Origin of the sequence: Actinomadura sp. NPDC000600 (assembly GCF_040492135.1) — a bacterium.
Taxonomy (GTDB): Bacteria; Actinomycetota; Actinomycetes; order Streptosporangiales; family Streptosporangiaceae; genus Spirillospora.
This window is the reverse complement of record NZ_JBEUPD010000008.1, coordinates 222,944-272,654: the sequence shown is the minus strand read 5'-3', so window position 1 is coordinate 272,654 and position 49,711 is coordinate 222,944. Positions and strand designations below refer to the sequence as shown.

General features: G+C 73.6%; 45 protein-coding genes (1 of these 45 only partly in view). 24 read left to right on the top strand and 21 right to left on the bottom strand.

The window, feature by feature from the left end:
* Positions 1 to 174: 174 nt before the first annotated feature.
* Positions 175 to 1,320: an RNA polymerase sigma factor gene (locus tag ABWI07_RS15195; protein ID WP_353818909.1), complete on the bottom strand. Its 1,146-nt coding sequence runs from the start codon at positions 1,318 to 1,320 to the stop codon at positions 175 to 177.
* 5 nt (positions 1,321 to 1,325) lie between these two features.
* Positions 1,326 to 1,733 carry a YciI family protein gene (locus ABWI07_RS15190; RefSeq protein WP_149256932.1) on the bottom strand — a complete coding sequence of 136 codons (408 nt, stop codon included), beginning with the start codon at positions 1,731 to 1,733 and terminating at the stop codon, positions 1,326 to 1,328.
* A 178-nt stretch (positions 1,734 to 1,911) separates the two neighbouring features.
* Between ABWI07_RS15190 and ABWI07_RS15185 the strand changes: the two genes are divergently transcribed.
* From ABWI07_RS15185 to ABWI07_RS15170, 4 genes are all read left to right on the top strand, one after another.
* Entirely contained in the window at positions 1,912 to 2,664 is a 753-nt protein-coding gene (locus ABWI07_RS15185; protein ID WP_353818903.1) for a helix-turn-helix domain-containing protein, read from the top strand.
* A gap of 49 nt (positions 2,665 to 2,713) precedes the next feature.
* Positions 2,714 to 3,094 carry a VOC family protein gene (locus ABWI07_RS15180; protein ID WP_149256934.1) on the top strand — a complete coding sequence of 127 codons (381 nt, stop codon included), beginning with the start codon at positions 2,714 to 2,716 and terminating at the stop codon, positions 3,092 to 3,094.
* A 96-nt stretch (positions 3,095 to 3,190) separates the two neighbouring features.
* Positions 3,191 to 3,733, top strand: a complete 543-nt coding sequence (locus ABWI07_RS15175; RefSeq protein WP_149256935.1) for an NUDIX hydrolase — start codon at positions 3,191 to 3,193, stop codon at positions 3,731 to 3,733.
* 108 nt (positions 3,734 to 3,841) lie between these two features.
* Positions 3,842 to 4,393: a dihydrofolate reductase family protein gene (locus tag ABWI07_RS15170; RefSeq protein WP_149256936.1), complete on the top strand. Its 552-nt coding sequence runs from the start codon at positions 3,842 to 3,844 to the stop codon at positions 4,391 to 4,393.
* A gap of 107 nt (positions 4,394 to 4,500) precedes the next feature.
* Here the strand turns inward: ABWI07_RS15170 and ABWI07_RS15165 are convergent, their stop codons facing one another.
* The 10 genes from ABWI07_RS15165 to ABWI07_RS15120 form a co-directional block, all read right to left on the bottom strand.
* Positions 4,501 to 5,352, bottom strand: coding sequence for an alpha/beta fold hydrolase (locus ABWI07_RS15165; RefSeq protein ID WP_353818902.1), 852 nt, complete (start codon positions 5,350 to 5,352; stop codon positions 4,501 to 4,503).
* 305 nt (positions 5,353 to 5,657) lie between these two features.
* Positions 5,658 to 7,019 carry a dihydrolipoyl dehydrogenase family protein gene (locus ABWI07_RS15160; protein WP_353818901.1) on the bottom strand — a complete coding sequence of 454 codons (1,362 nt, stop codon included), beginning with the start codon at positions 7,017 to 7,019 and terminating at the stop codon, positions 5,658 to 5,660.
* Positions 7,016 to 7,999: a carbamate kinase gene (locus tag ABWI07_RS15155; RefSeq protein WP_353818900.1), complete on the bottom strand. Its 984-nt coding sequence runs from the start codon at positions 7,997 to 7,999 to the stop codon at positions 7,016 to 7,018. Before ABWI07_RS15155 ends, ABWI07_RS15160 begins: the two co-directional genes overlap by 4 nt.
* A complete protein-coding gene (gene argF / locus ABWI07_RS15150; RefSeq protein WP_353818899.1) occupies positions 7,996 to 8,931 on the bottom strand; it encodes an ornithine carbamoyltransferase in 936 nt (311 codons plus the stop codon). Before argF ends, ABWI07_RS15155 begins: the two co-directional genes overlap by 4 nt.
* Positions 8,928 to 10,157 (bottom strand): arginine deiminase, encoded by a 1,230-nt coding sequence (locus ABWI07_RS15145; protein WP_353818898.1) that lies wholly within the window; start codon positions 10,155 to 10,157, stop codon positions 8,928 to 8,930. Before ABWI07_RS15145 ends, argF begins: the two co-directional genes overlap by 4 nt.
* Before the next feature lie 14 nt (positions 10,158 to 10,171).
* On the bottom strand, positions 10,172 to 11,596 hold the full coding sequence (locus tag ABWI07_RS15140; protein ID WP_353818897.1) for an amino acid permease: 1,425 nt from the start codon (positions 11,594 to 11,596) through the stop codon (positions 10,172 to 10,174).
* Positions 11,597 to 11,958: 362 nt separating this feature from the next.
* Entirely contained in the window at positions 11,959 to 12,201 is a 243-nt protein-coding gene (locus ABWI07_RS15135) for a hypothetical protein (RefSeq protein WP_353818896.1), read from the bottom strand.
* Positions 12,202 to 12,271: 70 nt separating this feature from the next.
* A complete protein-coding gene (locus ABWI07_RS15130) occupies positions 12,272 to 13,144 on the bottom strand; it encodes a serine/threonine-protein kinase (RefSeq protein WP_353818895.1) in 873 nt (290 codons plus the stop codon).
* A 70-nt stretch (positions 13,145 to 13,214) separates the two neighbouring features.
* Entirely contained in the window at positions 13,215 to 14,420 is a 1,206-nt protein-coding gene (locus ABWI07_RS15125) for a PucR family transcriptional regulator (protein WP_353818894.1), read from the bottom strand.
* 67 nt (positions 14,421 to 14,487) lie between these two features.
* A complete protein-coding gene (locus ABWI07_RS15120; protein WP_353818893.1) occupies positions 14,488 to 15,120 on the bottom strand; it encodes a TetR/AcrR family transcriptional regulator in 633 nt (210 codons plus the stop codon).
* Positions 15,121 to 15,420: 300 nt separating this feature from the next.
* Between ABWI07_RS15120 and ABWI07_RS15115 the strand changes: the two genes are divergently transcribed.
* Entirely contained in the window at positions 15,421 to 16,989 is a 1,569-nt protein-coding gene (locus ABWI07_RS15115) for a carboxylesterase/lipase family protein (protein ID WP_353818892.1), read from the top strand.
* Positions 16,990 to 17,039: 50 nt separating this feature from the next.
* Here ABWI07_RS15115 and ABWI07_RS15110 read toward each other — a convergent pair whose 3' ends face one another.
* The gene (locus ABWI07_RS15110) at positions 17,040 to 17,423 is read right to left on the bottom strand and encodes a winged helix-turn-helix transcriptional regulator (RefSeq protein WP_149256945.1); all 384 of its coding nucleotides are present in this window, start codon (positions 17,421 to 17,423) and stop codon (positions 17,040 to 17,042) included.
* Positions 17,424 to 17,535: 112 nt separating this feature from the next.
* On the opposite strand from ABWI07_RS15110, the gene ABWI07_RS15105 reads away from it, so the two are divergent.
* Positions 17,536 to 18,960 carry an MFS transporter gene (locus ABWI07_RS15105; RefSeq protein ID WP_353818891.1) on the top strand — a complete coding sequence of 475 codons (1,425 nt, stop codon included), beginning with the start codon at positions 17,536 to 17,538 and terminating at the stop codon, positions 18,958 to 18,960.
* Between the two features lie 127 nt (positions 18,961 to 19,087).
* Here the strand turns inward: ABWI07_RS15105 and ABWI07_RS15100 are convergent, their stop codons facing one another.
* Positions 19,088 to 19,399: a hypothetical protein gene (locus ABWI07_RS15100; protein ID WP_149256947.1), complete on the bottom strand. Its 312-nt coding sequence runs from the start codon at positions 19,397 to 19,399 to the stop codon at positions 19,088 to 19,090.
* A 306-nt stretch (positions 19,400 to 19,705) separates the two neighbouring features.
* Between ABWI07_RS15100 and ABWI07_RS15095 the strand changes: the two genes are divergently transcribed.
* The 6 genes from ABWI07_RS15095 to ABWI07_RS15070 all read left to right on the top strand — a co-directional run bounded on the left by ABWI07_RS15095 (position 19,706) and on the right by ABWI07_RS15070 (position 26,936).
* On the top strand, positions 19,706 to 20,539 hold the full coding sequence (locus tag ABWI07_RS15095) for an alpha/beta fold hydrolase (RefSeq protein WP_149256948.1): 834 nt from the start codon (positions 19,706 to 19,708) through the stop codon (positions 20,537 to 20,539).
* Between the two features lie 36 nt (positions 20,540 to 20,575).
* Positions 20,576 to 21,583 (top strand): zinc-dependent alcohol dehydrogenase family protein, encoded by a 1,008-nt coding sequence (locus ABWI07_RS15090; protein ID WP_353818890.1) that lies wholly within the window; start codon positions 20,576 to 20,578, stop codon positions 21,581 to 21,583.
* Between the two features lie 157 nt (positions 21,584 to 21,740).
* Positions 21,741 to 24,551: an ATP-binding protein gene (locus ABWI07_RS15085; protein WP_353818889.1), complete on the top strand. Its 2,811-nt coding sequence runs from the start codon at positions 21,741 to 21,743 to the stop codon at positions 24,549 to 24,551.
* Positions 24,552 to 24,663: 112 nt separating this feature from the next.
* Positions 24,664 to 25,401 (top strand): SDR family oxidoreductase, encoded by a 738-nt coding sequence (locus ABWI07_RS15080; RefSeq protein WP_149256950.1) that lies wholly within the window; start codon positions 24,664 to 24,666, stop codon positions 25,399 to 25,401.
* A 113-nt stretch (positions 25,402 to 25,514) separates the two neighbouring features.
* On the top strand, positions 25,515 to 26,063 hold the full coding sequence (locus ABWI07_RS15075; protein WP_149256951.1) for a TlpA family protein disulfide reductase: 549 nt from the start codon (positions 25,515 to 25,517) through the stop codon (positions 26,061 to 26,063).
* Positions 26,064 to 26,066: 3 nt separating this feature from the next.
* Positions 26,067 to 26,936 carry a cytochrome c biogenesis CcdA family protein gene (locus ABWI07_RS15070; protein ID WP_353818888.1) on the top strand — a complete coding sequence of 290 codons (870 nt, stop codon included), beginning with the start codon at positions 26,067 to 26,069 and terminating at the stop codon, positions 26,934 to 26,936.
* Position 26,937: 1 nt separating this feature from the next.
* On the opposite strand, the gene ABWI07_RS15065 is transcribed toward ABWI07_RS15070, so the two are convergent.
* Positions 26,938 to 30,378 (bottom strand): ATP-binding protein, encoded by a 3,441-nt coding sequence (locus tag ABWI07_RS15065; RefSeq protein WP_353818887.1) that lies wholly within the window; start codon positions 30,376 to 30,378, stop codon positions 26,938 to 26,940.
* A 208-nt stretch (positions 30,379 to 30,586) separates the two neighbouring features.
* On the opposite strand from ABWI07_RS15065, the gene ABWI07_RS15060 reads away from it, so the two are divergent.
* Together ABWI07_RS15060 and ABWI07_RS15055 are read left to right on the top strand one after the other, a co-directional pair.
* Positions 30,587 to 31,975, top strand: a complete 1,389-nt coding sequence (locus ABWI07_RS15060; protein ID WP_353818908.1) for an FAD-binding oxidoreductase — start codon at positions 30,587 to 30,589, stop codon at positions 31,973 to 31,975.
* Between the two features lie 235 nt (positions 31,976 to 32,210).
* Positions 32,211 to 32,528: a hypothetical protein gene (locus tag ABWI07_RS15055; RefSeq protein ID WP_353818886.1), complete on the top strand. Its 318-nt coding sequence runs from the start codon at positions 32,211 to 32,213 to the stop codon at positions 32,526 to 32,528.
* A 10-nt stretch (positions 32,529 to 32,538) separates the two neighbouring features.
* Here ABWI07_RS15055 and ABWI07_RS15050 read toward each other — a convergent pair whose 3' ends face one another.
* On the bottom strand, positions 32,539 to 32,943 hold the full coding sequence (locus ABWI07_RS15050) for a hypothetical protein (RefSeq protein WP_149256955.1): 405 nt from the start codon (positions 32,941 to 32,943) through the stop codon (positions 32,539 to 32,541).
* Between the two features lie 200 nt (positions 32,944 to 33,143).
* Here ABWI07_RS15050 and ABWI07_RS15045 point away from each other — a divergent pair, with 200 nt between their 5' ends.
* From ABWI07_RS15045 to ABWI07_RS15030, 4 genes are read left to right on the top strand one after another with little or no spacing between them, the layout of a single operon-like run.
* Positions 33,144 to 33,845: a response regulator transcription factor gene (locus ABWI07_RS15045; RefSeq protein ID WP_149256956.1), complete on the top strand. Its 702-nt coding sequence runs from the start codon at positions 33,144 to 33,146 to the stop codon at positions 33,843 to 33,845.
* Positions 33,842 to 35,239 (top strand): sensor histidine kinase, encoded by a 1,398-nt coding sequence (locus ABWI07_RS15040; RefSeq protein WP_149256957.1) that lies wholly within the window; start codon positions 33,842 to 33,844, stop codon positions 35,237 to 35,239. Before ABWI07_RS15045 ends, ABWI07_RS15040 begins: the two co-directional genes overlap by 4 nt.
* Before the next feature lie 36 nt (positions 35,240 to 35,275).
* Positions 35,276 to 36,028, top strand: coding sequence for an LmeA family phospholipid-binding protein (locus ABWI07_RS15035; RefSeq protein WP_353818885.1), 753 nt, complete (start codon positions 35,276 to 35,278; stop codon positions 36,026 to 36,028).
* A complete protein-coding gene (locus ABWI07_RS15030) occupies positions 36,022 to 38,229 on the top strand; it encodes an MMPL family transporter (RefSeq protein WP_353818884.1) in 2,208 nt (735 codons plus the stop codon). The genes ABWI07_RS15035 and ABWI07_RS15030 overlap by 7 nt, the downstream gene beginning before the upstream one ends.
* A 13-nt stretch (positions 38,230 to 38,242) precedes the next feature.
* Here the strand turns inward: ABWI07_RS15030 and ABWI07_RS15025 are convergent, their stop codons facing one another.
* Together ABWI07_RS15025 and ABWI07_RS15020 are read right to left on the bottom strand one after the other, a co-directional pair.
* Positions 38,243 to 39,886, bottom strand: a complete 1,644-nt coding sequence (locus ABWI07_RS15025) for an AMP-binding protein (RefSeq protein WP_149256960.1) — start codon at positions 39,884 to 39,886, stop codon at positions 38,243 to 38,245.
* A gap of 81 nt (positions 39,887 to 39,967) precedes the next feature.
* The gene (locus ABWI07_RS15020; RefSeq protein ID WP_353818883.1) at positions 39,968 to 40,399 is read right to left on the bottom strand and encodes a type II toxin-antitoxin system Rv0910 family toxin; all 432 of its coding nucleotides are present in this window, start codon (positions 40,397 to 40,399) and stop codon (positions 39,968 to 39,970) included.
* 81 nt (positions 40,400 to 40,480) lie between these two features.
* Here ABWI07_RS15020 and ABWI07_RS15015 point away from each other — a divergent pair, with 81 nt between their 5' ends.
* Positions 40,481 to 41,146 carry a TetR/AcrR family transcriptional regulator gene (locus ABWI07_RS15015; RefSeq protein WP_149256962.1) on the top strand — a complete coding sequence of 222 codons (666 nt, stop codon included), beginning with the start codon at positions 40,481 to 40,483 and terminating at the stop codon, positions 41,144 to 41,146.
* Here ABWI07_RS15015 and ABWI07_RS15010 read toward each other — a convergent pair.
* Both ABWI07_RS15010 and ABWI07_RS15005 read right to left on the bottom strand, forming a co-directional pair.
* On the bottom strand, positions 41,122 to 41,967 hold the full coding sequence (locus ABWI07_RS15010) for an SDR family NAD(P)-dependent oxidoreductase (RefSeq protein ID WP_149256963.1): 846 nt from the start codon (positions 41,965 to 41,967) through the stop codon (positions 41,122 to 41,124). The genes ABWI07_RS15015 and ABWI07_RS15010 overlap by 25 nt on opposite strands.
* 20 nt (positions 41,968 to 41,987) lie before the next feature.
* Entirely contained in the window at positions 41,988 to 43,175 is a 1,188-nt protein-coding gene (locus ABWI07_RS15005; protein WP_353818882.1) for a lipid-transfer protein, read from the bottom strand.
* A gap of 130 nt (positions 43,176 to 43,305) precedes the next feature.
* Here ABWI07_RS15005 and ABWI07_RS15000 point away from each other — a divergent pair, with 130 nt between their 5' ends.
* From ABWI07_RS15000 to ABWI07_RS14985, 4 genes are read left to right on the top strand one after another with little or no spacing between them, the layout of a single operon-like run.
* Positions 43,306 to 44,484: an acyl-CoA dehydrogenase family protein gene (locus tag ABWI07_RS15000; protein ID WP_353818881.1), complete on the top strand. Its 1,179-nt coding sequence runs from the start codon at positions 43,306 to 43,308 to the stop codon at positions 44,482 to 44,484.
* Between the two features lie 40 nt (positions 44,485 to 44,524).
* A complete protein-coding gene (locus ABWI07_RS14995; protein ID WP_353818880.1) occupies positions 44,525 to 45,685 on the top strand; it encodes an acyl-CoA dehydrogenase family protein in 1,161 nt (386 codons plus the stop codon).
* Positions 45,686 to 45,696: 11 nt separating this feature from the next.
* Positions 45,697 to 46,542: a MaoC/PaaZ C-terminal domain-containing protein gene (locus ABWI07_RS14990; RefSeq protein WP_353818879.1), complete on the top strand. Its 846-nt coding sequence runs from the start codon at positions 45,697 to 45,699 to the stop codon at positions 46,540 to 46,542.
* Between the two features lie 20 nt (positions 46,543 to 46,562).
* Positions 46,563 to 47,426, top strand: a complete 864-nt coding sequence (locus tag ABWI07_RS14985; RefSeq protein ID WP_149256968.1) for an SDR family oxidoreductase — start codon at positions 46,563 to 46,565, stop codon at positions 47,424 to 47,426.
* A gap of 91 nt (positions 47,427 to 47,517) precedes the next feature.
* Here the strand turns inward: ABWI07_RS14985 and ABWI07_RS14980 are convergent, their stop codons facing one another.
* On the bottom strand, positions 47,518 to 49,422 hold the full coding sequence (locus ABWI07_RS14980) for a TolB-like translocation protein (RefSeq protein WP_149256969.1): 1,905 nt from the start codon (positions 49,420 to 49,422) through the stop codon (positions 47,518 to 47,520).
* 158 nt (positions 49,423 to 49,580) lie between these two features.
* Between ABWI07_RS14980 and ABWI07_RS14975 the strand changes: the two genes are divergently transcribed.
* A protein-coding gene (locus tag ABWI07_RS14975) for a carboxypeptidase-like regulatory domain-containing protein (RefSeq protein ID WP_353818878.1) crosses the window boundary here: on the top strand, positions 49,581 to 49,711 show its start. 1,789 nt of this gene lie beyond the right edge of the window; 131 of the gene's 1,920 nt are visible here — the first part of the coding sequence; the start codon lies at positions 49,581 to 49,583; its stop codon lies beyond the right edge, outside the window.

The window sequence follows — 49,711 nt, the reverse complement described above, 5'->3', positions numbered from 1 at the left end:
GCGTCCGGCAGCGGGCTGTCGCCGGCGCCGTAGTACAGGTCGTTCAGCCGCTTGACCTGGGCGGTCAGCTCGGCGATGCGCTCTCCAACGTCCACGCCTCGATTAAACGCGATGGCACCGACAGTCCGCTCCGCCCGAGCCCCGGCCCGGGGCGGGAGGCCTGCCGTGCGTGCTTCAACCGCGCAGTCGTGCGTTGAGCCGTGCGGCCTGCCGGGTGAGGTGTTCGTGTTCGGGAAGGTTGGGCGCTGATCGCGCGGCCTCGGCGTAGAGCCGTGCCGCGGTGGCCAGATCGCCGTCCCGCTCGTGCAGGTAGGCCGCGGCGGCGGTGTGGCGGGGCAGGGCGGGGTCGAGCTCCGCCAGCGCGGCCAGCCCGGCCCGCGGGCCGTCGGCCTCCCCGACCGCGACGGCCCGGTTGAGGCGGACCACCGGGTTGCCGGTGAGGCGCACCAGTTCGTCGTACCACTCGACGATCTGCACCCAGTCGGTCTCCTCGGCCGTCAGAGCGTCGGCGTGGAGCGCGGCGATCGCGGCCTGGGCCTGGAACTCGCCCAGGCGGTCGCGGCTGAGGGCCGCCTGGAGTATGCGGACGCCCTCGCTGATCATGCGGGTGTCCCACCGGCCGCGGTCCTGCTCGGCGAGGGGCACGAGCCTGCCGTCGGGGCCGGTGCGGGCCGGGCGCCGCGCGTGGTGGAGCAGCATGAGCGCGAGCAGGCCCGCGGCCTCCTCGTGGCCGGTCATGGCCGCCAGCTGCCGGGCGAGCCGGATCGCCTCGGCCGCGAGGTCGACGTCACCGGAGTAGCCCTCGTTGAAGATCAGGTAGAGCACGCGCAGCACGGTGGCGACGTCGCCCGGCCGGTTGAACCGGGCGTTCGAGACGGTCCGCTTGGCCCGGCTGATGCGCTGGGCCATGGTCGCCTCCGGGACGAGGTAGGCCTGCGCGATCTGACGCGTGGTCAGGCCTCCGACGGCGCGCAGCGTGAGCGCGACGGCCGAGGCCGGTGTCAGGGACGGGTGCGCGCACAGGAAGTACAGCCGCAGTGTGTCGTCCACCGCCTCGCCCGGGCCGGGCGCGGGCTCCGCGTCGACGCTCAGCTCCCGGTGCCGCCGGGCGGCGTCGGCGCGGGCGGCGTCGAGGAACTTGCGCCAGGCCACGGTGACCAGCCAGCCCTTGGGGTCCTGCGGCGGGTCCCGCGGCCATACGCGCACGGCCTCGACCAGGGCGTCCTGAACGGCGTCCTCGGCCGCCGCGAAGTCGGCTCCGCGGCGGACGAGGACGCCGATCACGGTGGGGGTGAGGGTCCGCAGCCGGGCCTCGTCCACCTGTGTCACTCCGTGATGGTCGGGGGTGCGGCGAAGAACGGGCGCACCTCGAGCCACTCGTGGATCGGCCTCCCGCCCGCACCCGGGGCCGCGGACAGCTCGCCGGCCAGTTCGATCGCCCGCTCCCGGGTCTCGACGTCGATCACGTACCAGCCGGCGATCAGGTCCTTGGTCTCCGCGAACGGGCCGTCGGTGACCGGCGGCCGGCCCTCGCCGTCGTACCGGACGAACATGCCGTCCGGGGAGAGCGCCTGCATGTCGACGAACTCGCCGGTGGCCTCCAGCCGGGCGCCGAAGTCCTCCATGTACTGCACGTGGGCCGAGATCTCCTCCGGCGTCCACTGCTCCATCGGCACGTCGTTGACCGGTGCCGGCGCGCCCCGGTAGTGCTTGAGCAGCAGGTACTTGGCCATCAGGTCCTCCTTGGTGCGGTACGGCCGCGGTGGCCGTGTTCGCTGCGGGGACGGAGCCGGGCACGGATTCTCGACATCCCCGCGAGATTATTCTTCCCCCACTCTCCGCCGCTCGGGTGCCATCTCGCCAGTGCCGTCCGCCCGGGGGCTCCGCGCCGGCCGCGTTTAGGCTGGAGGCGTGCAGGTTCATCGCGGGCCTTCCCATCCGGCCCTCGTACCGTTCGTTGCGGGCCTCGGCTATTGCGAGTCGGACGGCCCGGCCGTCCGCGAGCGGTCCATCCCCACCGGCTGCGCCCAGCTGTTCGTCAACCTGCACGCCGACGCGTTCGCCGGCGGCGCCGGTGGGGCCGCCTTCCTGGGCGCGACGTCCCGGCCCTCGCTGATCGACACGGCGGACCAGCGGGCCCTCGCCTGGGTGGTGTTCAAGCCCGGTGGCGCGTTCCCCTTCTTCCCGGCGGAGCCCGGGCTTGTCGTCTTGAGCGACATCTGGGGCCGCTCCGGGGCGCTCGTGCGGGAACGCCTCCTGGAGGCGGGCGGCCCCGCCGAGATCCTGGACTCGCTGGAGTCGATCCTCCTCGAGGCAGGCGGCCTGGACCGCGATCCCGCCCTGGAGGCCGCGGTCGCGGCGCTCGACCGGGGCGTCCCCGTCGGGGAGGTGACGGACCGGCTCGGCTGCACGCGCAAGCGGCTCATCGGCCTCTTCCACGACCGCGTCGGCCTGACGCCCAAGCGCTTCGCCCGCGTCCGGCGGTTCCAGCGCACGCTCCGGCGGATCCCCTACGACCGGCCGGTCGACTGGGCCGAACTGGCGTCCGCCTGCGGGTACGCCGACCAGTCGCATCTGATCCGCGACTTCCACGACTTCGCCGGGCTGCGGCCGACCGAGTACCGGCCCCGCTCCCCCGGCCAGCCGAACCACGTACCGCTCTGAGGGAAATTCGTCCAATACGGGGCTCGCGGGCGGCCCCCACGATGGAGCCATGAACCTCTTTCCGAAACTCGTCGTCGACGACGCGGTCCGTGCCGTCGAGTTCTTCACCACCGCGCTCGGCGTCAAGGAGACCGAGCGCTCCGAGACGCCCGACGGCAAGATCGTCAACGTGCGGCTGGCCCTCGGGGACGTCCAGTTCACGCTGAAGGACGAGGACTCCGTCGACGCCGGACCGACCGCGCTCGGCCTCGACCGCTCACCCGTGATCATCAACCTCGAGGTGCCCGATCCCGACGAGGTCGCCGCCCGCATGGAGGCGGGCGGCGCCACCGTGATCTACCCCGTCGAGGACCACCCGTACGGCCGCATGGGCCGCCTGCGCGACCCGTTCGGCCATGTCTGGATCGTCCGCCGGACCCCCTCCGGATGAACCCGCCGCGGTGAGGGCGGTCCCGTCTTCGAGGCCGCCCTCGCTTCGTCGGGTCGTCGATGGCCGCGAGACCCGGCATACGCCAAGATTGGCGGCATGGGATCGGTGGCTGCGAACGGCACGGACGAGTACCAACCCGACCAGTACCGGCGCCGCTCCGCCAGGGTGCTGCTTGTGGACGACGCCGAGCGCATCCTGCTGTTCCGTTTCCCTCGCGTCCACCGCAAGCCCGAGGCGGGCCACTGCTGGATCACTCCTGGCGGTGGCGTCGACGACGGTGAGACGCTCGCCGAGGCCGCCGCCCGCGAACTCTCCGAGGAGACCGGCCTGGTGGCCGCGCCCGGCGACCTGGGCCCCGCGGTCGCCTTCTCGTCCGGATACGCCGACTTCCCCGGATGGGTGAGCGGGGTCTTCCGTGACGACTACTTCCTGTACCGGACGGCCGCCACCGACATCGACACCGCGGGGTTCACCGACGTGGAACGCCGCCACATCAGCGAGCACCGCTGGTGGCCGGTCGGCGAACTGGAGATGGCACCGGAACCCGTCTACCCGCTGCGGCTCGCGGCGCTCCTCACCGACCTGCTCGCCGGACGAGGCGGCGGGACTCCCGTCCGTCTTCCCTGGCATCACCCCTGACGCAGAATTCTTCTGCGCCGTGTCGATCCGCCGGGACGCCGTTCGACCTGTGGATGACGGTCCTCGTCCATGGCCCCGGCCGTGGACGCGAGCAGAAGGAGCATCCCGATGGGATCCATCAAGTCCAGCCTCTTCATCTCCCTCGACGGTGTCATCGAATCGCCGGAGACCTGGCACCTGCCTTACTTCGACGACCAGATGGGCGCCGTCGTCGGCGAGTTGATGAGCGGAGCCGAGGCGACCCTCCTCGGCCGGCACACCTACGAGGGGTTCGCCTCCTACTGGCCCACCGCCGACCCGGCGGACCCGATGACCAAGGCCATGAACAGCGCGCGCAAGTACGTCGTGTCCACGACGCTGACCGAGGCGGCCTGGGAGAACTCCACGCTGATCAACGGTGACGTCGCCGCTGAGCTGACCACGCTCAAGGCCGACACCCACCTCGGCACGACGGGCAGCGCCGCGCTGGTGCGCTGGATGCTCGGGCAGGGCCTGGTCGACGAACTGCACCTGCTCGTGCACCCGATCGTCGTCGGACACGGCGCCAAGCTCTTCACCGACGGCGAGACCGTCCCGCTGAAGCTGGTCTCCTCGACCACCTTCGAGAACACCGGCGTGGTGCACCTCGTCTACACCAACGCCGACGCCCCCGAGGCCTGAGCCCCGCGAGACGGCTCGACGTCGCAGACCGGCAACGGCCGTCCGGTCCCGGGTCCGACGGGACCCGGAACCGGACGGCCGTTGCTCATGGTCGGCCGAGGCGGCTTCTACTGGACCGCCCTCGCGGCCCGCTCGATCCCCTGCGTGACGGTCCTGGGGGCCGAGAGCAGACCGAGATGCCCGGCGTCGTACTCGGTCACGGTGGAGCCGGCCCGCTGGGCCATGGCCCGTTCGGCACCGGGCGGGATGATCAGGTCCTGGGTGCCGATGAGGTACCAGGACGGGATCTGCTTCCAGGCGGGGGGCCCGGACGGCTCGTTCAGCGCGCCGAGCGTGGCCGGCCGCTGGGTGGCCGCCACGAGCGCCTTGTCCTGCGCGCTCAGGCCGGTCGCGAACGAGGTGAAGACGGTCGACTTCTTGAGGTAGAGGTCGGTCGTCGCGGTGGGCGGAAGAGTGGCGGGCACGAAGTCGAACACCGTGGTGGGGTCGACCGAGAGTGCGGAGTCCGGCCCCGCGAGCGCCGTCCCGCTCTCGCCCTCGTCCGGCGCGAAGGCGTTGACGTAGACCAGCGCCTTGACGTTCGGGTTCCCCGTGGCCGCGTTGGTGATCACCGCACCTCCGTAGGAGTGCCCGACCAGGACGATCGGGCCCCGCAGCGACTCCAGGAAGGTCCTCAGGTACGCGGCGTCGCCGGACAGCGATCGCAGCGGGTTGGCCGGCGCGACGACCGTGTACCCGTCGCCCTGGAGCCTGGGGATGACCTTGCTCCAGTTCGAGGCGTCGGCCCAGGCTCCGTGCACGAGCACGATCGTCGGCTTCGCCGAGCGGCGTTCCTGGGAGAAGGCGCTCGACGCCGGGCTGAGGCTCGCCAGGACGAGCGCGACCGCGGCAAGAACGATCACCGTGGTGTAGGGGCGCCTTCTGATACTGAAAGCCGAGTGGGTGGGCGGACTGGTCATGGTTCTCTCCATTCTGCTTCGGACGGCCTCCAGGACCGAAATGGCGCGGGCGAAGAAGAACATTTCTCTCCGCGCCATGACGGAATCCCGCGCCGGAGGCGAGCACCTGGTGGGCGATCCATACATATGACCGGACACCCCTCTGTTCTGTGACACTTCTCGCGTGAATCCATTTGACGGCAAGAAACGCGCAAAAAGGAGCCCGCACACGGCCGCGGTGAGGGCCGAGGGGCTCCTTGAGGGATCGATCGTGGTCCCGTGGCGGCGGCCCGGTGCGGTCACGGGTCGCCGCCACGGCGCGGGGATCAGTGGAGGGCGTCCAGCGCCTCCTCCACGGCCCGGTGGAAGGTCGGATAGGTGTAGATCATGTGCTTGAGGCGGTCGGTGGGGACCTCGTTGTGGACGGCGACGTTCAGCCCGTACAGCACCTCGCCGCCCGTGGGGCCGGCGGAGGTGGCGCCGACCAGGACACCGCGGTCGGCGTCCTCGACGAGCTTGACGAACCCCTCGTTGCCGGGTCCGTGGATCATGCCGCGCGCGGACGAGGCGATCGGCACCGAGCCGGTGCGCACCCGCAGGCCCCGGTCGCGCGCCTGCCGCTCCGTCAGTCCCACGGCCCCGATCTCGGGGTCGGTGAAGGTGACGCGGGGCAGCGCCCGGTAGTCCGCGTCGGGTCCGGGGGTTCCCAGGATGTCGCGGACGGCGATCTGCGCCTGGTACATCGAGACGTGGGTGAAGGCGCCGTGTCCGGTGATGTCGCCGACCGCCCACAGCCCCTCCCCGGCCCGCAGCTGCCCGTCGGTGCGCACCGCCCGCGCGGCGGGATCGATCCCCACGGTGTCGACCGCCAGCGCGGCCAGGTCCGTGACCCGGCCCGTCGCGACCAGGAGGCGTTCGGCTCGGATCGGCTCCAGACCGCCTTCGAGGAGGGCCTCGAAGGTCGTGCCGTCGTACTCGATCTGAACGGCCCGGGTGCGGGTGCGAACGATGACACCGTCGGCCCGCAGCGCCTTCGCCGCCAGGTCTCCCGATTCCGGCTCCTCCTGCGCGAGCAGCCGCTCCTGCCCTTCCAGGACGGTGACCGTGCAGCCGAAGCGCGCGAACACCTGGGCGAGCTCGACGCCGATCGCGCCGCCGCCGAGCACGAGCATCGAGGCGGGCACCTCCTCGGCCGCGATGGCGTCCCGGTTCGTCCAGTACGGCGTCGTCTCCAAGCCCGGGATCGGGGGGATGCGGGGATGGGAGCCGGTGGCGAGGACGACGCCGCGCGCGGCCTCGAACGTGCGGTCCCCCGTGGTCACCCGGCGCGCGCCCGCGAGCCGGCCCCTTTCCCGGACCAGTCGCACGCCCTTGTCCGCCAGGCGGTCGGCGGCCGGCTGGTCGTTCCAGCCACCGGTGGCCTCCGACCGGACGCGGTCGGCGACCTTGCCCCAGTCGGGGACCACCTTGGCCTCGCCGGCGAGGCGGCCGACGCGGCCGGCCTCCGCGAGGACGTTCCCGGCGCGGATCATCGTCTTGCTGGGGACGCATCCCCAGTAGGGGCATTCGCCTCCGACGAGTTCCGCCTCCATCCCCAGCACGTCCAGGCCGGCTTCGGCCAGCGCGCCCGCGGCGTACTCGCCGCCCGGGCCCAGCCCCACCACCACCACATCGGCCTTCTCGCTCATGCTGTTCTCCCCTCCCTTGTCCGGCTTTGCCGCCGGTCGTCAACGCCCGGTCCCGGGGACGCCGTGGTCCTCGGACTCGTGTGACGGTTCTCGATTCGTGTGCCTGCGGCTCCGGACAGGAGCGCGGGCGCGTCGGCGAGCGCGCCGACCACGGCGACGGCGCCGGGGCGGTGCTCGGCGAAGCGGCTGGCCGCCTCCGCCTTCGGGCCCATCGAGCCGGCCGGCAGCGGCAGGCTCCGCAGCAGGCCGGGCGTGATGTGGCCGATGGGCCGGGCGTGCGGGGTGCCGTGGTCACGCATGATCGCGGGAACGTCGGTGAGGAGCAGCAGCGCGTCGGCCCCCAGCCTCGTCGCGAGCAGCGCCGCGGCCAGGTCCTTGTCCACCACGGCCTCGATGCCGCGGTGGTCTCCCCCGGTGGGGACGCCGCCTCCGCCGACGGCGACGACCAGGCAGCCCGCGTCGGTGAGCCGGGCGATGGTCGGCAGTTCGACGATGTCGCGCGGCTCGGGGGAGGGGACGACGCGGCGCCAGGCGGCGCCGTCCTTGCGCATGGCCCACCCGTGCTCGGCGCGCATCCGCTCGGCCTCCGAGTCGCCGTAGGAGCGGCCGATGAACTTGGTCGGGGCGCCGAACGCGGGGTCGCGGGGGTCGACCGCGGTCTCGGTGAGGAGGGCGGCGATCTCACGGCCGGGCAGGGCGCGGCGCAACTCGCGGACCAGCCAGTAGCCGATCATGCCCTGCGTCTCGGCGCCGAGCACGTCGAGCGGGTAGGGGGCCGACAGCGCGGGGTCGGCGGCGCTCTCCACGGCCAGCAGCCCGACCTGCGGGCCGTTGCCGTGGGTGATGATCAGCTCGTTGCCGGCCGCCAGCGCGGCCAGCCCCTCGACGGCCTCGCGGACGTGCGCGACCTGCACGGCCGCTTCCGGCGGATCGCCGCGGCGCAGCAGCGCGTTGCCGCCGAGCGCGGCGACGATCCTCACCGCCGTCCCTCCAGCCGCTCGGTGAGCAGCGCGCTCAGCACCGCCTGCGTGGCGGGGAGCCGGTTGGCGGCCTGCCGGAAGACCAGCGACCGTTCGCCGTCGATGACCTCGGCCGAGACCTCCTGGCCGCGATGGGCGGGCAGGCAGTGCATGAAGACGGCGTCGTCGCGGGCGTGGCCCATGAGCCGCTCGTCCACCCGGTACGGCGCGAGCGCCCTGACGCGGCCTTCCCGCTGGTCGTCGGGATCCCCCATGGACACCCAGACGTCGGTGTAGACGACGCTCGCGTTCTTGACCGCTTCGATGGGCTCGTTGGTGAGCGTGACGGCTCCGCCGCTTCGGTCGGCCTGGGCGGCGGCGAACGCGACGGCCTCGTCCGGCGGCGCGTAGCCCGGGGGCGTCGCGAGGGTGACGTCCATGCCGGCGATGGCCGCGGCCTCCATGAGGCTGCGGGCGACGTTGCCGCCGTCGCCGACGTAGGCGATGCGGTGGCCGCGCAGGTGTCCGAAGTGCTCCTGGACGGTGAGCAGGTCTGCGACGGCCTGAAGGGGGTGGTGGCCGTCGGTCAGGGCGTTGACCACGGGGACGGGCGCCGCCGCGGCCAGGTCGGCGACGTCGGTGTCGGAGAAGGTGCGGATCACGATGGCGGCGGCGTAGGAGCCCATGACGCGGGCGGTGTCGGGGATGGTCTCGCCGCGCCGGAGCTGGAGTTCGTCGGGGCCGACGCTGACGGGGGTGCCGCCGAGGCGGGTCACCGCGGCGGCGGTCGAGAGCCGGGTCCGGGTGGAGGGCTTGGCGAAGTACATCGGCACGATGCGGTGGGCGAGCAGGTCGGGCGCCGACTCGGGCGCCGTCTGGAAACCGGCCGCCAGCCGCAGCAGGAGGGTCAGGTCGTCGCCGGTCAGGTCGGCGGCGCGCAGCAGGTCTTTCACGGTGTCACCTCGCCGGTGGGGATCGCTTCGTCGCGCTGGAGGGGGCAGCTCATGCAGCGGGGGCCGCCGCGGCCGCGGCCGAGTTCGCCGCCGGGGATGGTGACGACCTCGATGCCGTGGTGGCGGAGCATGGTGTTGGTGGTGACGTTGCGCTCGTAGGCGACGACGACGCCGGGCTCGACGGCCAGGACGTTGTCGCCGTCGTCCCACTGCTCGCGTTCGGCGGCGCGGACGTCCTGCTCGGCGGTCAGGACGCGGACGCGCGGCAGGTCGAGGGCTCGGGCGATCGCGGGGAACAGCGCCTCGTTCTCCTGGACCAGGACCTCGTCGCCGTGGTGGCCGGGGGTGAGGGTGTAGGACCGCAGCGGCGGCAGCCCGCGGTACACGGTGAAGGCGTCCCGGTCGACCATGGTCATCACGGTGTCCAGGTGCATGAACGCCCGCCGTTTGGGGAGTTGCGCGGCGATGACGCTGCGGGCCGCGCCCGCGGTGAACAGCCGCTGGGCGAGCAGCTCGATGGCCTGCGGCGTCGTCCGCTCGCTCATCCCGACCAGGACCAGGTCCCGGCTGAGGACGTGGATGTCGCCGCCCTCGATCGAGGGCAGCGCGAAGTCCGCGCCGGGGTACCAGACCGGGGGCTCCCGGTCGGTGAACAAGGGATGGTGCCGGTAGACGGTGCTGAGGTGGAGGGTTTCGCGGCGCCGCGCCGGTTTGGCCATGGGGTGCAGGGTGACGCCGCCGTGGATCCAGGCGGAGGGGTCGCGGGTGAACAGGTGGTTGGGCAGCGGCGGCAGCACGAAGTCGCCGTCGTCCAGGGACGCCAGCAGCAGGCTGTGCGCGGCCAGGCCCATCTCGGCCTTGGTGAGTCCGCCGATGAGGTGGCGGGCGAGGGCGGCGGGGGCGAGGTCCTCCAGCGCGGCGCGGACGGGCCCGGCGAGGGTCGGGCCGAGGGCGGTCTCGGACGCGGTGTGGTCGAGGACCTGGGCCCGGGCCTGGTCCAGCTTGAGGGTCTCGGCGAGCAGGTCGGCGAGGTAGTGGACCTGGACGCCGCGCTCGCGCAGCGTGTCGGCGAACACGTCGTGCTCCTGCCGGGCGCGCTTGGCCCACAGGACCTCGTCGAAGAGCAGGTCGTCCTTGTTGGCCGGGGTGAGGCGCAGCAGTTCCAGGTCGGGGCGGTGCAGCAGGACCTGCCGCAGCCGCCCCACCTCAGAGGTGACGGTGAACACAGGAGTCGGTCCCTTCATGCGACCTGGACGGGCGGTTCGGGCTTGTCGGGGAGGCCGGGCGGCGGGCCGTACTCCTCCGCCTCCTCCACCGCCTCTTCGACCTCGGCCTCCACGACCTGGTCGTGGGAGCGGTGGTCGCGGTACTTCAGCCAGGCGTAGACGGGCATCCCGGCGAGGATCAGCAGCGTGCCCTTGTAGACGACCTCGTAGCCGGACCCGGCGACCGCCCAGACCGAGTAGCCGAACGCCAGCAGCGCGATGACCGCGTCCCGCGCCAACCGCCCGCCGGAGAACGCCACGCGGTCGGTGGCCAGCAGCACCAGCTCGGCGACCGCCGCGTAGGCGTACGGGATCACGGTGGTCAGGGTGGCCAGGAGGATGATGAAGGTGAACTGGTCGACCAGGCTCGCGTTGTAGTTCATCAGCATCAGCCCGGTCACCAGGACGCTGGAGACCACCAGGCCGACGATCGGGACGCCGCCGCGCCCGGTGCGCGCGAACACCCGGGGGAACAGCCCGTCACGCGCCGCCGCGAACGGGATCTGGCCCTGCAGCAGGATCCATCCGTTCAGGGCGCCGAACGCGCTGATCGCGGCGCCCCCGGCCACCAGGTCGGCGGCCCATCCCCCGAACGCGGCGTCGGCGGCGTCGGCGAAAGGCGCGGTGGAGTTCGCCAGCGCGGCGGCGGGGACGAGGCCGAGGACGGCGACGGTGCCGAGGATGTAGACCAGGGCGGTGAGGGCGGTCCCGGCGACGGTCGCGCGCGGGATGGTCTTCTGCGGGTCCTGCACGTCCTCGGCCGGCACCGTCGCCGACTCCAGGCCGATGAACGACCACAGGGTGAGCGCCGCCGCGGCCGTCACCGCACCGAACGCGCCCTGCCCGCTGGCGTTGAACTCCCCGAAGTTCCCCGACTTGATGAAGAACAACCCGCCGACGACGATCAGCAGCAGCGGGACGAGTTTGATGACGGTGGTGACGAGCTGCACGGCCCCGCCATGGCGGACCCCGTAGGCGTTGACGGCCGTCAGCCCCCAGACCGCCGCGAGGCCGGTCGCCGCCGCCAGGACCTTGTCATCGGCCAGCGAAGGCCAGAAGTGGGCCATGTAGCCGACGAACGCCACCGCGATCGCCGCGTTCCCCGCCCACACCGCGATCCAGTAGCCCCACGCGGTCTGGAACCCGACGAAGTCGCCGAACGCGCGGCGCGCGTAAGCGTAAGGACCACCCGTGCGCGGGTAGGCCCGGGCCAGGCGCGCGAACACCAGCGCCAGCAGGATCGCCCCCGCCGCCGTGAACCCCCACGCGACCAGGCTGATCGGCCCGAACTCGGCCAGCGAGCTGGGCAGCAGGAACACACCGGACCCGATCATGTTGCCCACCACCAGGGCCGTGGCCATCCACGGTCCCAGCCTCCGGCGGGCCGGCTGAACACTCATGACTGCCTCCTCCGGCGCGGCAGGGCGCCGCGGCTCCGATCGCTCAACGGCCCGCGCGCACGCATTTCGATGAATGCGGCGGCGGCACGCTTGGGGAAGCCCGTCTGGTCTTGTCCTTCACGATGCATGCTCATTCGCGCCTTCAAAGTGATGGGGTCGATAGCACCCCTTCACCATCTCCTGGCAGCCGAACTGGGGCATGACACGAATGCATGAGATCGGCGGACGACAGTTAGCGACCTCGTCCGCCTACTTGAAGGAATTGTTCTGCCGGCGGTTTTTCGCGGGCATGCGAAAGGGCCGAGCCGCCCGGGCGGCCGGGCTCACCCTCGGACGGCGGCGGCGCCCGCCGTCCTCGCCGCCTACTTGGGGATCCTGGGAGCCAGTCGTCCGGCGAAACTCGTGACCTGCTCGCAGATGTCCGAGCCGGAGGCGTCCGGCTTGTAGGCGTTCACTCCGACGTTGCCGAAGGAGGCGGGCCACTGGATCAGGCAGTTCGTGGAGCTGCGCGCCATCTGGGCGGACGACGGCAGGCCCGGCCCCGACGCGGGAGAGCGGGTCGCTCCGCTCTGCATCGTGATCTCAAGGGAGGCGTACGTGAGCATGAGGTGCCCGGAGCCCCAGCCGGGCGGAGACCACCGGCACATCCGCAGCCAGGGCTTGCCCGTCCCCGGTTCACCGGTCCCCTGCGGCTCGCCCGCCCACAGTTTGAACGTGCGCTTGGTCTCGCCGTCTGGCGTCGCGCAGGGGTCGGGGATGCCGTTGGCGTCGGTCGGGACCGGTTCGGGCGAGGTCGTCACAGCGGCCGACGCCGGGCGGTCGTCGGCGGGCGAACCGACTCCGGACACCGCCACCAGGACCGCGGCCGCCGTCCCCGCCACGGCCGCGGCACCGCACGCGGCGACGAGTACGGCCTGGCGGCGGTTGAGAGCGCGGGACGCGGCCGCGCCGAGTTGCGCCGTCGGCGCGTTCCGGGGCGAGGTACTCGGACGACCCGATGATGAGGCCGGTCGCGGTGAGCGCGGTGTCGGCCTGGTGGACCGCGATGCCGAAGTCGGTGAGCAGGACGCCGCCGTTGTCGGCCAGCATCACGTTGGCCGGCTTGACGTCCCGGTGCAGGATCCCGGCGGCGTGGGCCGCGCCGAGCGCGTTGAGCAGGGACGTCGCCACCCTGGCGGCCTCCTCGACCTGCAGCGGCCCCTCCTCGCGGAGGCGCTGCTCCAGGGACCGGCCGGTCACCAGCCGCATCACGATCCAGGGCACGCCGCCGTCCACGACGACGTCGTGCACGGTCACGATGTTGGGGTGGTCGCGCAGCCGGGCAGCGTTGCGCGCCTCCCGCTCCGCACGCGCCAGGCGCTCTCCCTGCTCCGCGTCCGTCCCCGGAGGGAGCCACATCCCCTTGACGGCGACGGGCACGCCCAGCGTCTCGTCGTGCGCCTTCCAGACCTGCCCGAACCCGCCCGAACCGAGCGATTCGGCCAGCCGGTACCGGCCTCCCAGCAGCCGCCCGGCCCGAGCACGCTCCGCGATCTCCTCATCGGTCACGGTGACATCATGGCGTCAAACAGACATGGATGTCTTCCTAATGCGACGGAATGCTCACGCAGGGGTGAGGTCAGAGCGCCGTGCCACCGGGCGGGCCTTCGCCGGAGCGCGAGAGCAACCGATCGGCGCGAATGGCGAGTTCCATCTCGAACCGCCATGCGGGGTCGTGGAGTCGCCGCCCGAACAGTTCCTCCAACCGACGCATCCGGTAGCGGACGGTCTGGGGATGCAGGCGGAGGCGGACGGCGGCCTGTGCGTGCGATCCCGTGGTCAGCCACGCGAGGAGGGTCTCGGTGAGCCGTTCGCGCGGGTCGCGTTCGAGTTCGTCCATCGCGGCCAAGCGGCGTCCCACCAGTTGCCGCGCCAGGTGCTCGTCGCTGAGCAGGAGCAACGCGGGCAGATGGTCGTCGCAGCGGACGTGGTCGAGGTCGGAGAAGGTCCCGTTGCGAAGGAGCGCGAGGGCGCGTTCGGCGGTACGGAGCGACTGCGCCGCCTCCTGCACGGGAACCTGGGTGCCGACGGCGAACCGCATGCCGCGCAGTCCGCGGCGGAGCCTTTCGATGCGGCCCGGCCGGTCCGGTCCGGGCAGGATCAGCAGTGGTTCGGGGCGGTGCAGGTCGCTGAGCACGTCTGGATCGAGCGGCGGGGAGAGCTGCCGCTCGGCTTCCCAGGGTCGGTCGAGGACGACGCAGGCGACCGATGCTGGGATGGTCCACTGCGCGGTGCGTGCCCCCTGGACGAGGACCTCGGGGGCGACGGCGCCGTTCCCGGCCAGGATGACCCGCAGGAGGCGCCGACGTTCGCCGCGCATGATGTCGGCGTCGGGGTGCGACAGGTCGGTGTAGGCGGCGAGTGCATGGGCGGACAGTTCTTCGGCGGTGGCGAGAACCGATTCGGTCAGGCCGTACAGCTGGTCGGCGGTCGCGCCGACCGTCCGGGCGACGTCGGCCAGGCGGCGCCAGGCGAAGCGCGCGCCCGCATGGTAGGCACTTTGCAGCAGGTCCGGGCCGATGCCGTGCAAGTAGGCGCTGCGTCCCAGCGCACGATGCGTCCTCGCCTGCTCTTCAGGCGGCCCCGTCAGGTCCGAGAGGCCCCTGACGAACGTGCGTAGTTCCTGGTCGATGACGGGCATGGCCTCATGCCCGGAGGCGTGCCCGAAGGCCCGGGCGATCACGGGCAACGCTCGCCAGACGTCCTCCGTGACTCTTTCCGGCAGGTCGGGCAGGTGCACCCGGAGGTACTGAGCGAACTCCCGGCCGCCGAGGGCGCATTCCATAGGCGAGGAGGACGGTGCCGGTGTCGAAGCCGCGCTGAAGAACCGGCTCATCTGTGCCTGCTCGCGTTCACCCGCCCGGCCGCTCGTCCTCGCGGGCGGCACAGGGTCCTGCGATCACATCGATGGCGGCGGCCACCATCCGTACGAGCCGGTCGGTGAACCGCGCGGGGTCGAGGGGATCGTCGCCGTCCGCGATCCAGTCGTTGATCAGGGCGGCCCAGCCGCCGGTGAGGAAGGCGGCGAGGTCCTCCGCCTCCTGGGGGCCGAGGCGCCCGCCGCCCAGCAATTGCACGATGTGCCGGTTGTACGGGATGAAGAACCCGGTCAGCGCCTTGTTGAGGCCGAACCCGGAGGACCCGGTCAGGACCGCACGGTAGAACGGCCGATGGTCGGCGAAATGCCCGGCCACCGCCAGCACCGGGACCCGTACGTCCGAGATGTCGGCAAGCTCGCCGAGACCGGGCAGCAGCTCCCGCCGGGCGAGGTCGAGCGCGGCTTCCAGCAGGAGGCTGTCGCGGTTGCCGAACTGCTGGTACACCACCTGCCGGCTCACGTCCGCCGCCTCGGCGATGTCGGACAGCGGCACCGCCGCCGTCCCCCTCTCGGACACCAGGGCGATCGCCGCCCGGATGAGCGCGGAGCGCGAACGGCGGACCCGGCGGTCCAGGACGGGCACGGCCTCCGATGAGTCTGCCTGCATGCGCCAATAATGGACGACTGTCAATAAACGAGCAAGTGTCAACGATCCGGACCGGCGCACCATGCCCTCCTCCAGTGCGCGGACGCCGTGACCGTCCCGCTCCGGCCACGGCCCCGACCAGGCAAGGGCTGTGCTGCGACGGGGGCGTTGTCACGCTTGTGACAGTGCGGGCGCCTTCGATTCTTGGATTCGGGCGTGGTCACCGGTCAGGGACGGTGCCTAAGGTCGGCGGACCCGTCGATCAGGAGTGTGGTGATGGAACTCCCCCGCCGCCGGCGCCCGAGAATCCTCCCTGCGATCGTGTCCCTTCTGCTGCTCGGGACGTTGGCGGCCATGAACCCGGTGGCCGCGTCCGCCTTGGACCGGGGCAAGGGAGAACTGGTCCGCATCGCGGACGGCACGGTGCGCGGCAAGGCCGATGCCGCCGGCCGGACCTTCTTCGGCATCCCGTACGCGGCGCCGCCCACGGGCGCCCGGCGGTTCAGGCCGCCGCAGCCGCCCGGAGCGTGGCCGGGCGTCCGGGACGCCACCCGCGAGCCCCCGCTGTGCCCGCAACCGGTACCGCTGGGCAGGACGAGCGAGGACTGCCTCTACCTCAACGTCTACACACCGCCCGCCGCCGAATCGCGCCATCTGCCGGTGCTGGTGTGGATCCACGGCGGCGCCTACATCCTCGGCTCCGGCGCGGGCTACGACCCGGCCCCGCTCGTCGCCGCGGGCCGGGCCGTCGTCGTGTCGATGAACTACCGGCTCGGGCCGCTCGGCTTCATGGCGCTGCCCGGCCTGGCCCGCGAGTCCGGGACCACCGGGAACCACGGGCTCCTCGACCAGCAGGCGGCGCTGCGGTGGGTGCGCGCCAACATCGGCGCCTTCGGCGGCGACCCCCGCAACGTCACCGTCTTCGGCGAGTCGGCGGGCGGCCACAGCGTCTGCATGCAACTGATCTCCCCTGCGGCAAGAGGGCTGTTCGACAAGGCGATCTCCCAAAGCGGCGGATGCGTCGGCACGCCCCTCGGCCCGGTGGCCCGGGAGAAGGCCTACGGCACCGGCCGGAGATTCGCCGATTCCCTCGGTTGCAACGACCGGCGGACGGTGGTGGCGTGCCTGCGCGGCAAGCCCGCGGACCGGTTCGTCGGCGACTTCGCCGGCATGTTCGGGCGGAACCTGGACTGGACACCGGTCATCGACGGCCGCGTCATCAGGGAACCCGCCGCTCCGGCGATCAGGGCCGGCCGCTACCAGAAGGTGCCGCTGATAATCGGAAGCAACGGGAACGAGGGCCGGCTCTTCACCGCCTTCGGCTACCACCTGCAGAAACTCCGGCGTGCGCAGGCCGGGGACCTCGATGAGGCGATCAGGCTCAGCGCACCCGGGGCCGCCGACGCGATGCGCGCCGCCTACCCGCCCGCCTCCGCGGACAACGCGGACCTCGCCCTGTCCGACTTCACCACCGACGGTCTGTTCGCGTGCCCGGCGCTGTTCACCGCCCAGGGGGCCGCGGCCAACGCCGGGCAGCGGGTCTACCGGTACGAGTTCGCCGACCCCCGCCCGCCCCTGTCGGGCCTCGACCCGCTGATGCCGCTGGGCGACTACCACGCTTCGGAACTGTTCTACCTGTTCAGGACCGTGCAGAACCTCCCGCCGCTGCCCGGCCTGAACCCGGACCAGCAGCGGCTGTCGCGGCAGATGCTGAGCTACTGGACGGCGTTCGCCAGGACCGGCGACCCCAACACCTCCGGCACCCCCGTCTGGCCCGCCCTCACGTCCGGGACGTCACCGACACAGCGCCTTACCTCCCAGGGAACGGAACCGTTCGGCACGTTCGCCCGCGACCACCACTGCGACCTCTGGGCAGCACTCCCCGACTGAACCGGCGGCCTTCTGCGAACCGGGCGGCGGCGAGCCGCTGATCGCAGCGGTCACCGGTCCGAGGGCGGCGGGTGGCCGTCGTCGTCGCCTTCGACCGGAATCCACCGGCTCGCCCACCGGTTGAGCGCCGCCACGGCGTCCTGCAGGTCCCGGCCCATCTCCGTCAAGCCGTACTCCACGCGGACGGGCGTCTCGTCGTGCACGGTCCGCTTCACGATCCCGGCCGACTCCAGCTCCTTCAGCCGCGTCGCCAGCATGCGGTCGGTGAGGTCGGGGATGCGCTGCCGGATCTCGCTGAACCGGGTGGCGCCCAGAAGGAGCTCACGAAGGATGACCCCGTTCCAGCGCCGGCCGATCAGCTCGACTCCGCGGTGGTAGCCGGCACAGAAGCCCGGCCGCAGGTCGTAGTCCTCTTCCAGCTTCTTGGCGGCCATGGCGTCATGCTACCCGGCCCGCAAGTAACTATACTTCTGTAAGCCACTTACGCTAGCTTAGTTGTACGGGCCGCTCCGGCCCGTACAACCCCCTGCTTCGAAGGAGGCTTGCGTGTCGTCTCAGACCACCGCGGAACAGCGACGTTCGCCAGAGCGGCGGCAACACCGTCCGGGGCTCGGGCTGGCCTTGCTGGCCTTCGCGCAACTGATCATTTCGATCGACTACAACATCGTGTTCGTCGCGCTCCCCCAGATCGGCGACGCGTTGGGGTTCACCTCCCAGAGCCTGCAATGGGTGGTCAGCGCCTATGCGGTCCTGTTCGGCGGCTGCCTGCTGTTCGGCGGGCGGGCCAGCGACATCCTGGGGCGGCGCCGCATGTTCGTCGCCGGGCTCGGCGTCTACGCGGTGACCTCGGCCGTCGCCGGGCTGGCGACGACCGCGGAGACCTTGGTCATCGCCCGCGGCGCCCAGGGGCTCGGCGGAGCACTGCTGTTCCCGGCCACCCTGTCGCTCGTCAACACGATGTTCGCCGAGGGGCGCGAACGCAACCGCGCCCTCGCCGTGTGGTCCGGCTCCGGCGCCGGAGGCCTCGTTCTCGGTTCGCTGCTCGGCGGCCTGCTGACCGAGGCGTTCGGTTGGGAGTCGGTGTTCTTCGTCAACGTCCCCCTGGCGGCCGCCGCGATCGCGCTGACCTTCCTCCTCATCCCGTCCGACGCGCCGCGGCGGGGCGGACGGCGTTTCGACCTGCCGGGGGCGGTCACCGCGACCGGCGGCGCGACCCTCCTCGTCTTCGTACTCGTCCAGGCACCGGAGGCCGGCTGGACGTCGGGTCCGCTGCTCGCCGCCGCCGGCTCGCTGGCCCTGCTGGCATCGTTCGTGCTCATCGAGACGCGCACCCGCGACCCGCTCATGCCGCTCCGGCTGCTGCGCAACCGCGGCATGGCGGCCGGAGTGACGATCACCTTCCTGTTCACCTCGACGTTCGGCTCGATGCTGTACTTCCTGACCATCTACTTCCAGGAAGCCCGCGGATACGGCGCCTTGGAGACCGGGACCGCGTTCCTGCTGCCGATGGGCATCGTGCTCTGCGGCAACGCCCTGGCCGGAAAGCTCCTCACCCGCCTGGGAATGCGCACAACGCTGATCGTCGGCATGGCCACCGTCGCGTTCGGCACGGTGCTGCTCGGTCTCGCCATCGCGCCCGACACCGGCTACATCACCCTGATCCCCGGACTCGCCGTCTTCGCGGTCGGCGGCGGCGTCACCTTCACCTCGATGTTCGCCGCCGCCACCTCCGGCGTGCCCGGCGAGCAGCAGGGCATCGCATCCGGCATCGCGTCCACCGGCCAGCAGGTCGGCTCCGCCGTCGGCCTCGCCGTCCTGGTCGCCATCGCCAACGCCTCGCACGCGGCCGACCAGGCCGTTGAGGCCGCGGTGGCGGCGGGCGTGCGCAACGCCGCCTTCGCGGCGGCCGCGGGGATGGCGGCGATGCTCCTCGTCGCGCTCACCCTCAAGCCGGCACCGCGCACCGGCTGACACCTCCGACCTGGGTCGGCGAATCCGCCCGACGTCACACTCCCGGCGCCTGCCGGGAGTGTGGCTCGTCGATCTGCGGAGGTGTCGCTCATGGTCAGGCTCCCCGCTCCGAAAGGGCGGGCATGCCTTACGCCGGGCCTGGCACGTGCTGGAGCACGGTGGTGATCTGCCAGTCGACGCTGGAGTGGTCGATGGTGTCGTGCACGGGCGAACCCGACATCTCACCAGTGATGCCGGCCGCGCCCGAGCGGGCGTGCTCGGGGCTGTCGTAGGCCACGATGTCGATGATGCGGCCGTCCGCGGTCTCGACAATGCGGCGCCAAAGGAACCCGGGCCGGCGCTTCAGGTACTCGTTGATGTCATCGTTCGCCTTGACGAAGTCGGCGGACGTGAGACCGTCGGCCGGCCGCAGTGTGGTCACTTCCAACGTCTCGGTCATTTCTGCTCCTGGTCGCTGTTCGTGGCGGTGGCCTCGGAGTGTCGGCGCCGGACGATCGCGCTTCCGAGCGGCCTCGGTCATCGTGTGCCGCACGAACGCGCTCCAACATCGGTCAAATGACCGCATGTGCCGTCAGGACGGCAGGGGCGCCCAGTTCCGGGTGCGCGTCGTGCGCAGCGCCGAGCCCTGATCGGCGAAGACGGCTGCGAGCAACGGCCGGTCCCGGTTAGGTCATCCAACTGATGTTGAGGGTCCCCGCCGCACGAAGACTGGTCGCACCAACCGCACCAGCCAGGAGGGCACGTCATGACCAAGCTGAGCGTCGGCCGGGAGAACGGCCACGACATCGAGATCCACTTCGAGGACCACGGCAGCGGCCGGCCCGTCGTCCTCATCCACGGGTTCCCCCTCGACGGCCGGTCCTGGGACAAGCAGGAGCGCGTCCTGCTCGAGGCCGGGCACCGGGTCGTCTCCTACGACCGCCGGGGGTTCGGCGAGTCCAGCCGCACCACGGTCGGGTTCGACTACGACACCTTCGCCGACGACCTGCACGCGCTGCTCGAACACCTAGACCTGCGCGACGTCGTCCTGGTCGGGTTCTCCATGGGGACCGGCGAGGTCGTCCGGTACCTCGGCCGCCACGGCTCCGACCGGATCGGCAAGGTCGCGCTGCTGGCGACCGTCCCGCCGTACCTGCTCAAGGCCGACGACAACCCCGAGGGCGTGGACCGCGAGGTGTTCGAGGGCATCAAGGCCGCGATCGTCGCCGACCGCCCCGGCTACTTCAAGGACTTCCTCGACGACTTCTTCAACGTCGACATCCTCGGCGGGACCCGGATCAGCGAGCCCGCCTGGCAGGCCGCCTTCGCCATGGCGCTGCAGGCCGGGCCGTACGCCGTGCACGCGTGCGTGGACACCTGGCTCACCGACTTCCGCGCCGACCTCGCGGCGATCGACGTGCCGGCCCTGGTGGTCCACGGCGACTCCGACCGCATCCTGCCCTACGAGGCCACGGCCGCGCGCCTGCCGGCGCTCATCCCCGGACTGACGTTCGTCACCGTCAAGGACGGCCCGCACAACATCGCCTGGACCCACCCGGAGGTCGTCAACCCCGCCCTCCTCGACTTCATCAAGGCCTGACGGCCGCGGAGCCGCGACACCGAGGAGATCCGAACCATGAGCACATCGTCCCCGCCCGTCATGCGGGCCCAGATCCTGGCCGCCTTCGGCGAGCCGCTCCAGCTCGCCGAACTGCCGGTGCCCTCGCCGGGCCCCGGCGAGGTGCTGGTCCGGATCGCGGCGGCCGGCCTCAACCCCCTGGACACCAAGATCGCCGCGGGCGAGGCCGCGCACGCCCGGGTGCGCCCGCCGGCGGTCCTCGGGCTCGACGCCTCCGGCGTCGTCGCCGCCACCGGGCCGGGGGTGAGCGGCTTCGACGTCGGCGACGAGGTCTACGGGATGATCGGCGGCGTCGGCGGGGTGCAGGGGAGCCTGGCCGAGTACGCCGCGGTGGACGCCTCGCTGCTGGCGCGCAAGCCGGCCCGGTGGACGATGGAGGAGGCCGCCGCGGCGCCGCTGGCGGTCATCACCGCCTGGGAGGGGCTGGTCGACCGGGCCCGGGTGGGCGGCGGGGACACGGTCCTCGTCCACGGCGGCGCCGGCGGAGTGGGGCATCTGGCGGTCCAGCTCGCCGCGGCGAGGGGCGCGCGGGTGTGGGCGACCGGGCACGCCTTTCAGGCCGCGACCCTGCGCCGGCTCGGGGCGGTCCCGATCGACTTCGAAAGCTCCCCGGTCGAGGAGTACGTGCGCGAACACACGGGCGGCCTGGGCTTCGACATCGTCTTCGACACGCTGGGAGGCCCGAATCTGGACCGCTCGTTCACAGCGGTCAAGCGCTACACAGGTCATGTCGTCAGCAGCCTCGGCTGGGGCACCCACAGTCTGGCGCCGCTCTCCTTCCGCGGTGCGAGCTACTCCGGGGTGTTCACCCTCCTCCCCCTTCTGGAGGGTGAGGGCAGGGCCGCCCACGGACGGATACTCGCGTCGGCCGCCGCGCTCGCCTCCGAGGGCGCGCTGCGTCCGATCCTCCACGGAGACGGATACGGGTTGCAGGACGCGGACATCGCGCTGAAGGAGGTCGCCCAGGGCGTCCCTGCCGGCAAGGTCGTCGTCCGCCTCACCTAGCCGGAGAGCCGCCGCCGCGGGTCCGGGCCGTCGCCCGTGACGCGCGGCCGGCGGCGTGCCGACGAGCAGGAGACCGTTCCGAGGAGCATGCCGCCCGGCACTTCGAATACGCTGGTGGCGGTCAGGTTCCCGGTCTCTCGGCCCGCGCTCGAGCCGCATGCCGGGGCTGCGGCCCGACTACGCGGGGGTGCTCGTGGCCGACCACGAATCCGGCGGTGGCGCGGCCGAGCGCCTCATCGTGGGGCGGGCGCCGGAGACGGCGGCGCTCACCTCGTTCCTGCGCGCCGCCGTCCGCGAGGGCGGCGCGCAGCTCCTCACCGGCGACCCGGGCATGGGCAAGACCGAACTGCTCAACGCCGCCGCGCGGCAGGCCGAGTCGATGGGCGCCCGCGTCCTTCGGGCGTCCGGCTCCGAGTACGAGACCGGGCTGAGCTTCGCCGGGCTCCACCAGCTCATGCTGCCCGTCGTGGAGACCCTGCCGGAGCTGCCCGGGCACCACCGCGCCGCGCTGGCGACCACGCTGGGACTCGATCGCGGAGATCCTCCCAGCCGCCTGGCGCTGACCAGCGCGCTGCTGGACTGGCTGCGCCGCCTGTCCTCGACGGCGCCGCTGGTGCTGGTGGTCGACGATCTGCAGTGGGTCGACCGTCCGAGCGTCGTGGTCCTCAACCTGGTGGCCCGCCGGATCGGCGGTCTCCGGGTCGGCCTGCTGCTGTCGCAGCGCACGGGTCACGAGAGCTTCTTCGACCGCGCGTCGGTCCCGGAACTGGCCCTGCCGCCCCTGGGCGACGACGACGCCCTCAGCCTGCTGCGCCGCCGCCATCCGAACCTGCACTCGTCGGTCCGGCACCGCATCCTCGCCGACGCCGGGGGCAACCCGCTGGCCCTCATCGAACTGCCCCGCTCGCTGACCGCGGCGCAGGAGAGCGGAGCCGACTTCCTGCCGCCCACCCTGCCGCTCAGCGTCCGGCTGACGTGGCTTTTCGAGCGCCGGGTCTCGGCGCTGCCCGCGCCCACCCGGCGGCTGCTGCTGCTCGCCGCGCTCGGCGACGGGGAAGGCACGGGCCTGACGGAGGTCGTCGCCGGGTCCTCGGCCGACCTGGCCCCCGCCGAGGTGAGCGGGCTGGCCTCGGTGGACCGGCGGGCCAACCGGCTGCTCTTCGCGCATCCGCTCATCAGGTCCGCGGTCGTCGATCTGGCCACCGCGCCCGAGCGCAGGGCCGCCCACCAGCGGCTCGCCCGGCTGGCGGCGGGCCAGGACGTGCGGGCGCTGCACCTGGCCGAAGCGGCCCTCGGCCCCGACGACAGGGTCGCCCACCTGCTCGTCGAGGTCGCGGACGCCGCGCTCGAACGCGGTGACACGGTGCAGGCGGTGTCGCTGCTGCTGCGCGCCGCCGACCTGACCCTCGACCCGTCCGAGAAGGCCCGCAGCCTGGCCCAGGCCGCCTACATCGGGGCCAACTTCGCCGGCACGCTCGCGGGCGCCCGCGCGCTCCTGGAGCGGGCCCGGACGGCCGATCCGGGGGTGACGAGCACGTTGCAGGCGTCGAACGCCGCCGCGGCCCATCTGCTCAACAGCGAAGGCGACATCGACACCGCGCACAAGATGCTCGTCAGCGCGCTGGACCACGCGGACCCCGTCCCGGAGCACGCCTCCGAGCTGGAGGAGGCGCTGCGCACCCTCATGATGATCTGCACCTTCGGCGGCCGCCCGGAGCTGTGGAAGCCGTTCGACGAGGCGGTCGCCCGGCTGGCGCCGCTGCTCACCGCACCGTTCAGGCTCGCGGCGGCGACGTTCGGCGATCCCGTGCGGTCCGCGCCGGAGCAGTTGCGCGAACTGGACGCACTGGTCGCGGGCCTGGACGAGGAGACCAACGCGATCCTGGTCGTCACGGTCGCCCTCGCGGGCCAGTACGTCGACCGGGTCCCCCGCGCCGCGCTGGAACGCGCGGCGACCGAGGGCACGAGCGGAGGCGCCGTCGCGCTCGCCGTCCAAGCCCTGATCATGCTGGCGGTCGGCGCCTTCCTCGAAGGGCGCTGGGAGGAGGCGGGCGCCCTGGCCGACGAGGGCATCGCCCTCTGCCAGGAGCACGGCTACGAGATCCTGGTCTGGGGAGCGCAGAACCCGCGGATGCTGCTGGCCGCCGCCCGGGGCGACTTCGAGTACATCGCCCGTGCGCGCGCTCGGATGCACCAGTGGGCGATCCCGCGCAACGCCATGGCCGTGCGCACCTTCACGTCCAACATCGAGGGCTTGGCCGCACTCACCCAGGGACGCCACCAGGACGCGTACGAGCACTACACCTCGATCTGCCCGCTGGGCACGTTCCCGCCGCACGAGCAGGTCACGGTCTGGACGGTCATGGACGCCGTCGAGGCCGCCGTGCGCAGCGGCCACGGCGACGAGGCCCGCGCGCACGTCCGCGCCGCCGCGAAGGCCGACCTGGCCGGCATCTCGCCCCGGCTCCGCTTCCTGTGCGAAGCCTCCGCCGCGCTGGTGGCGGACGACGACTCCTATCCCGACCTGTTCGAGCCGCTCGTCTGCGACCCCGGGTCGGCGCGATGGCCGTTCCCGCTGGCCCGCCTCGAACTCGCCTACGGCGAGCGCCTCCGCAAGGACCGCGCGATGCGAGCCGCCCGTCCTCACCTGGAACGCGCGGGAAGGCTGTTCTCCGATCTCGGCGCGACACCGTGGGCCGAGCGAGCCGAGGCCGCGCTGCACGCCACCGGCCAGAAGCGGCGCCCGTCCGCCGCAGGACCGGGAGCGGCGCTCACACCCCAGGAACGGCAGATCGCCGAGCTGGCGGCGACCGGCATGACCAACCGGCAGATCGGCGAACTGCTGTCGCTGTCCCCCCGGACCGTCGGCGCCCACCTCTACCGGGTCTTCCCCAAACTAGGCATCGCCTCCCGCGCCGCCCTCCGCGACGCGCTGACCGACCTGAGCAACGGGCAAGCCTCTCCGTAGCGCTGGACGGCACGGCGCCGCCCGGCCTTCATCGAGTCGTTTGACCGATGTTCGCCACCGCTCCACCGCCGAGGCTGGTCTTCCCTGACCAGTCACACCGCGAGGAGTCCCGATGGACACCGCTTCCGAAGGCAAGATCGTTCTCATCACCGGCGCGAGCAGCGGCATCGGCGCGGCGACCGCCCGCCGGCTTGCGGCGGACGGCCACCACGTCGTGCTCGGCGCGCGGCGCCTCGACCGCCTCAAGACGCTCGCCGACGAGATCCGCACCGCCGGCGGCCGGTGCGACCACCGGGAGCTCGACGTGACGAGCCTCGACAGCGTCCGCGCCTTCGTCGAGGCCGCCCACGACCGGCACGGCCGCGTCGATGTGCTCGTCAACAACGCCGGCGTGATGGCACTGTCGAGGCTGGAGGCCCGGCGCATCGACGAGTGGAACCAGATGATCGACGTGAACCTGCGGGGCACCCTGCACGGGATCGCCGCCGTCCTCCCCCTCATGCGCGCCCGGGGCACCGGTCACATCGTCAACGTCGCCTCGACGTCCGCCCACCGGGTCGACCCCACGGCCGCGGTCTACTGCGCCACCAAGTACGCGGTGTGGGCGCTCTCGGAGGGGCTGCGGCAGGAAAGCCGGGACATCCGCGTGACCGTCGTGAGCCCCGGATTCACCCAGTCGGAACTCACCGACCGCGGCGGTGCCCCGGAGGCGCAGGCCGCCGCCCGGGCCGCCGCCGAACAACTCGCCATCCCGGCCTCCGCCATCGCCGACTCCATCGCGTACGCGATCGCCCAGCCGGCCGACGTCGACGTCAACGAACTCATCATCCGCCCCACCGCCCAAACCTGACCCGCACCGGGAACAACACGCCCTGCACCCCACCGGCTCGCCTGGAGACCGCCGGGGTGGGCGTCACCGGTTTGTAAGGAGCATCAGGCGGTTGCGTCGTTAGCGTGGCCTGCATGAAGAAGTTGATCGTGGTCGGGATCGTGTTGCTCCTGGCCGGGTGCGGGGGCGGCGGGGCTACGGGCGCCGCGGAGCCGGGCGGTTCGGCGGCCGGGAGCCCGTCCGCGGCGGCGTCCGGCGCGGCGGGCGAGCGCGCTCCCGCGCCGTTGCGCTTCCAGGGCGAGACGCTGGACGGCAAGCCGTTCGACGGCGCGAGCCTGGCGGGCAGGCCGGCGGTGTTCTGGTTCTGGGCGCCCTGGTGCCCGAACTGCCTCGCCGAGGGCCCGGACGTCGCCGAGGCCGCCGCGAAGTACGGGGACAAGGTCTCCTTCGTCGGCATCGGCGGCCTGGAGAAGGACGCGGGCAAGCTGAAGGGGTTCGTCTCGCGCACGGGCACCCGGGACCTCGTCCAGCTGGACGACCGCACCGGCAAGCTGTACTCCCACTTCGGGGTGACCACGCAGTCGTCGTACGTGTTCATGGCACCCGACGGGACGAAGAGCAAGGCCTCCGGCCCGCTCGACGGCGCCGCGCTGCGCCGGCACGTCGACGCGCTCCTCGGCTGATCCGTGCAGAGGGAGATCTCGCTCGCGCTGGCCGCCGGGTCGGTGGCGGCGTTCAACCCGTGCGGCTTCGCGCTGCTGCCGTCCTACCTGACGCTGCTGGTCGCGGCGCCCGGCGCGGGCGGCGTCCGGCGGGCGCTTCGGCTGTCGGTCGCGATGACCGCGGGGTTCGTCACCGTGTTCGGCGCGTTCGGGCTGCTGATATCGGTGGCCGCGACCTCGATCCAGCAGTACCTGCCCTGGTTCACCATCGTCGTGGGCGTGGCCCTGGTCGCGCTGGGCGCATGGCTCGCGGCCGGGCGGGAGCTCCTGCTCCGGCTGCCGCGGCTCCGCGTGGGCGGGCTGTCGGGGTCCCTCGCGGGGCTCTACGGGTACGGCGTCTCCTACGCCGTCGCCTCGCTGTCGTGCACCATCGCACCGTTCCTGGCCGTCACCGGGCTGGTGTCCGGCGGGACCGGGGCGGTCGCGGGGCTGGCGGCGTTCGCCGCCTACGGCGTCGGCATGGGACTGGTCGTGGGCCTGCTGTCGATGCTGGTGGCGCTGGCGCGCGACGCCGCCGTGGCGCGCACCCGCCGGATCCTGCCGCACGTCTCGCGCGCAAGCGGTGTCCTTCTGGTGGTGGCGGGACTCTACGTCGCCTACTACGGCTGGTACGAGGCGCGGGTCCTCACGGGCGCCCCGGCCCGCTCCTCCGTCGTCGGCGCCGCCGCCGAGATCCAGGGCGCGCTGTCGGACTGGGTGGACCGGCTCGGGATCTGGTGGATCGCCGCGGCCTTCGCCGCCCTCACGGCCGGGACCGCGGCGGCGCGCATGCTGCGGCGCCACCGGACGGCCGGGCCGGCCGCGGAGACGGAGCCGGCGGGCCGTCCGGGCTGAGTCACGGGGTCCGGGGGCCCGGCGCGGCGGCGGCGCGCGCGAGGTGCTCCGCGGCCGCGTCCGGGCGGCCGAGCCGCTCGGCGAGCTTCGCCAGGACGGCGTGGTTGGAGCCGGCGCAGGCCAGGGCCGAGCCGACGACCTGGAGCCGGTCCCGGTACGGGTGCAGCAGCCGGTACATGGCCGCCGGGTCGGGGGTCCCGAGGACGGCGGCGATCTCCCCGAGCTGGCCGTGCTCGAAGTCCGAGGCCCAGGTCCGCTCGCGGGGCACCCGGTCGAGGCCCCAGCGGCGGAGCAGCCGCTCGGCGCGCTCCCGCTCGCCCGCGTCCAGCAGCGCCAGGACGGCGGTGGGGCGCAGCGCCGTGTTCTCCGCGTGCGGCGCCGCGGCGAGGAGTTCGTCCAGCCGGCCGGGGACCCGCCCCCTCGTCCGGTCCAGGACGGTGAGCTGCATGAGGCGGGCCCACTGCGCGCCCCACACGCTGGTGCGGCGGTGCTGCCGGTACGCCTGCTCGATCAGTTCGAGGGCCGTGTCTCCGTCGCCGCGGAAGATCGCGTACCCGGCCTCCTGGTAGGTGTGCTGGAGCTCCAGCTCGGGGATGCCGAGGCTCTGCACCATGCGCCCGGACCATTCCAGGCCGTCCTCGTACTCGGCGATCCGGCCGAACTTCAGGTGCACCGAGAGCAGGTGCATGCGCGCGATCACCTCAGTGTCGGCCGGCAGCCCGGCGCCCGCGAGCGCGAGCGACTCCTCCAGCGCCGCGATCCTGGCGGGCTCGCGCTCCGGGACCCAGGAGGCGATGACGTAGTTGTTCAGCGTCCGGCCGCGCAGCACCGGGTCGCCGATCCGCCGGGCGATCTCCACCGCCTCCTCGGCCAGCCGCTCCCCCTCCGGGCGCTCGGGGCCGTAGTACAGCTCGACGGCCAGGGTGCCCAGCAGCTCCGCCCGCCGGCGCGGGTCGCGCGTCTCGGCGATCAGTTCCCGCAGCAGCGCGACGAAGCCGGGGTCGACGGTGCCGTAGGCGCGCCAGTTCCACAGCGTCACCCCGCCCAGGATCGACACGGCGTCGGCGAGCCGCTCCCGGTCCCCGGCCCGCCTGGCGATCTCCACCGCCTCGTCCAGCACCGCGTCGGCGCCGCGCACGTCGCCCGAGAGGCGCAGCTCCTCGACGAGGGTGATCAGGGTCCGGTAGCGGCGGTCCTCCCCGCGCCCGCCCGGCGGCAGCACCGCCAGGGCCCGCTCGCGGTGCCGGGCCGCCTGGTCGAAGGCGAGCCGCCTGCGGGCCTCGTCGGCGGCGCGGGAGCAGGTGCGGAAGGCGGGCTCGGACGCGGTGCCGCCCGCGGCGTGGAAGCGGTGCCGCGCCAGGTCGTCCAGGCGGCCGTCTCCTCCGTGGACGGCCTCGATGGCGTCGGCGAGGAGCGCGTGCAGCTGCGTCCGCTCGCCGGGGGCCAGCCGCGCCGCCAGCGCGTCCCGGGAGATGTCGTGGACGAACCGCCACTTCCACGTCTCCTCGTCGTGCCGGAGCAGCCCGCTCTCCAGCGCCGGTTCCAGCGCGGTCACCACCTGCGCCGGTTCCATCCGGACGGCGTGGGCGAGGATCCCGACGTCGATCTCGGCGCCCGCGAGCGCCGCCAGCCGCACCAGGACGCGGGTGCGCTCGGGCAGCCGCTCGAACCGGCGTTCCACGACGTCCCGGACGGTGGCGGGCACCTGCGACCGGGAGCGCCCGTCCGCGTCGTCGTGGAACCGGAGCAGCTCGGCGAGGAAGAACGGGTTCCCGCCGGTGCGCTCCCGCACCGCCGCCGCGTCCGGCAGCCCCTCGCCGTGCCCGCCGAGCAGGGTCTCGATCTCGGTGACGGAGAGCCCGGACAGCGGGAGCCGGTGGACGGCGCGCTCGCGTCCCAGCAGGGCGAGCGTGTCCTCCAGCGCCGCCGGGTCGAGCGCGTCGGTGGACCTGCACGTCGCCACGACGCCGCACGGCAGGCCCCGCAGGCGCCCGATGAGCAGCCGCAGCGCCTGCAGCGATCCCGCGTCGGCCCATTGCAGGTCGTCCAGGACGAGCAGCAGCGGACCGGTGCGGGCGGCTTCGACGACGGCGCGGGCGATGGCCTCCAGCAGGCGGAAGCGCTCGATCGCGAGGTCCTGGGTCCGGGTGGCCGCGCGGCCTCCCGCGAGGCCGGCCGGACGGTCCTCCGCCCCGGCCGCGAAGGCGGGCCGTTCCACGCCCAGTTCCTGGAGCACCTGTTCCCAGAGCCAGAAGGGCGGGGCTCCGAGGTCCTCGACCGCCCGCGCCCACACCACGTTCATGTGCCGCTCGCGGGCGAGCCGCGCGGCGGCCTCGGCGAGCGTGGTCTTGCCGATCCCCGCCTCGCCTTCGAGCAGCACCATCGTCCCGGTGCCCCGGAGGGCCGCCTCGATCCCGGCCCGCAGCTCGGCGAGCTCGCGTTCGCGTCCGACGAGCCCCGGCACGGCACCCGCGGCCTGCGGCGCCGCCGGCTCGACGTCGGCGCCGGCCGTCTGCTCGGTGCTTCCGAACGGCACGGGCTGCGGGACGGCCGGCGGGGTCCGCGCCTCCAGTACGGAGGCGGCCTCCAGGACGGAGGCGGCCCTCTGGACGGGGGCCGCGGTGGCGACCTCGCCGAGTGAGGGGTCGCGGCGCAGGATCGCGCTCTGCAGGTCGGCCAGTTCGGGCCCCGGGACCAGCCCGAGTTCCTCGTCCAGCAGCCGGCGGCAGTCCTGGTACGCCTTGAGCGCGTCGGCCTGCCTGCCGTCGCGGTAGGCGGCGAGCATGAGCCGCGCCCAGTACCGCTCCCGGAGCGGCTCCTCGCGGACGAGCGCCTCGGCGGCCGCGGCGGCCATGTCCGGGCGGCCGCATCCGAGCAGCGCGGCGGCCCTGCAGTCGAGCGCGCGGAGCCGCAGCTCCGCCATGGCCTCGGCGTGCCCGGCCAGGTCGGGGTCCTCCGTGACGTCGGCGAAGGGACGGCCGCGCCACAGCGCCAGGGCGCGGTCGACGGCCTCCAGTGCGGCGGGGTGGGCGGCCCGCTCCACCAGCCGCTCGCCGTCCGCTACCAGGGCGGCGAACAGTTCGGTGTCGACCTCGCCGTCCGCCGCGCTCAGCAGATACCCGGGCGGACGGGTCACGATCGCGCCCGTGCCCGCGCGGGCCTTGCGGGACGGGTCGAGCAGCCGCCGCGCCTGGGAGACGTAGACCTGGAGCGTCCCGACCGCGGAGGCCGGGGGCTCACCCGACCACAGCCGGTCGATCAGCCGGTCGACCGAAACGACCCGGTTGGCGTCCGCGATCAGCAGCGTCAGCAGCGCGCGCAGCTTGCCCGATCCCACGACGACGGGCGCGCCCGCCGCGTCGGTCACCTCCAGCGGCCCGAGGACCCGGAACCGCGGCGGCCCGGTGGCAGCGCCGGCCCCCCGCTCGAAATCGCCTTCCACCCGCCCCCGCCGTGGTGCCCCGTGTCCCCTCCGCCGGCCGCCCGGCCGCCGCTTAAGGACGGCTTGTGTCCGGCCTAAACCGCACCGAACAGGCCAAATGTAACCCACCCGAAAGGGTGCCCCAAGTGCCGCCTGCGAGAACAGATGCGCCGCCCGCCGCTCGGCACCGCCGAGAAGATCCCGAACAGGAGAGATCACTGTGACCACCATGTCCCTCCCGGACCTCGACGGCCTTCGCGAGCAGGTCTTCGGCCCGGTCCTCACCCCCGGCCACCCCGGCCTCGACCGGGAGGTCGCGCCGTTCAACCTGACGGTCCGGCACCGCCCCGCCGTCGTCGTCGGCGCGACGGGCGCGGCCGACGTGGCGGCGGCCGTCGGGTTCGCCCGGCGGTACGGGCTGCCCGTCGCCGTCCACGCCACCGGGCACGGCTCGGTCGCCCCCGTGGAGGGGGCGCTCGTCGTCAACACCAGCCGCATGCGCGCCGTCGCCGTCGACTCGGCCGCCGGGACCGCCCGGGTCGAGGCGGGCGCCACCTGGGGCGAGGTGATCGAGGCCGCCGCGCCGTTCGGGCTCGCCCCGCTCTGCGGCTCGGCGCCCGCCGTCGGCGCCGTCGGCTACACGCTCGGCGGCGGCCTGGGACCGATCGCGCGGACCTACGGCTTCGCCGCCGACCACGTCCGGTCCCTGGAGGTGGTGACCGCCGACGGCCGCAAGCGGATCGCGGACGCGGACACCGAGCCGGACCTGTTCTGGGCCCTGCGCGGCGGCAAGGGCGACTTCGGCGTCGTCACCGCCATGACCATCGACCTCTTCCCGGTCGCGAGCCTGTACGGCGGGGGGATCTTCTACGCCGGCGAGGACGCGTCGTGGGTCCTGCACGCCTACCGCGAGTGGTCCCGCGACCTGCCCGAGTCGACCACCACGTCCGTCGCGCTGCTCCGGCTGCCGCCCGTGGACGAGCTGCCGCCGCCGCTGCGCGGCCGGTTCGTCGTCCACCTGCGCGTCGCCCACGTCGGCGACCAGGCCGAGGGCGAGCGGCTGCTCGCGCCGATGCGGTCGGTCGCCCCGGCGATCATCGACACGGTCGCCGTGATGCCGTACACGGCCATCGGCTCCATCCACAACGACCCGACCGACCCGATGCCCGTGTGGGAGCGGGGCGCGCTGTTCCGCGAGCTGACCGTGGAGGCGGTCCAGGCGCTGCTGGAGGCGGCCGGACCGGGCGCCGAGTTCCCGCCCCACATGGTCGAGGTGCGCCACCTCGGCGGCGCGGTGGCCCGCGCGCCGCGCGTCCCCAACGCGGTCGGCGGGCGGGGGGCGGCGTACTCGCTGCTCGTGCTCGCCCCGCCGCCCCCGCAGGACATGGCGGCCCTGGTGCGGCCGCTCGGCGAACGCGTCATCGACGCCGTCCGCCCGTGGACGACCGGCGGCGCGCTCCTCAACTTCCAGGGCGCGGCCACGGCCCCCGAGCAGGTCGCGACCGTCTGGGCGGCCGACGTCCACCGGCGCCTCACGGAGCTGAAGGCCGTCTACGACCCGACCGGGATGTTCAGGTTCGGCCACTCCCTCGGCGTCCCGGACTCCGCCCTCGGTTAACGAGCGGCGATCGTCCTGGAGGAGCCGCCCGGCTCCTCCAGGACGCAGTGCCCGCCCGTGCAGAACGCCTCTCGGCGCGGGCGGAGCGCGCGTCGTCGAGCGCCGTTCGGGCTACCGGGGGCTGCTGTACGGTTGAGCGCCATGATCGCCGGAGGTATTCCTCCACTGCTACGGGGACGACTGCGAGCGTCCTTTGGTAATGCACTGGGACGGCTCGGCATGGTCCCGGGTTCAGGTGCCGCTCAGAATCGGCGAACTCCACGGAGTCGCGGCCGTCGGCAAGGACCGGAACGACGTGTGGGTCAGCGGAGTCGACCTCGACCACAGGAACCAGATGCTTTTCCTGCACCACGACGGGAAAGCATGGACTCGCGAATACGGCCCGCAGTTGATGACCGACGCCTCCGCGGAGGACGACCTCAATCGCGTCAACCGGTCCGACCTCGCCCCCGTGCCCGGGACGAGCACTCTGTGGGCGGTCGGTTCGGTAGGTGCCGGAACCGACGACGGCGATCCGGAGGAGTCCTTCGTCCTCCGCCGCGAAGGCCCCTGACCTCCCGTGTTCAGGCGCCTATGCCGCCCGTGCAGGCGGCGGCGACGTAGCCCTTGCGGCCCTTGTAGTTGACCACCAGCCACTGGTTGTCCTTGGGCTCCCCGGCCGAGCACCGGTAGGTGCCCCCCTCGACCTGCGGGCAATTGGCCCCGTGCTTCCAGCCGATAAGCTTTTTGCCATGATACTGGACGATAACGCCGGCACTGGTTCTGGGCGCCTTGCGGACGCGGAACGTGTAGCCGCGCCTCTTGTCCGAGTGGACGTAGCACTTGACCTCTTGGGCGTCGTTACCGGCGACCGGGATCGAATGCGCCGTTGCGGCTTCCGGAGACGCGTGGACTTCCGCGTCGGCTGCATTGGCCGCCCCCGCGAGAGTCAGAGCCGCGACCCCCGTTACTAGCAATGCTCGCCTCATGGGGCCAATGTAGAACCGGGTCCGGCCGCGGGTCAATCATGTCGCGATCTTCAAAGAGAAAGTCGCGGTCAAATTGCTCGCAATTCGCCCGAAAGATGCGATTACGCATATCCGCGGCGCTCGGCCGGGCCGCGCTCGGGACCGGGAGCGGCCGGCGCTCACAGGGTTCTCTCATCGAAACGTGCTTTGATGGGCGCGTCATGCCTGGTCAGAAGATTCTCGTCGTCGACGACGAACCGAACATCGCGGACGTCCTGGCGACCGCGCTGGCCTTCCACGGGTTCGAGGTGACCACCGCGTCCACGGGCGCCGGGGCCATCGAACGGGCGGAGGCCGAGCACCCCCACCTCATCGTGCTGGACCTGATGCTGCCCGACATCGACGGCCTGGAGGTGTGCCGGACGCTGCGCGGCCGGGGCCACCGGTTCGGGATCGTCTTCCTGACCGCGCGCGACGGCCGGGCCGACAAGGTGTCAGGGCTGACCTACGGCGGCGACGACTACGTGACGAAGCCGTTCGCGCTGGACGAGCTGCTCGCGCGCGTGCGGGCCGTGCTGCGGCGGGTCGCCCCCGAGGACTCGCCTCCCGGGGCCGTCCTGAAAGTGGCCGACGTGGAGCTGGACGAGGACCTGTGCGAGGTGCGCCGCGGCGGCGCCCAGGTCCGCCTGTCCCCGACCGAGTTCAAGCTGCTGCGCTACCTCATGGGCAACCCGGGGCGGGTGCTGTCGCGCGCCCAGATCCTCGACGCGGTCTGGGACTACGACTTCGGCGGCACCTCCAACGTCGTCGACACCTACGTCGGCTACCTCCGCAAGAAGCTCGATCCGCTGGGCCCGCCGCTGATCCACACGCAGCGTGGGTTCGGGTACGTCCTGCGCGAGGGCGGGGCGGGCGGCAGGTGACGCTGCGGACGCGGCTGCTGATCGGGATCGTCGTGCTCACCGCCGGCGCGCTGGTGGTCGCGGGGGCCACCAGCACGCTGGCGCTGCGCTCGTACCTGGTCGGCAGGGTCGACGGCCAGTTGCGCGCGGCCGCGATCGTGGCCCGGCAGAACGCGGTGGTCCGGTACGGGTCCCGCGACGAACTGCGCACGGCGGTGGCGCCCACCGAGTACGTCGTGGAGATCCGCCGCGAGAACGGCACGATCAGCGGGATCGGGGGGCCGCCCGAGCTGGCCCCCGGGGTGCTGAGCGAACGGGCGCCTCCGGCCCCGGCCGCCGGCACCTCCGCCCCGGCCGACGTCGACGCCGGGCGCGCGGGCCGGTTCCGCGTGGTGTCCTTCACGACGCCGAACGGCCGCGCCACGGCGGTCATCGGCCTGCCGCTGCGGCCGGTCGGGGAGACCGTGCGGCGGCTGCTGCTGATCGAGGCGCTGGCCGGGCTGGCGGTGCTGGCGCTGCTGGCCGGCGCGGCCCGGCTGGTCATCCGTCGCGGGCTGCGGCCACTGGAGACGATCACCGAGACCGCGGGCGCGATCGCCGACGGCGACCTGGATCGCCGGGTGCCGGTCTCCTCGCCGCGCACCGAGGCCGGGCGGCTGTCGATCGCGGTGAACGGCATGCTGGCGCGCATCCAGACCGCGATCGAGGCCCGCGCCCGCTCGGAGGAGCGGCTGCGGGAGTTCGTCGCCGACGCCTCCCACGAGCTGCGCACCCCGCTGACCTCGGTGCGCGGCTACCTGCAGATGCTGCGGCACGGCGTGGTGACGCTGGCCGACCGGCCGGACGCGGTGCGGCGCGCCGACGACGAGGCCGCCCGGATGTCCAAGATCGTCGACGATCTGCTGTACCTGGCCCGGCTGGACCAGGAGCCGATCCCGCGCCCCGGGCCGGTGGACCTCGCGGCGGTCGCCGCCGACTCCGTCTCCGACGCCCTCGCCGTCGAGCCCGACCGGCCGATCACGCTGCGCGCGCCGGAGTCCTGCGAGATCACCGGCGACGAGGACGCGCTGCGGCAGGTGCTGGCCAACCTGCTCGGCAACGCCCGCGCCCACACTCCGCCGGGGACGCCCGTGACGGTGCGGGTGCTGGCGGAGGCCGGGACGGCGGTGGTCGAGGTGTCCGACGAGGGGCCGGGCATGCCGCCGGAGGCGGTGGCGCGGGCGTTCGACCGCTTCTACCGGGGCGCGGGAGCCCGCGGCGGGGCGTCCGGCAGCGGTCTCGGGCTGCCGATCGTCGCCGCCATCGCCCGGTCGCACGGCGGGTCGGCCGGGATCGAGAGCACCCGCGGAAAGGGCACCACGGTCCGGGTCCGGCTGCCCTCCCACGGACCTCTGAACGATCTCTCATCGTCCTGACGACGGGCTCTGAGATCCGGCTGGTCGGGTGGGGCCATGATTCCCAGACCCTCTCGCCGGACGGCCGTCGTGGCGGCCGTCGCCGTCCTGCCGCTGGCCCTGGCGTGCACCGCCGACCGGCTCGCCGCCGACCGGGCCGCGGACCGGCTGGCCGGCCGGGCCGGCTGCTACCTGCACACCTCCGACCGGCCGCAGGTCGTGCTCGGCGGCTTCCCGTTCCTGCCGCAGGGGCTCTCCGGCCATCTCGACGACGTCCGGATATCCGCGCGGAACGTCCGGCGCGGCGAGCTGACCGTCAGCAGCCTGGACGCCCGCCTGCGCGGAGTGCGCCAGGCGTCGGGCGGCAAGGCCGCCGTCGAGCGGGTCACCGCCGACGCGGTCGTCTCCTTCTCGTCGCTGAACTCCATGCTGGCCGGCAAGGGCGGGGACGGCGACGCGCCCCGCGTCCAGGGGCTCGGCTACGACAACGGCATGCTGGCGGTCGAGACGCGGGTCGCGCGGGCGGGCATGGAGCTGCCGGTCACCGTGCTCGCAGAGCCGAGCCTGAGCGGCCGCAGCCTGGACTTCCGGCCCCGCTACGTCAAGGTGCTCGGCCGCCTGGTGCCCGCCGAGCAGCTCATGAAGCGCCTGCCCAAGCAGCCCGACCTGGGCCGGGAGCTGCCGGAGCTGCCGGCCGGGCTGCGCTACTCCTCGGCCGAGGTGACCGGTGACGGGGTGCGGATCGGCATGACCGCCGACGACGTCAGCCTCACCGCCGGCGGGAAGGGCAAGGAGGGCCGCGCGTGCTGAGGCTCGTGGCCGCGATGTGCGCCCGCCGCCCCTGGACGGTGATCGCCGTCTGGCTCGTCCTGATCGGGGCCGTCGCGGCGGCCGTGCTGGTCTTCGGGCGGCCCACCGAGAACTCCCTGTCCCTTCCCGGCAGCGACGCCCAGCGGGCGGCCGACGTCCAGGCGAAGGCCTTCCCGGGCGAGGCCGACGACGCGTCCGGGACGCTGGTGCTGCACGCCGCCGCCGGAACGCTGGAGGACCCCGCCCGCCGCGACGCGATGGCGCGGGCCGCCGAGCGGATCGAGGCCGTCCCGCACGTGCGGAAGGCGACCCCGGCCTCGCGGCAGGCCGGCACCGTCTCCGCCGACGGCCGCACCGGCTACCTGACCATCGCGCTCGACGTGCGGGCCCGCGACGTGGACCGCGCCCTGGTCCGCCGGATCGAGGACGCCGCCGCCCCGCTGGACGCGGCCGGCGTCGAGACGGTGCCCGGCGGGCGGCTGGCGGAGGCCGCCGAACGGTCGGGCGGCGCCGCCCGGGAGGCCGGCGGCCTGGTGGTGGCGGTCGTGGTGCTGCTGGCGGCGCTGGGCGGCGCCGTCGCGGCCGGGCTGCCGATCGCGATGGCCCTGGCCGGGCTGGTCTGCGGGGTCGGGGCCGTCGGGCTGCTCGGGCACGCCACGGCGATACCGCCGGTCGCGGCCACCCTCGCCACGATGATCGGGCTGGGGGTCGGCATCGACTACTCCCTGTTCGTGCTCAGCCGCTACCGGACACTGCTCGCGCGGGGATCGGCGGTCCCGGAGGCGGTGCGCGCGGCCGTCACCTCCTCCGGCGCGTCGGTGGTCTTCGCCGGGGCCACCGTGGTGATCGCGCTCAGCGGGCTGCTGCTCGGCGGCGTGCCGGTGCTGCGCACCCTGGCGTGGACGTCGGCGCTCGTCGTGGCCGTCGCCGTGGCCGTCGCGGTGACGCTGCTGCCGGCGGTGCTGCGGGTGCTGGGCGGGCGGATCGACGCGCTGCGGGTGCGCCGCGGGCGGGGCGGCTCGCACGCGCCGTCGGCGGTGTGGGAGCGGCTCGGCGGACGGGTGACCGCGCGCCCCTGGCGGGTGCTGATCGGCGCGGCGGCCCTGCTGGCCGTCCTGACCGCGCCGGTCACCGCCATGACGCTGGGCCAGGTCGACGCGGGCTCCGACCCGGCCGGCAGCGCGCCGCGGCGCTCCTACGAGCTGATGGCGGAGGGCTTCGGGCCGGGCTCCAACGGACCGCTCACCGTGGTCGCGGTGCCCGCCACCAAGGCCGCCGGCCCGGACGACGCCAGGATCACCGGGCTCGCCGACTCGATCCGCCGCACCGCGGGGGTCGCCGCGGTCTCCGCGCCGAGGCTCGGCGCGGACGGGACGGCGGCGGTCCTTCGCATCACCCCGGACACGGCGCCCGCCGACCCGGCGACGGCCGATCTCGTCCGGAGGATCAGGGCGCTGCCCGCCGCGGGCGCCGAGGTCCATGTGGGCGGGCCGGTCGCCGCGCACGCCGACCTCGCCGACCGGGCCGGCTCCCGGATGCCGCTGATCATCGGGGTCGTGCTGGCGCTGTGCGCGGCGGTGCTGCTGCCGGCCTTCCGCGCCCCGGTCGTGGCGGTCAAGGCCGCCGTGATGAACCTGATCTCGATCGGCGCCGCCTACGGAGCGCTGACCGCCGTCTTCACCTGGGGCTGGGGGGTGGAGCTGCTCGGCCTGGACGGGCCGGTGCCCATCGAGGGCTACGTCCCGATGATGCTGTTCGCGGTGCTCTTCGGCCTGTCGATGGACTACGAGGTGTTCCTGCTGACGGCCGTCCGGGAGGAGTGGCTGCGGCACGGGGACGACCGCCGCGCGGTCTCCGGCGGGCTGGCCGCCACCGGCCGGATCATCAGCGCGGCGGCGCTCATCATGGTCGGCGTGTTCGCCGGGTTCCTGCCGCACCACGACCCGGTGATCAAGATGTTCGGGCTGGGCATGGCCGTCGCGGTGGCCGTGGACGCCACAGTGGTGCGCGGGCTCCTGGTGCCCTCGGCCATGGTCCTGCTGGGCCGCGCCAACTGGTGGCTGCCCGGGTGGCTGGACCGGGTGCTCCCGCAATCCGGCATCGGCTCCCATGCCCCGCCCCCGCCCGTGGCGGACGCCCCGCCGCCGGCGGCGGGGCGGCGCGAGTCAGGCGACCGTCCCCGGACCGCCGGCCTGCCCTGAGCGGTCCGGCCCGTCACCGCCTCTCCCCCGCCTCACCGGGCAGGCCGGGGAGGCGGTGGCGCAGCAGCTTGCCGGTGGCGTTGCGGGGCAGTCCGGCGACGAGAAGCACGTCCCGGGGCACCTTGTGGCGGGCCAGGTTGGCCTTGACGTGGGCGCGCACGTCCGCGCCGGTCAGCCCGGCGCCGTCGCGGGGCACCACGTAGGCGCGCAGCCGCTGCCCGAACTCGGCGTCGGGGACGCCGACGACGGCGGCCTCCACGATGCCGGGGTGCGCGGCGAGCAGGTCCTCGACCTCACCGGGGTAGACGTTCTCCCCGCCCGAGACGATCATGTCGTCGGCGCGGCCGTCCACGAACAGCCGCCCGGCGGCGTCGAAGTGGCCGACGTCCCCGGTGTCGAGCAGCCCGTCGCGCGTCTCCCGGCTCCGGCCGTCGGTGTAGCCGGCGAAGCCGAGGCCGCTGCCCACGAAGATCCGGCCGCGCTCCCCCGGGCGGGCGACCGGCCCCCGCTCGCCGTACAGCCGGACCCGGCATCCGTGCGGCGGGCGGCCGACGGTCCCCGGGGCGGCCCGCCAGTCGGCCGGGGTCGCCACGGTGGCGACGGCGACCTCGGTCGAGCCGTACAGGTTGTAGAGGACCTCGCCGAACGCCGCCATCGCCCGGTCGCCCAAATCCGGCGGCAGCGCCGAGCCGGCCACGAACACGATCCGCAGCGCGGACAGGTCGTGCCTGGACCGCGGATCCGGGCCGAGGTCGAGGATGCGCCGCAGCATGGTCGGCACCAGGATCACGGCGCTGCACCGGTGCCGCTCCAGGGCGCGGAGGGCGGCCTCGGCGTCGAAGCGGCGGCTGACGACGGCGGTGGACCCGAAGGCGAACGCGACCATCAGGTGCGCGAACCCGGTGCCGTGGAAGAGCGGGGCCGCGATGAGGGTCGACTCGCCTACGCGCAGCGGCACGCGGTCGAGCAGCTGCGCGATCACCAGCGGCGAGCCGACCCGGCGCGGCGCGCCCTTCGGAGCGCCGGTCGTGCCGCTGGTCAGCAGGACGACGCCGCCGGTCCGGGCGGGCGGGCGCAGCGTCCGTGCGGGAGCCTGGGCGATCAACGACTCCAGTGCGGGAGGCGCCTGCCGCCCGCCGGTTCCCCGCTCTCCGTCCGTCCAGGCCGTGAAGCGGCGGACGGACGGCGGGACGGACGCGGCGGCGGTGCCGAACTCGTCGTCGTGGACGAGGACCGTCAGCCCTTCGCCCTTCGCGACCTGGGCGACCTGCGGTCCGGCGAGCCCCGTGTTGACCAGTACCAGCCGGGCGCCCAGCTTCGCGGCGGCCAGGGCCGCGTCCACCAGCCCCCGGTGGTCGCGGCACAGCACGCCGACCACGTCGCGGGGACCGATCCCCAGGTCCGTCCAGGCGCCCGCCAGCAGGTCGGAGCGCCGGTCGAGGTCGGCGAACGTCAGCGGCCCGAGGTCGTCGACCAGTCCGGTCCGGTGCGGGGTGCGAGCCGCGGCGATGCGGATCGCCCCGGCGACCGGCCCCCAGCGGCGCACGTCCCGCCAGGCGGCGGGCAGCCCGCCGAGCGCCGGCAGGCTGATCATTCCGGCCCGGTGCAGTACCCGGAGGGCGTGCGCGCCGTCCAGTGCGGCGGAGATGCCGAGCATCGCGTCCGTCTCCTCTCCAAGCGGCGGGGGGCGTCCAGCGGTGCGGGGGGCGCCGCGGGGCACGCCCGCGGCGCCCCAGGGTCACGCGGCGAGAGCGCCGAGCTTGGCCAGCGACTCCTCGGTGTTCTTGGCGGCCTCCTTCTGGACCGACATCCCGAGGGGGCCCGCGAGCATGCCGCCGCTGAACTCCATATCGCAGGTGACGGTCGACCCGGTGCCGGACGCCTCGACGGTGAAGGCGGTCCGCAGGGTGATGCCCATCGGTCCCTTGCCCGACATCTCCAGCCGGTTCGGCGCGTCGGCCGTCTCGACCGTCCACTCGACGTCGCCGGGCATGCCCATGATCTTCACGCCCTGCTTGAAGGCGGCCCCGGCGCTCGCCGCCGCGGGCGGCTCGGTGACGAACTTCTCGTGCATCGCGAACCACTCGGGCATGCGGGGCAGCTCCGCGAGCACCTCCCAGATCCGCTCGGGGGCGGGGGCGAGGTCGGCGCTGATGGTCGCCTTCGGCATCGTGCTCTCCTTCCAGGGCGGCGGCGCCGCCCGCTGTTACATTCAGTTCGGCCTGTTTGTTTCTGGGTTAGACTCCGGCGCATGCCCGCGCCGACCGGAAGACCCGCCCGCACCCACCGCACCCAGGAGGAGCGCACCGCCGCCACGCGCCGGGCGCTGCTGGACGCGACGGTCGACTGCCTGGTCGAGTACGGCTACCACGGCACCACCACGACCCGGGTGGTGGAGCGGGCCGGCGTCTCGCGAGGCGCCCAGGTCCACCACTTCCCGACCAAGAACGACCTCGTCATCGGCGCCGTCCGGCATCTGGCGGCCAAGCGGACCGAGCAGCTGCGGGAGCGGCGGGGCGCGGGCCGGCTGCCCGGCGGCGACGACTGGGCGGGCGAACTCCTGGACGTCCTGTGGGAGGCCCATCAGGGGGCGCTGTTCGAGGCGTCCATGGAGCTGTGGAACGCCGCCCGCACCGACCCGGACCTGCGCGAGCACGTCTCCGCGCTGGAGCGCATGGTCCTCGACAGCGTCGCCGAGCTGGGCGGCATGCTGGGCCGCGACGCCGCCGACCCCGGGTTCCGCGGCGACCTCTACCTCGTCCTCGACGCGATCCGCGGCCTGCGGATGCTGGACTTCGTCAACCCGGGCCCGCCGGAGCGGGCCGCCGCGCGCTGGGCCCATGCCAAGGAGCGGCTCCGCCTGATCACCGACCGGTGGGCTGGGGACGCCGGTCATCCGGAGCCCCCGTCCCCGTAGCGGCGGTCGTAGGCGGCGCGCGCCGCCGGGTCGGCGCCGATGGCGAACCGGCCCAGCCCGGCGGCGCGGGCGAGCGGAGTCCGCAGCGGGCGGGGGCAGGCCAGCGTCAGGCGCATCAGCCCCCCGAACGCGGCGGGCACCCAGACGTCCGGGGCGTTCCGGCTCACCGCCGCCACGATCGCCCGCGCGACGTCCTCGGGCTCAACGGTGGCCAGGCGCCGCATCCCCCGGGGCACCGCCACCCCGGCCGACAGCTCGGTGCGCACGACGGCGGGGCGCACCACGGTGACGCCCACCCCCGTGCCGTGCAGCTCCGCCCGCAGCGCCTCCGACAGCCCGAGCACGCCGTACTTGGTCGCGCAGTAGGTGACCAGGCCGGGGAAGCCGGCGCTGCCCGCCATCGAGGAGACGTTGACGATGTGCCCCCGCCCGGCGGGGACGAGCCGCCGGGCGGCCAGCCGCGAGCCGATGAGGACCGCGCGCAGGTTGACGTCGACCATCCGGTCGGCGGTCGCGTCGGCCTCGTCCAGGAAGCGGCCGGTGGTCATGATCCCCGCGTTGTTGACCAGCACCCGCAGCCGCCGCCCGGTCCGCTCCTCGGCCGCCGCCAGGAAACGCGCGAAGGAGTCCGGGTCGGCGGCGTCGAGGCGGAGCCCGACGGCCCGGCCGCCCAGCTCGTCGGCCGTGCGCTCGGCCAGCGCGCCGTCCAGGTCCCCGATCGCCACCGGGGCTCCGGCGGCGGCGAACGCCGCCGCCGTCGCCCGGCCGATCCCGCGGGCGCCGCCGGTGACGGCCACCAGCGACTGCTCCGGCATCGCCATCACGCCTACCGCCGGGCCGCTCAGCCGGCCGGCCGGTAGAGGGTGACGACGGCCGCGCCGCCGATGCCGATGTTGTGCTGGAGCGCCGCGGTGGCTCCCTCGACCTGGCGCTTGCCCGCCTCGCCGCGCAGCTGCCAGGTCAGCTCGGCGCACTGGGCCAGCCCGGTGGCGCCGAGCGGGTGCCCCTTGGAGATCAGGCCGCCGGACGGGTTGACGACGTACCGTCCGCCGTAGGTGTTGTCGCCGGAGTCGACGAGCGCGCCGCCCTCCCCCTCCCCGCACAGGCCGAGCGCCTCGTAGGTGATCAGCTCGTTGGTCGAGAAGCAGTCGTGCAGCTCGACCACCTGGACGTCGCGCGGACCGACGCCGGCCTGCTCGTAGGCGAGGTCGGCGGCCTTCTTCGTCATCTGGTGGCCGACCGCGTCGATGGCGTCGCCGCGGAAGCTGGCCGGGGTGTCGGTGACCAGCGACTGGCCGGCGATCTCGACGGCCCGGTCCCACAGGCCATGGGCGTCCACGAACCGCTCCCCGGCGATGACGGCGGCGGCCCCGCCGTCGGAGGTCGGCGAGCACTGCAGCTTGGTCAGCGGCTCGTAGACCATCGGCGCGTTCCGGACGTCCTCCAGCGAGTACTCGTCCTGGAACTGCGCGTACGGGTTGTTCACCGAGTGCCGGTGGTTCTTGTGGCCGATCTTGGCGAACTGCTCCGCCGTGGTCCCGTAGCGCTCCATGTGCTCGCGCCCGGCGGCGCCGAACATCCACGGGGCCGGCGGGGCCCCGGTGAAGTCGTACTTGGTCGCGATCGACTCGAAGTGCCGCAGCGTCGGCTGGGCGCGGTCGTCGTAGGTCATCGCCAGCGAGCCGCGCTTCATCTTCTCGAAGCCCAGCGCCAGCGCGCACTCCACCGCCCCGAGCCGCACCGCCTGCCGAGCCAGGTACAGGGCGGTGGACCCGGTGGCGCAGTTGTTGTTGACGTTCACCACCGGGATCCCGGTGAGCCCGAGCTCGTAGGCGGCGCGCTGCCCGGCGCACGACTCGCCGTAGACGTAGCCCACGTACGCCTGGCCGATCTCGTCGTAGGGGACGCCGGCATCGGCCAGCGCCTTGGTGCCCGCCTCGCGGGCCATGTCGGGGTAGTCCCAGTCGCGGCTGCCCGGCTTCTCGAACTTCGTCATGCCGACGCCGATGACGTATGTCCTGACGCTCATCGCTCTCCCTCGCGTCCCTGCCGCTGTCCGGCGGGACGACAGTAGGCCGCCAAAAGAAAAACAGTCAAGACTGTATTTAAGTTCAGCTTGGTATGTATCCTGCTCGCCAACGAATGCCGAGGGAGGACAGGTGGACCTCAACGACACCCCCGAACGGGCGGTCTACCGGGCGCGGCTGCGCGGCTGGCTACAAGAGAACGCGCGCCACGCCCCCGCGGAGGCGCCCGGCCTGCACGTCGCGGACGTCGCGGGCTTCCGGGCCTGGCAGCGGCGGCTGGCCGAGGCCGGCTACGCGGGGATCATGTGGCCGCGCGAGTACGGCGGCCAGGGCCTCGGCCCCATGGAGCAGGCGATCGTCAACGCCGAACTCGGCGCGGCGGGCCTGCCCGGCGTGCTCGACATGATCGGGGTCGGCAACCTCGGCCCCACGCTGATCGCGCACGGCACGGCCGCGCAGAAGGAGCGGCACCTGCGGCCGCTGCTGCACGCCGAGGAGATGTGGTGCCAGCTGTTCTCCGAGCCGGCGGCCGGCTCCGACCTGGCCGCCGTCCGCACCCGCGCCGCCCGGACCGGGGACGGCGGCTGGCGGCTCGACGGCCAGAAGGTCTGGACGACCAACGCCCAGCACGCCGCCTTCGGGCTGCTGCTGGCCCGCACGGACCCCGCCGTGCCCAAGCACCGCGGCCTGACGATGTTCGTCGTGCCGATGCGCGCGCCCGGCGTCGCCGTCCGCCCGCTCCGGCAGATCGGCGGTGAGGCCGGTTTCAACGAGGTCTTCCTCGACGGGGTGGCGCTCGGCGCGGACGCGGTGGTGGGCGAGGTCGGCGCCGGCTGGTCGGTGGCGATGACCTGCCTGATGTACGAGCGCTTCACCCTCCTGACCGCGATCGACCAGGTCGGCGTCGGTCCCGACACGTTCCTCGGGCCGCTGGTGGGGACCGCCGAGGTCCGCCGCCCGGACGTGCTGCGCCGCCTCGGACGGCTGACCGCCGACCTCTACGCGCTCCGCTACACCGCCTACCGGGCGCTCACCGCCGTCGACCGGGGCAGGGTCCCCGGCCCCGAGGCGGGGCTCGGAAAGATCACTCTGATCGACGCGGCCATGGAGGGGCTGCTCCTGCAGTTCGAGCTGCTGGGGCCGGAGTCCCTGGAGGGGCCGTCCGGACGGCTCATGCATGAGCTCCAGGGGCTGCGCTCGGGCGGCGGAACCCACGAAGTACTGCGCAACACCATCGGCGAACGCGTCCTCGGCCTGCCCGCCGAGCCCCGCGCCGACAAGGACGTGCCCTTCCAGGACCTGGCCTCATGACCCGGCCCGCGTCCCCACCGGCCACCGAACGGGAGAGACCGTGAACTTCGAACTGTCCGAGGAGCAGGAGATGCTGTGCGAGGCGGCCCGCGAGGCGCTGGCCCGCACGGACACCCTCGCGGCCGCCCGCGCCGGGCTCGACGGGGGCCCCGGCGAGGCCGGCCGGGCGCCCGCCTGGGGCGTCGCGGTGCGCGGCGGCTGGACCGGGCTGCTCGCCGACGAGGACGGCCGCCACGAACTCGGCGCGCTGAACGCCATGCTCGTGCTTATCGAGTGCGGGCGCCGGCTGGCCGCCACCGGACTGGTCGGCCACCTGGCCGCCGTGTCGGTACTGCACGCCGCCGGGGCCGACCTTTCCGCCCTCGCCTCCGGGCGGCGGCGCGCCGTGTACGTCCCGGCCCGCCCGCCCGTCGCCGACGAGCCGTTCCTGGTGGAGACCGGCGACCCCGCCAGGCCGTACGGGCCACTGCCGGAACTCGACGGCGGCCGCGTCACCGGGCGCGTCGCGTTCGTCCCCGACCTGCCCGGCGCCGACCTGCTCGTGGTGCCCGTCCGCAGGCCCGACGGGGTGGCCGCCGTGCTCGTCGAGGCGGGCGCGGGCGGCGTGAAGGTCGAGCCGCTGGTCCGCGGTGACGCCACCCGCCCGCTCGGGCATCTCACCCTGGACGGCGCGGAGGCGGCGCCGCCGACGGCCGAGCCGTCCGACCTGGAACGGGCCTGGGACCTCGCGCAGGCGCTGACTGCCGCCGAGGCGCTCGGCGTCTGCGAGGCCGTGCAGGAGATGGCGGTCGGGTACGCCCGGGACCGGTCGGCGTTCGGCCGGCCCATCGGCTCCTACCAGGCCGTCAAGCACCAGCTCGTGGACATCCTCAGGTACGGGGCGAACGTGCGGGCGCTGCTGTACTACGCCGGCTACGCCGCCGAGCACGCCCCCGATGAGTTCACCCGGGCCGCCGGATGCGCCCGCGTGGCCGGCGAGCACGCCGCCGGATACGCCACCAGGACGTGCATCGCCGTGCACGGCGGCATCGGCGCCACCTGGGAGCACGACGCCCACCTCTTCTACCGGCGGGCGCTGCTGTCGCGGCTGCTGTACGGAGGCGAGGGCTTCGCCGCCGAACGCGTGGCCCTCGACCTGCTCGCCGGCGCCTTCGAACCGTCCCCCGAAGCCCTCGCCCGCCTCGGCGGGGCCCGTCTTTAGAGGAGAGACCCATGAGCGATCCGAAGTTCAACGCCGAGGCGCTCGGCGTATGGTCCGAGCCGTTCGAGTTCGAGGTCGAGCGGGAGCGGACCATCGCCTACGCGGAGGCCACCAACGACGACCACCCGCTGCACGCCTCCGGTGAGCTGGCGCCCCCGGTGTTCGCCATCGTGCCGGTCTTCCAAGGGCTGATCCCGTCCGTGCTGGCGGTGGCTCCGGGCGAACTTCTGCCGTTCGTCGTGCACGGCGAGCAGGACATGCGCTTCCACCGGCCGATCGTCCCCGGCATGACCCTGGTGTCGCGCGCACAGCCGACCGGGTACGCCGCCAAGCCGTCCGGCACCACCGTGTCGATCAAGGTGGAGACCCGCACCTCGGACGGGGAACCGGTCAACCAGCAGTGGATGACGTCGTTCTTCCGCGGCTTCACCGCCGCCGAGTCGGCCGGGGTGATGGCGCCCCCGCACGGATTCCCGCCCGCCCTGACCGGTGAGAAGCCGTTCGCCGAGGTCACCCAGCACATCGACGACGACCAGACGTTCCGCTACGCCGAGGCGTCCGGCGACCCGATGCCCATCCACCTGGACGAGGAGGTCGCCAAGGCCTCCGGCCTGCCCGGCATCATCGCGCACGGCCTGTGCACCATGGCGTTCACCTCGCGCGCGGTCGTGGCCGCCGCGGCGGGCGGCGATCCCACGCGGCTGCGGCGGCTGGCGGTCCGCTTCTCCAAGCCGGTCCTGCCGGGCCAGGACATCACCACCACCCTCCACGAGACCGCCCCCGGGACGTTCGCGTTCCAGACCACCTCCAGCTCCGGCGACGTCGTCATCAAGGACGGCCTCGCCGAGATCTCCTGACACCGGAAGGGACACCAACCATGGGAGCACTGGACGGCCGCGTCGCCGTCATCACCGGCGCCGGCCGCGGCATCGGCCGCGAGCACGCGCTGCTGTTCGCGCGCGAGGGCGCCCGGGTCGTCGTCAACGACCTCGGCGGCACCGGCGACGGCAGCGGGTCCGACCTCGGCCCGGCCAAGCAGGTCGCCGAGGAGATCAACGCCGCCGGCGGCCAGGCCGTCGCGAACACCGACGACGTCGCGACCTGGGACGGCGCGGCCGCCCTCGTCCGGCAGGCCGTCGACGCCTTCGGCGCCCTGGACGTCGTCGTCAACAACGCCGGCATCCTGCGGGACCGCTTCATCGCCCAGCTCAGCGAGGAGGAATGGGACAGCGTCATCCGCGTCCACCTCAAGGGCCACTTCGGGGTGCTCCGGCACGCCGCCGAGCACTGGAAGGCCCGTTCCAAGGCGGGTGAGGCGGTGAACGCCGCCGTCGTCAACACGGCCTCGGGCTCGGGCACCTTCCTGCCCAACCCGGGCCAGGCCAACTACGGCGCCGCCAAGGCCGGGATCGCCGCGCTGACCCTGGTCGCCGCCGCCGAACTCGGCCGCTACGGGGTCCGGGTCAACGCCATCGCCCCCGTCGCCCGCACCCGGCTGACCACCGCCTCACCCGGCACGGCCGCCCTGATGGCCGCGCCCGACGAGGGATTCGACGCCTTCGACCCGGCCAACGTCTCCCCCCTCGTCGCCTACCTGGCCGCCGCGGACTGCCCCCTCACCGGGCAGCTGTTCGCCGTCCAGGGCGGGATGATCGCGCCCGCGGTCAACTGGCAGCTCGGCGAGCAGCACACCACCGACGGCCCGTGGACCATCGATCTGGTGCGGCAGACGCTCGGCTGATCCCCCGCCCTTCCGAGGGCGTTCGGCGGTCACCGCCGCCAAGGACCCCGGACGGGGCGAGAACGCGCCACTCGCCCCGTCCGGCCCTCGTTCAGCCGTGCACGACAGTCGACGCCGACCGGAACCCGCCGGCCGCGGCCGCGACGCGGACTCCGCCGGGCCCGGCCGCCGGAACGCGCAGCCGGGCGATGCCGTCATCGCCGGTCACGGCCCGCATGCCCCCGGCGGTGACCGTGGCGCCGGTCACCGGGCGGGCCTGCGGATCCTCGGGGACTCGCGCGGTGACCCGGACGACGATCCCCTTCGCGCCCGCCGACACCGGGGCGACCTCCAGCGGCGGCTGCTTCACCCCCGGGCAGTCGGCCTGGGTCGGCAGTCCGCTGCGGCGCACACCGTCCACCTCGCTCTCGACCGTTCCCCGGAACTTGGCTGGCTTGTAGACCGTGAACCTGCCGCGCAGGTACCCGGGGTGCTCGCCGGTGGCCTTCAGGTCGGCGGCCCACGTCCCGACGAGCGTCGGGCTCGGGGTGGTCAGCGACTCGGTCCCGGTGACGAACGTCCGGCCGTCGTCGGAGTACCGGTCGTAGCGCACCGACCAGCGCCCGGCCATGAACGTCCCCGTGAAGTCGAACGTCGCGGTGCCGGAGCGGCGCCCCTTGGCCTTCTTCCCGTGCACCTGCCGGGAGGCAAGGCCCCGGTAGTCCCCGTACGGCACCGACCAGCGCGCGTAGTCGACCGTGTCGAGGTCGACGGCCGGCTTCGGCGCGGTGGGGCGCCGGGACGGGAACCGGATGATCTCCATCCGGACGTCGCCGGGGCTCCCGCCGCCCGCCGTCGGGGTGAACGGCTCCTCGGTGACGACGGCCCGGGTGCCGTCGGGGAACCAGTCCCAGCCGCGGATCACCCAGCCGTCCCGCAGGACGACGGGCTGCCCGCCGTAGCCGTCCCGCTGGCCCTCGCGGTCCATCAGCCAGCGCTCGTTCATGCAGCGGCGGTTGTTCCACAGCGCGGCCCGCCCGATCTGGGCGAACGCGGTGGTGTCCAGGAATGTCGGCCGCTGGAAGGCGGTGAAGGCGTCCATGCGGTCCAGGCCCCGGGCGGAGGCGTAGGCGCTGCTGCCGCCGTCGGGAGAGCCTTCGTAGATCTCGTTGTAGTCGAGATCCTCAGTGATCTTGCGGCGGGCGCCCGTCGCGAGGTCCAGCTCCCAGATGTCGTAGTTCAGCGCGGTGCCGGTCGCCCGGTAGACCAGCGTGCGGCCCCCGTCGAGCCAGCCGCCGCCGGTCTCGTAGTAGCGGCCGCCCTCGATCCATCCGGCCGGGTCGGTGCCCAGGCGGTAGGCGGGGTTCAGGACGCGCGGCCGTGTGACCGTGTACCCGTCCGGGCGCCGCTCCAGACCGCCCAGCAGCATCACCGGGCCCTCGGTCATCCTGACCTCGGTCCATGTCAGATGCTTGCCGTCCGGGTGCAGTCGGGGCTCTCTGTTCTGCGCCCCCTGCTTGAGCCCGTCCCTCGGCAGCTTCACGGAAAGCACGGTGCGGCTGCGGCAGTCGTGCAGGCTGGGCGTGCACTCCACCACCTGGTGGTCGATGTCGCCGGTGCCGTCCGCGGCTCCCGACATGAGCGCGCGCCTGCCGTCCGGGAACGGGGACGCCTCCCGCGCGCCGTCCAGCACCCCGCAGCTGATGCAGCTGAAACCGCCGGAGCCGTCCAGCTTCACCGCGCCCACCTGGGCCTTCCCCTGGTAGGTGATGTTGGCGATGGCCCATCGGCCGTGGTCGATGAGCTTCACGGAGTTGGCCTGCCCGGAGTCGAGCGTGACCCCCGGCGGCATCTTCACCGTGGACGTCACCTCGATGGGTTCGAGCGGGGCCGGCACGGTCGTCCGGGTGCGCCCGGCGAGAACACTCGTGGACGGGCCCTCCGCGCAGCCGGCCGCCAGCGTCGCGGCGCCGAGGACGGCCACCGCCGGGATGAGACGAGAAGGTCTTCGGTTCATGCGGGGAGCCGACCAGACGCTGATCGGAACCGGTCGGCAACGCGATGGGAGTTCCGTGTGAGTTCCCCCGCGCCCGCTCATGCGCGTTTCCGGAGCTTCTCACGACCGATTCTCATCCGGCCCTGCTGGGGTGAGCGGCCATGAGGACCATACGATCCGTGAGGACCGGCGGCATGGTGCTGGGAGCCGCCGCGGCCACCGGCGCGCTGCTCGCCGTCGCCGCCGTGAACGGCCTGGCGCCCGACCGCCCGGTGTCGCTCGCCGCCGCCGCTCCGCAGAACTCCGCCAC

Excerpts from the sequence above, each read along its gene's own strand:
- ABWI07_RS15025 (WP_149256960.1), bottom strand. The coding sequence starts at position 39,886 with ATGCTCGGCATCTCCGCCGCACTGGACGGCGCGCACGCCCTCCGGGTA.
- ABWI07_RS15170 (WP_149256936.1), top strand. The coding sequence starts at position 3,842 with ATGGGATCCATCAAGTCCAGCCTCTTCATCTCCCTCGACGGTGTCATC.
- ABWI07_RS15005 (WP_353818882.1), bottom strand. The coding sequence starts at position 43,175 with ATGAGCGTCAGGACATACGTCATCGGCGTCGGCATGACGAAGTTCGAG.
- ABWI07_RS15045 (WP_149256956.1), top strand. The coding sequence starts at position 33,144 with ATGCCTGGTCAGAAGATTCTCGTCGTCGACGACGAACCGAACATCGCG.
- ABWI07_RS15125 (WP_353818894.1), bottom strand. The coding sequence starts at position 14,420 with ATGGAATGCGCCCTCGGCGGCCGGGAGTTCGCTCAGTACCTCCGGGTG.
- ABWI07_RS15100 (WP_149256947.1), bottom strand. The coding sequence starts at position 19,399 with ATGACCGAGACGTTGGAAGTGACCACACTGCGGCCGGCCGACGGTCTC.
- ABWI07_RS15165 (WP_353818902.1), bottom strand. The coding sequence starts at position 5,352 with ATGACCAGTCCGCCCACCCACTCGGCTTTCAGTATCAGAAGGCGCCCC.
- ABWI07_RS15080 (WP_149256950.1), top strand. The coding sequence starts at position 24,664 with ATGGACACCGCTTCCGAAGGCAAGATCGTTCTCATCACCGGCGCGAGC.
- ABWI07_RS14985 (WP_149256968.1), top strand. The coding sequence starts at position 46,563 with ATGGGAGCACTGGACGGCCGCGTCGCCGTCATCACCGGCGCCGGCCGC.
- ABWI07_RS15160 (WP_353818901.1), bottom strand. The coding sequence starts at position 7,019 with ATGAGCGAGAAGGCCGATGTGGTGGTGGTGGGGCTGGGCCCGGGCGGC.
- ABWI07_RS15035 (WP_353818885.1), top strand. The coding sequence starts at position 35,276 with ATGATTCCCAGACCCTCTCGCCGGACGGCCGTCGTGGCGGCCGTCGCC.
- ABWI07_RS15020 (WP_353818883.1), bottom strand. The coding sequence starts at position 40,399 with ATGCCGAAGGCGACCATCAGCGCCGACCTCGCCCCCGCCCCCGAGCGG.
- ABWI07_RS14980 (WP_149256969.1), bottom strand. The coding sequence starts at position 49,422 with ATGAACCGAAGACCTTCTCGTCTCATCCCGGCGGTGGCCGTCCTCGGC.
- ABWI07_RS15095 (WP_149256948.1), top strand. The coding sequence starts at position 19,706 with ATGACCAAGCTGAGCGTCGGCCGGGAGAACGGCCACGACATCGAGATC.
- ABWI07_RS15085 (WP_353818889.1), top strand. The coding sequence starts at position 21,741 with ATGCCGGGGCTGCGGCCCGACTACGCGGGGGTGCTCGTGGCCGACCAC.
- ABWI07_RS15090 (WP_353818890.1), top strand. The coding sequence starts at position 20,576 with ATGAGCACATCGTCCCCGCCCGTCATGCGGGCCCAGATCCTGGCCGCC.
- ABWI07_RS15190 (WP_149256932.1), bottom strand. The coding sequence starts at position 1,733 with ATGGCCAAGTACCTGCTGCTCAAGCACTACCGGGGCGCGCCGGCACCG.
- ABWI07_RS15110 (WP_149256945.1), bottom strand. The coding sequence starts at position 17,423 with ATGGCCGCCAAGAAGCTGGAAGAGGACTACGACCTGCGGCCGGGCTTC.
- ABWI07_RS15140 (WP_353818897.1), bottom strand. The coding sequence starts at position 11,596 with ATGAGTGTTCAGCCGGCCCGCCGGAGGCTGGGACCGTGGATGGCCACG.
- ABWI07_RS15120 (WP_353818893.1), bottom strand. The coding sequence starts at position 15,120 with ATGCAGGCAGACTCATCGGAGGCCGTGCCCGTCCTGGACCGCCGGGTC.
- ABWI07_RS15075 (WP_149256951.1), top strand. The coding sequence starts at position 25,515 with ATGAAGAAGTTGATCGTGGTCGGGATCGTGTTGCTCCTGGCCGGGTGC.
- ABWI07_RS15060 (WP_353818908.1), top strand. The coding sequence starts at position 30,587 with ATGTCCCTCCCGGACCTCGACGGCCTTCGCGAGCAGGTCTTCGGCCCG.
- ABWI07_RS15015 (WP_149256962.1), top strand. The coding sequence starts at position 40,481 with ATGCCCGCGCCGACCGGAAGACCCGCCCGCACCCACCGCACCCAGGAG.
- ABWI07_RS15175 (WP_149256935.1), top strand. The coding sequence starts at position 3,191 with ATGGGATCGGTGGCTGCGAACGGCACGGACGAGTACCAACCCGACCAG.
- ABWI07_RS14990 (WP_353818879.1), top strand. The coding sequence starts at position 45,697 with ATGAGCGATCCGAAGTTCAACGCCGAGGCGCTCGGCGTATGGTCCGAG.
- ABWI07_RS15010 (WP_149256963.1), bottom strand. The coding sequence starts at position 41,967 with ATGGCGATGCCGGAGCAGTCGCTGGTGGCCGTCACCGGCGGCGCCCGC.
- ABWI07_RS15135 (WP_353818896.1), bottom strand. The coding sequence starts at position 12,201 with ATGCTCACGTACGCCTCCCTTGAGATCACGATGCAGAGCGGAGCGACC.
- ABWI07_RS15180 (WP_149256934.1), top strand. The coding sequence starts at position 2,714 with ATGAACCTCTTTCCGAAACTCGTCGTCGACGACGCGGTCCGTGCCGTC.
- ABWI07_RS15050 (WP_149256955.1), bottom strand. The coding sequence starts at position 32,943 with ATGAGGCGAGCATTGCTAGTAACGGGGGTCGCGGCTCTGACTCTCGCG.